This window comes from Streptomyces sp. NPDC000229 (assembly GCF_040300825.1).
Lineage (GTDB): Bacteria > Actinomycetota > Actinomycetes > Streptomycetales > Streptomycetaceae > Streptomyces.
Genome location: NZ_JBEPEL010000049.1, coordinates 1 through 55065, shown reverse-complemented (window position 1 = coordinate 55065; position 55065 = coordinate 1). Strand labels below are relative to the sequence as shown.

At 69.2% G+C, this 55065-nt stretch carries 46 protein-coding genes and 2 tRNA genes; 27 read left to right on the top strand and 21 right to left on the bottom strand.

Features of this window, described 5'->3' with window-relative positions; translation table 11 throughout:
* Nucleotides 1–93: 93 nt before the first annotated feature.
* From ABT360_RS22735 to hemL, 8 genes are all read right to left on the bottom strand, one after another.
* Nucleotides 94–612, bottom strand: coding sequence for an SRPBCC domain-containing protein (locus ABT360_RS22735; RefSeq protein ID WP_351819384.1), 519 nt, complete (start codon nucleotides 610–612; stop codon nucleotides 94–96).
* A gap of 52 nt (nucleotides 613–664) precedes the next feature.
* The gene (gene ccsB, locus ABT360_RS22730; protein ID WP_351819381.1) at nucleotides 665–1741 is read right to left on the bottom strand and encodes a c-type cytochrome biogenesis protein CcsB; all 1077 of its coding nucleotides are present in this window, start codon (nucleotides 1739–1741) and stop codon (nucleotides 665–667) included.
* Nucleotides 1738–3423 carry a cytochrome c biogenesis protein ResB gene (gene resB, locus ABT360_RS22725; protein ID WP_351819378.1) on the bottom strand — a complete coding sequence of 562 codons (1686 nt, stop codon included), beginning with the start codon at nucleotides 3421–3423 and terminating at the stop codon, nucleotides 1738–1740. The genes ccsB and resB overlap by 4 nt, the downstream gene beginning before the upstream one ends.
* Before the next feature lie 4 nt (nucleotides 3424–3427).
* Entirely contained in the window at nucleotides 3428–4195 is a 768-nt protein-coding gene (locus tag ABT360_RS22720; RefSeq protein ID WP_444852306.1) for a cytochrome c biogenesis CcdA family protein, read from the bottom strand.
* 15 nt (nucleotides 4196–4210) lie between these two features.
* Nucleotides 4211–4816, bottom strand: coding sequence for a TlpA family protein disulfide reductase (locus ABT360_RS22715; RefSeq protein ID WP_351819375.1), 606 nt, complete (start codon nucleotides 4814–4816; stop codon nucleotides 4211–4213).
* Nucleotides 4817–4883: 67 nt separating this feature from the next.
* Complete coding sequence (locus ABT360_RS22710; protein ID WP_351819373.1) at nucleotides 4884–6119, bottom strand: hypothetical protein; 1236 nt, start codon at nucleotides 6117–6119, stop codon at nucleotides 4884–4886.
* A gap of 183 nt (nucleotides 6120–6302) precedes the next feature.
* Nucleotides 6303–6992 carry a histidine phosphatase family protein gene (locus ABT360_RS22705; RefSeq protein ID WP_351819370.1) on the bottom strand — a complete coding sequence of 230 codons (690 nt, stop codon included), beginning with the start codon at nucleotides 6990–6992 and terminating at the stop codon, nucleotides 6303–6305.
* On the bottom strand, nucleotides 6989–8305 hold the full coding sequence (gene hemL, locus ABT360_RS22700) for a glutamate-1-semialdehyde 2,1-aminomutase (RefSeq protein ID WP_351819368.1): 1317 nt from the start codon (nucleotides 8303–8305) through the stop codon (nucleotides 6989–6991). Before hemL ends, ABT360_RS22705 begins: the two co-directional genes overlap by 4 nt.
* A 302-nt stretch (nucleotides 8306–8607) precedes the next feature.
* Between hemL and ABT360_RS22695 the strand changes: the two genes are divergently transcribed.
* From ABT360_RS22695 to ABT360_RS22680, 4 genes are all read left to right on the top strand, one after another.
* Nucleotides 8608–9174, top strand: a complete 567-nt coding sequence (locus tag ABT360_RS22695; RefSeq protein ID WP_351819366.1) for a hypothetical protein — start codon at nucleotides 8608–8610, stop codon at nucleotides 9172–9174.
* Between the two features lie 126 nt (nucleotides 9175–9300).
* Nucleotides 9301–9846 (top strand): GNAT family N-acetyltransferase, encoded by a 546-nt coding sequence (locus ABT360_RS22690; protein WP_351819363.1) that lies wholly within the window; start codon nucleotides 9301–9303, stop codon nucleotides 9844–9846.
* A gap of 58 nt (nucleotides 9847–9904) precedes the next feature.
* Nucleotides 9905–10192, top strand: a complete 288-nt coding sequence (locus ABT360_RS22685) for a hypothetical protein (protein ID WP_351819360.1) — start codon at nucleotides 9905–9907, stop codon at nucleotides 10190–10192.
* Between the two features lie 76 nt (nucleotides 10193–10268).
* The gene (locus ABT360_RS22680; protein WP_351819358.1) at nucleotides 10269–11003 is read left to right on the top strand and encodes a Mut7-C RNAse domain-containing protein; all 735 of its coding nucleotides are present in this window, start codon (nucleotides 10269–10271) and stop codon (nucleotides 11001–11003) included.
* Nucleotides 11004–11189: 186 nt separating this feature from the next.
* On the opposite strand, the gene ABT360_RS22675 is transcribed toward ABT360_RS22680, so the two are convergent.
* On the bottom strand, nucleotides 11190–13964 hold the full coding sequence (locus tag ABT360_RS22675; protein ID WP_351819355.1) for a transglycosylase domain-containing protein: 2775 nt from the start codon (nucleotides 13962–13964) through the stop codon (nucleotides 11190–11192).
* Nucleotides 13965–14339: 375 nt separating this feature from the next.
* On the opposite strand from ABT360_RS22675, the gene ABT360_RS22670 reads away from it, so the two are divergent.
* The 3 genes from ABT360_RS22670 (at nucleotide 14340) to ABT360_RS22660 (ending at nucleotide 17535) form a co-directional block, all read left to right on the top strand.
* Entirely contained in the window at nucleotides 14340–15056 is a 717-nt protein-coding gene (locus ABT360_RS22670; RefSeq protein ID WP_351819353.1) for a PadR family transcriptional regulator, read from the top strand.
* 49 nt (nucleotides 15057–15105) lie between these two features.
* Nucleotides 15106–16188 carry an inositol-3-phosphate synthase gene (locus ABT360_RS22665; RefSeq protein WP_351819350.1) on the top strand — a complete coding sequence of 361 codons (1083 nt, stop codon included), beginning with the start codon at nucleotides 15106–15108 and terminating at the stop codon, nucleotides 16186–16188.
* A 72-nt stretch (nucleotides 16189–16260) separates the two neighbouring features.
* Entirely contained in the window at nucleotides 16261–17535 is a 1275-nt protein-coding gene (locus ABT360_RS22660; RefSeq protein WP_351819348.1) for an MFS transporter, read from the top strand.
* Between the two features lie 87 nt (nucleotides 17536–17622).
* On the opposite strand, the gene ABT360_RS22655 is transcribed toward ABT360_RS22660, so the two are convergent.
* Complete coding sequence (locus ABT360_RS22655) at nucleotides 17623–19089, bottom strand: CCA tRNA nucleotidyltransferase (protein WP_351819345.1); 1467 nt, start codon at nucleotides 19087–19089, stop codon at nucleotides 17623–17625.
* Between the two features lie 207 nt (nucleotides 19090–19296).
* On the opposite strand from ABT360_RS22655, the gene ABT360_RS22650 reads away from it, so the two are divergent.
* The 7 genes from ABT360_RS22650 (at nucleotide 19297) to trxA (ending at nucleotide 28980) form a co-directional block, all read left to right on the top strand.
* Nucleotides 19297–21768: a DUF6049 family protein gene (locus tag ABT360_RS22650; RefSeq protein ID WP_351819342.1), complete on the top strand. Its 2472-nt coding sequence runs from the start codon at nucleotides 19297–19299 to the stop codon at nucleotides 21766–21768.
* Nucleotides 21769–21814: 46 nt separating this feature from the next.
* A complete protein-coding gene (murJ, locus tag ABT360_RS22645) occupies nucleotides 21815–23989 on the top strand; it encodes a murein biosynthesis integral membrane protein MurJ (protein ID WP_351819339.1) in 2175 nt (724 codons plus the stop codon).
* A gap of 117 nt (nucleotides 23990–24106) precedes the next feature.
* Complete coding sequence (locus ABT360_RS22640; protein WP_351819336.1) at nucleotides 24107–25831, top strand: protein kinase family protein; 1725 nt, start codon at nucleotides 24107–24109, stop codon at nucleotides 25829–25831.
* A gap of 60 nt (nucleotides 25832–25891) precedes the next feature.
* Nucleotides 25892–26596 (top strand): RNA polymerase sigma factor SigM, encoded by a 705-nt coding sequence (gene sigM / locus ABT360_RS22635; RefSeq protein ID WP_351819334.1) that lies wholly within the window; start codon nucleotides 25892–25894, stop codon nucleotides 26594–26596.
* Entirely contained in the window at nucleotides 26593–27486 is an 894-nt protein-coding gene (locus ABT360_RS22630; protein WP_351819331.1) for a hypothetical protein, read from the top strand. Before sigM ends, ABT360_RS22630 begins: the two co-directional genes overlap by 4 nt.
* A 124-nt stretch (nucleotides 27487–27610) precedes the next feature.
* Nucleotides 27611–28585 carry a thioredoxin-disulfide reductase gene (trxB, locus tag ABT360_RS22625; RefSeq protein ID WP_351819329.1) on the top strand — a complete coding sequence of 325 codons (975 nt, stop codon included), beginning with the start codon at nucleotides 27611–27613 and terminating at the stop codon, nucleotides 28583–28585.
* 50 nt (nucleotides 28586–28635) lie between these two features.
* The gene (gene trxA, locus ABT360_RS22620) at nucleotides 28636–28980 is read left to right on the top strand and encodes a thioredoxin (RefSeq protein ID WP_351819326.1); all 345 of its coding nucleotides are present in this window, start codon (nucleotides 28636–28638) and stop codon (nucleotides 28978–28980) included.
* A 77-nt stretch (nucleotides 28981–29057) separates the two neighbouring features.
* On the opposite strand, the gene ABT360_RS22615 is transcribed toward trxA, so the two are convergent.
* The 9 genes from ABT360_RS22615 to rpmH all read right to left on the bottom strand — a co-directional run bounded on the left by ABT360_RS22615 (nucleotide 29058) and on the right by rpmH (nucleotide 35855).
* The gene (locus ABT360_RS22615; protein WP_084900672.1) at nucleotides 29058–29675 is read right to left on the bottom strand and encodes a GNAT family N-acetyltransferase; all 618 of its coding nucleotides are present in this window, start codon (nucleotides 29673–29675) and stop codon (nucleotides 29058–29060) included.
* Nucleotides 29676–29994: 319 nt separating this feature from the next.
* A complete protein-coding gene (locus ABT360_RS22610) occupies nucleotides 29995–31098 on the bottom strand; it encodes a ParB/RepB/Spo0J family partition protein (RefSeq protein ID WP_351819323.1) in 1104 nt (367 codons plus the stop codon).
* Nucleotides 31095–32171 carry a ParA family protein gene (locus tag ABT360_RS22605; RefSeq protein ID WP_351819390.1) on the bottom strand — a complete coding sequence of 359 codons (1077 nt, stop codon included), beginning with the start codon at nucleotides 32169–32171 and terminating at the stop codon, nucleotides 31095–31097. The genes ABT360_RS22610 and ABT360_RS22605 overlap by 4 nt, the downstream gene beginning before the upstream one ends.
* A gap of 235 nt (nucleotides 32172–32406) precedes the next feature.
* Entirely contained in the window at nucleotides 32407–33117 is a 711-nt protein-coding gene (rsmG, locus tag ABT360_RS22600) for a 16S rRNA (guanine(527)-N(7))-methyltransferase RsmG (protein ID WP_351819320.1), read from the bottom strand.
* A 120-nt stretch (nucleotides 33118–33237) separates the two neighbouring features.
* Complete coding sequence (locus tag ABT360_RS22595) at nucleotides 33238–33747, bottom strand: Jag family protein (protein WP_351819317.1); 510 nt, start codon at nucleotides 33745–33747, stop codon at nucleotides 33238–33240.
* 13 nt (nucleotides 33748–33760) lie between these two features.
* Nucleotides 33761–34999, bottom strand: coding sequence for a membrane protein insertase YidC (yidC, locus tag ABT360_RS22590; protein ID WP_351819314.1), 1239 nt, complete (start codon nucleotides 34997–34999; stop codon nucleotides 33761–33763).
* A 3-nt stretch (nucleotides 35000–35002) separates the two neighbouring features.
* Complete coding sequence (gene yidD / locus ABT360_RS22585; protein WP_073756493.1) at nucleotides 35003–35329, bottom strand: membrane protein insertion efficiency factor YidD; 327 nt, start codon at nucleotides 35327–35329, stop codon at nucleotides 35003–35005.
* Nucleotides 35326–35697 (bottom strand): ribonuclease P protein component, encoded by a 372-nt coding sequence (gene rnpA, locus ABT360_RS22580; protein WP_290111070.1) that lies wholly within the window; start codon nucleotides 35695–35697, stop codon nucleotides 35326–35328. The genes yidD and rnpA overlap by 4 nt, the downstream gene beginning before the upstream one ends.
* A 20-nt stretch (nucleotides 35698–35717) precedes the next feature.
* Entirely contained in the window at nucleotides 35718–35855 is a 138-nt protein-coding gene (gene rpmH, locus ABT360_RS22575; protein ID WP_018846094.1) for a 50S ribosomal protein L34, read from the bottom strand.
* Between the two features lie 361 nt (nucleotides 35856–36216).
* On the opposite strand from rpmH, the gene dnaA reads away from it, so the two are divergent.
* The 11 genes from dnaA (at nucleotide 36217) to ABT360_RS22520 (ending at nucleotide 51378) form a co-directional block, all read left to right on the top strand.
* Nucleotides 36217–37983, top strand: coding sequence for a chromosomal replication initiator protein DnaA (gene dnaA / locus ABT360_RS22570; RefSeq protein WP_351819310.1), 1767 nt, complete (start codon nucleotides 36217–36219; stop codon nucleotides 37981–37983).
* A gap of 1157 nt (nucleotides 37984–39140) precedes the next feature.
* Entirely contained in the window at nucleotides 39141–40271 is a 1131-nt protein-coding gene (gene dnaN, locus ABT360_RS22565; protein WP_126884177.1) for a DNA polymerase III subunit beta, read from the top strand.
* Between the two features lie 139 nt (nucleotides 40272–40410).
* Nucleotides 40411–41289: a phosphogluconate dehydrogenase (NAD(+)-dependent, decarboxylating) gene (gnd, locus tag ABT360_RS22560; RefSeq protein WP_351819307.1), complete on the top strand. Its 879-nt coding sequence runs from the start codon at nucleotides 40411–40413 to the stop codon at nucleotides 41287–41289.
* Between the two features lie 58 nt (nucleotides 41290–41347).
* Complete coding sequence (gene recF / locus ABT360_RS22555; RefSeq protein WP_351819304.1) at nucleotides 41348–42466, top strand: DNA replication/repair protein RecF; 1119 nt, start codon at nucleotides 41348–41350, stop codon at nucleotides 42464–42466.
* The gene (locus tag ABT360_RS22550) at nucleotides 42463–43035 is read left to right on the top strand and encodes a DUF721 domain-containing protein (protein ID WP_444852305.1); all 573 of its coding nucleotides are present in this window, start codon (nucleotides 42463–42465) and stop codon (nucleotides 43033–43035) included. The genes recF and ABT360_RS22550 overlap by 4 nt, the downstream gene beginning before the upstream one ends.
* 543 nt (nucleotides 43036–43578) lie before the next feature.
* Nucleotides 43579–45651, top strand: a complete 2073-nt coding sequence (gene gyrB / locus ABT360_RS22545; RefSeq protein ID WP_351819301.1) for a DNA topoisomerase (ATP-hydrolyzing) subunit B — start codon at nucleotides 43579–43581, stop codon at nucleotides 45649–45651.
* A 41-nt stretch (nucleotides 45652–45692) separates the two neighbouring features.
* A complete protein-coding gene (gyrA, locus tag ABT360_RS22540; protein WP_351819298.1) occupies nucleotides 45693–48395 on the top strand; it encodes a DNA gyrase subunit A in 2703 nt (900 codons plus the stop codon).
* A 3-nt stretch (nucleotides 48396–48398) separates the two neighbouring features.
* Complete coding sequence (locus tag ABT360_RS22535) at nucleotides 48399–49028, top strand: DUF3566 domain-containing protein (protein ID WP_351819296.1); 630 nt, start codon at nucleotides 48399–48401, stop codon at nucleotides 49026–49028.
* A gap of 59 nt (nucleotides 49029–49087) precedes the next feature.
* Nucleotides 49088–49161: transfer RNA gene (locus ABT360_RS22530), tRNA-Ile, on the top strand.
* A 158-nt stretch (nucleotides 49162–49319) separates the two neighbouring features.
* A complete protein-coding gene (locus tag ABT360_RS22525; protein WP_003958712.1) occupies nucleotides 49320–49454 on the top strand; it encodes a DLW-39 family protein in 135 nt (44 codons plus the stop codon).
* A 544-nt stretch (nucleotides 49455–49998) separates the two neighbouring features.
* A complete protein-coding gene (locus ABT360_RS22520) occupies nucleotides 49999–51378 on the top strand; it encodes a hypothetical protein (protein WP_351819293.1) in 1380 nt (459 codons plus the stop codon).
* A gap of 21 nt (nucleotides 51379–51399) precedes the next feature.
* Here the strand turns inward: ABT360_RS22520 and ABT360_RS22515 are convergent, their stop codons facing one another.
* Both ABT360_RS22515 and ABT360_RS22510 read right to left on the bottom strand, forming a co-directional pair.
* Complete coding sequence (locus tag ABT360_RS22515) at nucleotides 51400–52812, bottom strand: serine/threonine-protein kinase (protein WP_351819290.1); 1413 nt, start codon at nucleotides 52810–52812, stop codon at nucleotides 51400–51402.
* Between the two features lie 46 nt (nucleotides 52813–52858).
* Nucleotides 52859–53407, bottom strand: a complete 549-nt coding sequence (locus ABT360_RS22510) for a helix-turn-helix domain-containing protein (protein ID WP_351819288.1) — start codon at nucleotides 53405–53407, stop codon at nucleotides 52859–52861.
* A 151-nt stretch (nucleotides 53408–53558) separates the two neighbouring features.
* On the opposite strand from ABT360_RS22510, the gene ABT360_RS22505 reads away from it, so the two are divergent.
* Nucleotides 53559–53631: transfer RNA gene (locus ABT360_RS22505), tRNA-Ala, on the top strand.
* Between the two features lie 824 nt (nucleotides 53632–54455).
* The gene (locus ABT360_RS22500) at nucleotides 54456–54974 is read left to right on the top strand and encodes a DUF6344 domain-containing protein (RefSeq protein WP_351819285.1); all 519 of its coding nucleotides are present in this window, start codon (nucleotides 54456–54458) and stop codon (nucleotides 54972–54974) included.
* Nucleotides 54975–55065 lie beyond the last annotated feature (91 nt).

Below are 55065 nucleotides of genomic sequence, written 5' to 3'. Positions count from 1 at the left end.
CCTTGCGATGCGTCCCCTCGGCCCTGACGGGCCTGGGGAGACCCCATGCACCAGACGCCACTCCCTGATCCAGCCTGATCCAAACGAAAGACCCTAGGTCGCGCCGAAGTCCCGGGCCTCGTACTGGTCGCGCAGTTCCTGCCGGCGGTCCCGGGACCAGGCCGACCAGTCCGCCGGGCGGCCGTCGAGGGATTCGGCGAGGTACAGGAAGTGGTCGTGCCAGCCGGCCAGGCAGTCCAGCCGGAAGTCGTCCGTCCCGCGGAACTCGCTGGTGAACCGCAGCACGGTCGCCCCCTCCCCGTCGCCCGGCTCCAGATGGAACCGCATCCGGCCGTACACCTCGACCGTGTACTCGACGATCCGTTCCACGTCCCAGGCGGTGACCGTCCCGGACACCACCGTCGGCGGATCCGCGGTGAGCCAGCGCAGGGTGACCTCGCCGCCGAGCCGGCTCTGCATGACCTCCGCCTCGGCCAGCCACCCGCGCAGCCCGCCGGGGGTGGTCAGGGCGAGCCAGACGCGCTCCCCGGGATGGGGCAGGGGGACCACGAACCGCAGGGTGTGGGTGTCGCCGTGGCTGTCGCTGATGCCGGGAGGGATCTGATCGGCCATGTATCCAGCGTCGCGCGGTCCCGTGACGAGCGCTACCTCAGGCTTCCCGGCCTCACACGCCCGCGTACGAGTGCAGGCTGTTCACGAACATGTTGACGCCGTAGTAGTTGAAGAGCCAGCAGGCGAAGGCGATCAGCGCCACGTACGCCGCCTTGCGGCCCTTCCAGCCGGCCGTCGCCCGGGCGTGCAGGTACGCGGCGTAGGCGACCCAGGTGATGAACGACCAGACCTCCTTGGCGTCCCAGCCCCAGTAGCGGCCCCACGCGTCACCGGCCCAGATGGCGCCCGCGATGATCGTGAACGTCCACAGCGGGAAGACCGCCGCGTTGACGCGGTAGGCGAACTTGTCCAGCGTCGCCGCCGCCGGCAGCCGCTCCAGCACCGAGCGGGCGAAGCCGCTCGGCGTCCCGCCGTCCGCGACCTTGTTCTCGTACGCGTCCCGGAAGAGGTACAGCAGCGTGGCGACCGCGCCCAGGTAGAAGACCGCGCCGCAGAAGATCGCGGTGGAGACGTGGATCCACAGCCAGTACGAGTGCAGCGCCGGGACGAGCTGGTCGCTCTCGGTGTAGAGCCAGGTCGTGGCGACACCCAGGTCGAGCAGGACGGTGGTGACCAGGAGCAGGCCCATCCACCGGACGTTCTTCTTCGCCAGCAGGAAGCCGAGGTACGCGCCGACCGCCACCGTGGAGAAGGTGATGGAGAACTCGTACATGTTGCCCCAGGGCGCCCGCTGCACGGACAGCGCGCGGGCGACCACGCCCGCGGCCTGGACGAGGAAGCCGAGGGTGGTCAGCGAGACGGCGATCCGCCCGTACAGGTCGCCCTTCTCGTCGCCGCCGGCCGCGCCGGGCCCGTCCGGCACGTCGCGGGCGCCGGACGCGGAGCGGGTGACGACCTTCGGCCGGTCGAGGACAGCGGTGGCTTGGCCGCCCTGCCGGACCCGGGCCTCGGTCCTCCCCGCGGAGGGGGCGGTCAGGGCCGCCGCCGTACGGCCGACCTTGCTGCGGCTGCCGAGGACCCACTCGGCGATGTGCGCGAGGAAGGCCAGGGTGTAGACGGCCATGGCGGAGTAGATGAGCACATTGCTCATCTCCGCCAGGCTCTCGTTGGTCGCGGCGGCGAGATTCACTTCTCAGCCCCTTCGGCAGGTGCTTCTTCGGCTTCGGCGTCGGCTTCGGGCGCGGTCGGCGCCACGGAATGGAGTGTGGCCGCCAGGTCGGCCAGTTCCTCGGGGAGCTTGGCGGAGTCGCTCCGGCCCAGCCCCGCCATCTCGACGACGGTCGTGCCGTCGTCCCCCCGTACGGCCCGGACCCAGACCCGGCGTCGCTGGATGAACAGCGAGCCGGCCAGCCCGGCGATCGCGGCGACCGCACCGGCGAGGGCGAGGCCGTTGCCGGGCTGCTGGGAGATCTTGAAGCTGGCCCACTCCTTGATGTCCTTCTCGAAGGTGATCGAGCCCGCTCCCCCCGGCAGCGTCATGGTCTCACCCGGGATCAGTGTCTTCTTGAAGATCTCGCCGTTCGCGTCCTTGAACGGCTTCATCTTGCTGGTGTCCAGCTGGTACACGTTCTGTGGCAGCCCGCCGTCGACCCGCAGGTCGCCCTGGTACGCGCTGAGGTTGAGGGCGGGGAAGGCGAGCCCGGGGAACTGGCTGAACATCTGACCCTGGCCCTTGCCCGCGTACGTCGGCACGAAGAAGGCCGGGAAGCCCAGCTGGACCTTCTTGCCGGTCTTGTCGCGGTAGCCGTCCATCACCTTGATCACGCCGGTGGAGGTGATGTTGTTGTCGATCGGCAGGAGCGGCACGGCGCCGTGGAAGACCGTGGCGCCCGTGCCGTCCTTGACGGTGACGACGGGCGCGTACCCGTGGGAGATCAGGTAGACCTTCGAGCCGTCGACCTCCAGCGGCTCGTTGACCCGGATGACGCTCTTCTTCCGCACGCCGTCGCCCCGGGAGTACGTGACGTCCGCCTCGAAGGTGCGGGGCGTGCCGCGCTGCGGACCGCCGGTCTCGTACGTACCGGTGAACTGGTTCAGCTTGAAACTGAACGGTGCCAGTTCGTCGGTGGAGAACAGGGAGCCGGACGTGAAGTCGTCGTACTGGGTGAGCGTGTTGGAGAAGCCGTCGCCCTCGACGATCAGCTTGCCGCCCTCGGACTTGAAGAGCTGGCCCACCGCGAACGCCACCAGCATCACGATCAGCGCGATGTGGAAGACGAGGTTGCCGACCTCACGCAGGTACCCCTTCTCGGCGGCGACGGCGTCACCTGCCGTATGGGCCCGGAAGCGCCGCTTCTCGAGCAACGCCAGCGCCGCGTCGCGCACCTCCTCGGGCGCGGCCTCGGTGCGCCAGGTGGTGTACGCGGGCAGGCGGGTGAGCCGCTTCGGGGCGGCCGGCGGCCGGCCGCGCAGCTGGCCGACGAACTGCCAGGTGCGCGGGACGATACAGCCGATGAGGGAGACGAACAGCAGGATGTAGATCGCGGAGAACCACACCGAGCTGTAGACGTCGAACAGCTGGAGCCGGTCGTAGATCGGCGCGAGGACGTCGTGCTGCTCCTTGAAGGAGCGGACCTTCAGGTCGTCCACGCTGTTCTGCGGGATCAGCGAGCCGGGGATCGCGCCGAGGGAGAGCAGGAAGAGCAGGATCAGCGCGACCCGCATGGAGGTCAGCTGGCGCCAGAACCAGCGGATCCAGCCGATGACACCGAGCGTCGGGCCGCCGCCTCCGGTGAGGTCTTCCTTGGGGGCGGTGGACAGCTGGTCGCCGGCCTCCGCCATGTCCCGCTCGGTCGTTTCGGTCTTGCTCATGGAACTAGATCCCCACCTGGAAGCCTGTGGACCACCCTTGCATCTCCTGCACCAGGCTGTCCCACGCGCCGGTGAGCAGCAGCAGACCGGTCAGGATCATCATGCCGCCACCGATCCGCATCACCCACGCATAGTGCCGCTTGACCCAGGAGAAGGCGCCGAGCGCCTTGCGGAACGCGATCGCGGCCAGCACGAACGGCACACCGAGGCCGAGGCAGTACGCCAGGGTCAGCAGCGCCCCGCGGCCCGCGCTGGCCTCGTTGGCGGCGAGGGCCTGGACGGAGGCGAGCGTGGGCCCGATGCACGGCGTCCAGCCGATGCCGAAGAGCGCGCCCAGCAGGGGCGCTCCGGCCAGCCCGGACACCGGTCGCTTGTGGAAGCGGAACTCGCGCTGGGTGAACCAGGGCATGAGACCCAGGAAGAAGATCCCCATCAGGACCATCAGGACGCCGAGGACGGTGGTGAGCGTCTCTCGGTGCGCCTGGAGGGTCCAGCCGAAGTAGCCGAAGAGGGCGCCGCCGGAGACGAAGACGGCCGAGAAGCCGAGCACGAAGAGGGCGGCACCGGCGGCCATCCGGCCGCGCCGGGCCTCCGCCAGGTCGCTGCCGGTGACGCCGGTCACGTAGGAGAGGTAGCCGGGCACGAGCGGCAGGACGCAAGGGCTGAAGAAGGAGACCAACCCGCCGAGCACGGCGATGGGCAGGGCCAGCAGGAGGGCCCCGCTGAAGACGGTCTCGTTGCGGCCCAGCGCCTCTGCGGCGAGGAGGATCACAGGATCACTTCCCCGTCACTTCTCGGCCAGCAGCGGGTCGATCATCTTGCGCAGCCGGGCCTCGTCCAGCGCCATGAGCGAGCGTGCGGCGATCTTCCCGTCGCGGTCGAGCACGACGGTGGAGGGGATGGACTGGAGGTTGAGCGTACCTTTGGGGAACCCGTTGAGGACGAGCTCGCCGACCGGGTCGTACAGGCTCGGGTACGGGACCTCGAAGTCCTTCTCGAAGGCGAGGGCGGGCTGCTTGTTGGGGTCGCGGGTGTTGATGCCGACGAACTCCACACCCTGGGACTTGAGCTCCTTCGCGACCTTGGTGAAGTGCTTCGCCTCGGCCCGGCAGGGGGCGCACCAGGAGCCCCAGGCGTTCAGCACGACGACCTTGCCCTTGAGGCCGGCGACGTCGAGCTGCTTGCCGTCGAGCGTCTCGCCCGCGAGCTTGCCGGGCGCCTTCCGCTCGCCCTTGGCGACGGTGTCGATACCGCCGGTGTTGGTGACGAAGTTGGTGTTCCCGCCACCACCGGCCGTGCCGTTGGAGTCGCCGCTGCACGCGGTCAGCGTGAACGCGGCCGCAAGGGCGCCGGCGGTGAGCAGGATGCCTCGGGGGGCGCGGCTGAAGCTCATGTGAAAAGTTTCGCATGTACGTTTCGGGGATCTTGCGCGCCCCCCTGGCTGCCCGTAAAGCCCGATGTCAGACGGACTTAAGGAAGGTGTTCCAGCCGCCCGCCGGTGATTGGCCGACCTCGAGCGTACGGAGCTTGTCGAGGATCTTCGGGTCCTGGACGTCGAGCCAGTCGACGAACTGCTTGAACGACACCAGCCGTACGTCCTTCTTGCCGGCCATGCCCTTGAGCGCATCTTCGACGGCGTCCATGTAGATGCCGCCGTTCCACTGCTCGAAGTGGTTGCCGATGTAGAACGGCGCGCGGTTCGACTCGTAGGCGCGCTTGAATCCGGCCAGATAGGCCTCGGTGGCCTGCTTCTTCCATTCCGGATAGCGCGAGGGCATGCCCTTGGTCGTGTTCTTCGACTGGTTGGCGAGCATGTTGTAGTCCATGGACAGGACCTCGAAGGAGCGCCCGGGGAAGGGGATCTGCTGGAGCGGCAGGTCCCAGATGCCCTGGCGTTTGACGGGCCACTTCTGGTGGCCGCCGGGCGAGCTGGCGTCGTAGCGCCAGCCGAGCTTCTTGGCGGTGGGCAGGAGGTTGTCCTGACCCAGGAGGCAGGGGGTGCGGGCGCCGACGAGTTCCTTGCGGTAGTCGAAGGGCAGCGGGTCGAGGTCGGTCCAGCCGCTGTTGGTCTTCCATTCCGTGACGAATTTCACGGCCTGGTCGATTTCGTTCTGCCAGTCGGCCGGGGTCCACTTCTCGACCGAGCCGGAGCCGGCGCAGAAGTGGCCGTTGAAGTGGGTGCCTATCTCGTGCCCGTCGAGCCAGGCCTGCCGGACGTATTTCAGCGTCTGCTTGATGTGGTCGTCGGTGAGGTAACCGATGTCGGAGGCGCCGGTGCGGTTGTTCGGCGGGCGGTAGAGGGTCTTCTTCGATTCGGGCAGGAGATAGAGCCCGGAGAGGAAGAAGGTCATGCCCGCGTCGTGGTTCTTGGCGAGTTCCAGAAAGCGCGGGAAGAGGCCGTTGCCGACCTCGCCGGCCCCGTCCCAGGAGAAGATCACGAACTGCGGCGGGGTCTGCCCCGGCTCCAGGGGAACGGGCTTGTCCGGCTGGTTCGGCTGTTTTCCGGTGTCGGACGTGGAACCGTCCCCCAGGAGACGCCCCTCTACCTTGCCGGGGGCCGTCGCATTCCGGCCGCCCTTGCCGGGCTGGTTGCCGGGCTTGTCCGAGTCGCCGCCGAAACCGCAGCCGCCGACCCCGATCGCGGCCGCGGCTCCCACTCCGGCTCCCAGCAGGCCCCTTCGACTGATCCCGCGCATATCGTCCCCATCCGCGCTCGTTCGTTACCGGACATACCTTCCAAACCGGCAATGTGTGAGAGGGGCGGAGGAAGAGGACGGTTCCCCCGATTACCGCATAATCTGCTGTGTGACGGGGTGATTACCGGTGTACGCGCCCGCCGGGGCGACTGCGCGCCCCGGCGGAACGGCGTGGGGCGCGGTTCAGGCGCCGAAGGCCTTGGACTTGCCCTTCGCCGGCCTGGCACCGGGCAGCAGGTGCGGCGGGACGAGGTCGCGGGCGGGCTCGCTGTAGCCGACCGAGACGATCCTGTCGCCCCGGTAGGTGAACGTCGTCAGGGACGCCAGCGTGCACTGCCGGCGGCGCGGGTCGTGCCACAGCCGCCGCCGCTCGACGAAGCTGCGGACGATCCAGATCGGCAGCTGGTGGCTGACGCAGACCGCCTCGTGCCCGCGCGCCGCGTCACGCGCCGCGTTCAAGGCGCCCATCATCCGTACGACCTGGTCGATGTACGGCTCGCCCCACGACGGCCGGAACGGGTTGGTCAGGTGCCGCCAGTTGGCGGGCCGGCGCAGCGCGCCGTCGCCGACCCCGAACGTCTTGCCCTCGAAGACGTTGCCCGCCTCGATCAGCCGCTCGTCGGTGGCGAGGTCCAGCCCGTGGGACTTGGCGACCGGCTGGGCGGTCTCCTGCGCGCGCTCCAGCGGCGAGGCGACGACGTACGTGACGTCCCGGCCCGCCAGGTGCTCGGCGACCCGGTCGGCCATCTGCCGGCCGAGCTCCGACAGGTGGTAGCCCGCCCGGCGCCCGTACAGGATCCCGTCCGGGTTGTGCACCTCGCCGTGCCGCATCAGGTGGACGACGGTGATGTCGTCGTTGCCGGTGGTGCTCATGCCGTGGCCTCCGAGGCTTCCGCGGCGGCGCGGGCGGCGGCCGGCAGCGCGGCGGCGATCCGCTCCACCGCGCGCTCGTCGTGCGCCGTGGAGACGAACCACGACTCGAAGGCGGACGGCGGCAGGTAGACGCCCTGCGCCAGCATGGAGTGGAAGAACGCGGTGAAGCGGAAGGCCTCCTGCTTCTTCGCGTCGTCGTAGTTCACGACCTCGGCGTCGGTGAAGAAGACGGAGAACATGTTGCTCGCCGTCTGGAGCCGGTGCGCCACGCCCTCCTTGGTGAGCGCCTGCGTCACCAGCGCCTGGATCTCGCGCGAGACGGCGTTCACCTTCTCGTACGCGGCGTCGTCGAGCAGCCGCAGCTGCGCGAGGCCCGCGGCGGTGGCGACGGGGTTACCGGAGAGGGTGCCCGCCTGGTAGACCGGGCCGGCCGGGGCCAGGTGCGCCATGACGTCGGCGCGGCCACCGAACGCGGCGGCCGGGAAGCCGCCGCCCATGACCTTGCCGAAGGTCATCAGGTCGGGTGTGACGCCGTCGACGCCGTACCAGCCGGCCTTCGACGTGCGGAAGCCGGTCATGACCTCGTCGGAGATGTACAGCGCCCCGTTCTCGGCGCACAGGTCCTTCAGCCCCTGGTTGAACCCGTCGCGGGGCGGGACCACGCCCATGTTTCCGGGCGACGCCTCGGTGATCACACAGGCGATCTCGCCGGGGTGCGCGGCGAAGGCCCGGCGTACGGCGTCGAGGTCGTTGTACGGCAGGACGATCGTGTCGCCCGCCTGGGCGCCGGTGACGCCCGGAGTGTCGGGCAGGCCGAACGTGGCGACCCCGGAGCCTGCGGCGGCCAGCAGCGCGTCCACGTGCCCGTGGTAGCAACCGGCGAACTTCACGACCTTGGCGCGGCCGGTGAAGCCGCGGGCCAGGCGGATGGCCGACATGGTGGCCTCCGTGCCGGACGACACCAGCCGCACCTGCTCCACGGGGGCGATCCGGGCCACGATCTCCTCGGCGAGCGCGACCTCGCCCTCACCCGGCGTGCCGAAGGAGGTGCCGCGGGAGACGGCCTCCTGGACGGCGGCGATCACCTCGGGGTGCGAGTGGCCGAGGATCATCGGCCCCCACGAGCAGACGAGATCGACGTACTCGCGCCCGTCCGCGTCCGTGAGGTACGGACCCGTACCGGACACCATGAACCGGGGCGTACCGCCCACGGCCCGGAAGGCCCGTACGGGAGAGTTCACGCCGCCGGGCGTCACGAGGGACGCGCGGTCGAAAAGCGTCTGTGAGACTGGGGCTTCGTATGAATACGGCACGTTGGTCCTGACCTGCGAGAACGAGTTGACGGCAGCAATGCTCGGGCATGGCGGCCGGAGCGGGGGAGTGGGCCCTCCTTGAACGGTCCGCCTGTCCGCGACGTTGTTTACGACGAGGCGCCGGACCTCCGGGTCTGCGAAACTGGGGCGTCATAGGGAATGCTCACGGAATCCATGGTGTCAGAGGCCCGGACGTTCTTGCGGACAGGTGTTTCACCACACGTTCGCGGGGGAGGTCACTGTCACGATGATCGGGTTGCGCGGCGGGGGCTGTGTTGCCTAAAAAGCAGTCGGGTGGAGATATGCATCGCGGTGGCGGACTGGGCGAGGGGACCGACGACCTGGGTCCTGAGCCTGCCCGGCGGGGGAAGCACCGGCGCGAGCAGGACAGAGCCTCCTTGGGGCCGATCGGGAGCGGGGGTGGCCGGGGCATGGGGGTGACCTACAAGTACTTCGGCGCCCCCAATGGAGCGACCGCCGCCCGCGTGCCGATCTCAATGCGGCCCGAGGAATTGGGCGGCGACGAACTGGGCATGGGCGGCATGTTCACCAAGATCAAACCGGAGACCATAGCCGCGATGGTGCTGACCGGTATCCAGGGGATGCCGCTGCACAAGGTGCCGCCGCTGGAACTCGTCGTGCTGCACCCCGACTACGCGGTGGTGAAACTCCCGATGACCGTGGTCGACCCGCTGCGCGGCATCGGCGAGGAATCGGTGGGCGCGGCGGCGTTCATCTGGTCGACCGTCCCGGACCGCGGCGGACCGCGGGACGCGTTCAACGTGTACCAGTTGCTCCACGAATGGCAGGACTTCTCGGTACGGCTGCACGAGGCGGGGCACCAGCCGTACTGCCTGGTGTGGCCCTGAGGCGGGACCTCGCCCCGGGCGGGCCGTAGGTGAGGAAGCCGCACACCGCGACGGGTGTGCGGCTTCGTCGCGTTCGAGAGGTCTGCCCACCCGTCGTTGTCAGAGCCCCGCCCTACAGTGCCGGGTATGGGACGTGACGTGTCGCCGGTGCGCATCGAGGCCTGGTCGGAGCAGGACTTCGGGCTGCTCCACGCCGTCAACGCGCCGGAGCTGATGGAGCACCTGGGAGGTCCGGAGACGGAGGAGCAGCTGCTCAAGCGGCACCAGCGGTATGTGGACCTGAGCGCCGACCGGACGGGAGCGGGGCGGATGTTCCGGATCGTGCTGGAGCCGGCGGGGGTTCCGGTGGGGGTGATCGGCTTCTGGGAGCAGACCTGGGACGGGATACGGGTGTACGAGACGGGCTGGACCGTGCTGGGCGGCTTCCAGGGGCGGGGCGTCGCGACGGCGGCGACGGCGGCCGTCGTGGAGCGGGCCCGGGCTGCGGACAAGCACCGGTATCTGCACGCCTTCCCGTCCGTGGACAACGCCGCGTCGAACGCGGTGTGCCGGAAAGCCGGTTTCGAGCTGCTCGGCGAACGCGACTTCGAGTACCCACCGGGGAATCCGCTCCGCACCAACGACTGGCGGCTGGACCTGAAAGGCCTCCGGCGCGAAGGGCCGACTCCTTAGGCCGATGCCTCGGGCGTCGTCCCGCCGCTGTGCCTGCCGTGGGGAGAGCGGCGAGGGCGTGACGGACCGGGTGGCTCCGCCCGGTGTGGACGACCGGCACCGTGGCGCGACGTATGTCCTGACCGGCCCCGAGGTGCTCACGTCCGCCGAGCAGCTCGCGATCCTCGGTGGTGCGGCCGGACGGGAGGTCGGGGCCCACACCGTGACGCCGGAGGCGTGGAAGGCGTCGGTCGCGCGGTACGTGCCGACCGAGTTCGCGGACGCGCTGCTCGGCCACTGGAGCACCGGCGCGGGGTGCCGGGGGGCGGGCGAGGCTCCGGCCGGTCGGCGCGGGCGTCGGGGGTGAGCCGGAGGCACCCGAGAGCCGGGACCCGGTGGAAATGACCTGGCTGGTCCGGCACGCCCGGTGGCATGCTGACGACGTGAACGGACCGGAGATCCACATCAGCTTCGCGCCCGACCTGGGCCTCTTCGTCGCCGCGCCGCGCCGGGCAGGCCGCTCCGTCGTGGTCACCGACGGGGCGTCGACGCTCGGCCATGTCGTCGAGTCGCTCGGCGTGCCGCTCACGGAGGCGGGCCTGCTGCTGGTCGACGGCAGGCCGGTGACGCCCGCGCACATCCCGGCCGCGGGCGAGCACGTCCAGGTGCTCGGCATCGAGCGTCCGCAACCGGTGCCGGGGGCACCGCTCCGGTTCCTGCTCGATGTCCATCTGGGCACACTGGCGCGCCGGTTGCGGCTGCTCGGCGTGGACGCGGCGTACGAGAGCGAGGACATCGGCGACGCGGCGCTGGCCACCTGGTCGGCGAAGGAGCGCCGGGTGATGCTTTCGCGCGACCGCGGGCTGCTGCGGCGCCGGGAGCTGTGGGCCGGGGCGTATGTCTACAGCGACCGGCCGGACGACCAGCTGCGGGACGTGCTGGAACGGTTCGCCCCGCCGCTCGCCCCGTGGACACGGTGCACCGCCTGCAACGGGCCGCTCACGGACGCCGACAAGGACGCGGTGCGGGGCCAGTTGGAGCAGGGCACACAGCGCACGTACGACGTCTTCGCCCAGTGCACCGAGTGCGACCGGGTGTACTGGCGCGGTGCGCACCACGCCCGGCTGGAGGCGATCGTGGAGGACGCCCTGCGCGAATTCGGCGACGCGGCCGCCTAGGGTCTTTCGTTTGGATCAGGCTGGATCAGACGGTGGCGTCTGGTGCCGTGCATCGCAAGGCGGAGGTGGGGGTCCCCCCGCCGAAGGCAGGGGGAGGAGCCACTGCGGAGCATTGGCGACCGACGACAACGCCGCGAGGTGCGGTGTCCAGGCGTCACGAGCCCAGCAAGATCCGAACGGGAGGCCCTAGCCCTCCGTTCCGCCGAACCAGCCGCCGTTGCCTCCACCGTTTCCGTTGCCGTTGGTGGTGCCGCCGGTGGGTGCCGACGGGCTGGGACTGACGCCGCCGGTTGTGGTGCCGCCGTCGTCCGTACCGCCCGTATCGGTCCCGCCGATATCGGTGCCGCCGTCCTGACCGCCGTCCTGGCCGCCGCTGTTCTGCCCGCCGTCCTCGTTGTTGCAGTCCCAGTCGAACGGACCGCACGAGGGCTCCGCGGGCTCGCTGCTCTGCGACGACTGCGACGGGGTCGGCGACGGGCTCTGGGACGGCGTCTGGGAGGGCGTCTGCGAAGGCGTCTGTGACGGCGTGGGCTCCGGGCTCTTGGCGCCGCCGCCGTACACCGTGTCGGCCTCGAGCTTCTCCGGCTCGGGGAAGGGGATGACCTTGTCGCCCTTGAGCGCCGTGGACATGTACTTCTGCCAGATCTCGGACGGGAACGACGAGCCGTGGATCTTCTTCTGGCCACCGGTGCCGAACATCTCGAGGAACTTGCGGTTCTTATTCGCCGCGTTGTCGTCCATCCGGTACATGTCGATGGCGGTGGCCAGCTGCGGCGTGTAGCCGACGAACCAGGCGGACTTGTTGCCGTCGGTGGTACCGGTCTTGCCGGCGACCTGGCGGCCCGGAATGGCCGCGTTGTTACCGGTGCCCTCGGGGTCCTCGACGACGTCCCTCAGCACGTCGGTGACATTGCTGGCGATGGCGGTGGAGAAGGCCTGCTTGGTCGTGGCCTCGTGCTTGAAGATCGTCTCGCCGCGCTTCTTCACCTCCTTCACGGAGAACGGGTCACGCTGCTTGCCGTTGGCCGCGAAGGTGGCGTAGGCGCCTGCCATACGGATGGCGCTGGGGTCGGAGATACCGATCGAGAAGGACGGCACGTTCGCCCCGACCAGGCTCTCCTTGCGCAGACCGGCCTCGATCGCCGTCTGCCTGACCTCTTCGATGCCGACGTCCATGCCCAGCTGCACGAAGGGGGAGTTGGCCGAGTGGATCATCGCCTCACGGAGGTTGATGTCCCCGTAGCTCTTGTCACCGTCGTTGACCTGGAGCCACTCTTCGCCGTCCTCGTTGTGCCAGACGCTGCCGTCGTACTTCTTGATCTTGAGCTTGTTCTTGCCGTTGTAGTACGTCTTGTCGGGATCGACCGTCCGGCGCTGGTCAGGGCCCTGCACGGGCCCGCCCTGCGGATCACGGACTCCGTACTCCATCGCCGCGGCCAGCACGAACGGCTTGAACGTCGAGCCGACCTGGGCACCGGTCTGGTCCGCGTTGTTGGTGAAGTGCTTGGTCGCGTCGGAGCCGCCGTAGATGGCGACGATCTCGCCCGTCCTCGGGTCGACCGAGGCACCACCGAACTGGACGTGCGTGTCCGTGTCAGGGCGTTCCTCGGGGTCGATGTGGGCCTTCTCGACGTCCTGAACGGCCTTCTTCAGCGCATCGACCTTCTTCTTGTCGAAGGTCGTGTGGATCTCGTAGCCGCCCTGGGACAGCTTCTTCGCCGTGATGCCCACGTCATTGTTGTTGATGACGTACGCCTTGGCCAGGTCCACCATGTACCCCACCTGGCCACCGAGCCGCGCCTCCTTCTTCGGCGGCACGGGCATCGGGAACGTGGTGTATTTGGCGCGCTCCTCGGCGCTCAGGTGCCGGTCCTTGACCATCTCGTCGAGGATCCACTTCCACCGCTTGGTGGCGGCCTCGGTGTTCGCCGCGGGCGTGGCCTTGGGGTCGATGTCCACCGAACCGGCCGGGTCGAAGTAGGTGGCGCCCTTCAGCAGTGCGGCGAGGAACGCGCACTGGCTGGCGTTGAGGTCCTTCGCGTCCTTCTCGTAGTACGTGCGCGCCGCGGCCTGAATACCGTACGCACCTCGTCCGTAGTACGAGGTGTTCAGGTAGCCGGCCATGACCTCTTCCTTGGGCTCCTCCATGCCGGCCTTCAGGGAGATGAACAGTTCCTTGGCCTTGCGGCTGATGGTCTGGCTCTGGTCGTCCAGCATCGCGTTCTTCACGTACTGCTGGGTGATGGTGGAGCCACCCTGGGTCTGCTCGCCCATGGCCATGTTGACCACGGCGCGGCCGATGCCCTTCGGGTCGACACCCCTGTCGTCCCAGAACGTCTTGTTCTCGGCCGAGATCACCGCGTTCTGCATGTCCTTGGGGATCTTGTCGTAGTCAAGGATCTGCCGGTTGATCTCACCACCGGTGGCAGCCATCTGTGAGCCGTCGGCGTAGTAGTAGACGTTGTTCTGGGCCGTCGCGATCTTGACCGCCTCCGGCACCTCCACCATGGCGTACACGACCGCCGAGGCGCCCAAGACAGAGGCCGCGAACCCGAGGGACAGCCCGGTGACGAGCTTCCAGGAGGGCACCCAGCGGCGCCACCCGTACTTGTTGTGCCGGGGGTAGTCGATCAGCCGCTTCTTGCCCGGCTGTCCGCCGCGGCCGCCATTGTGGCCGCCGCCGCCCCGTCGGCCGCCACCGTGTCCGCCAGGTCCCCCGGCTCCGCCGCCGGCGCCCTCGGCACCGCGGCGGCGCCCGCCACGCTGGGCGGCCCGGCGGGCCTCGGCACGGCTGCCGTACACCCGCTCTTCGCCACCGCCGCCGTACGGGTCGGCGGGAGATCCTGCACTGGTTCCTCGCGCCTGAGCCGCCCGGCGGCCCGTGGGCTGCTGGGCGGCTCGCCTGGCCGCGGCACGTCCGCCACCCTGCGGCTGTGGCGGTTTGCGACGGTGCTCGCTCATCGAACGACTACTCCTCGGGCAGGCGAGTACGCCTGGAAGCGGCAGCTGAGTTCCGGTCCCCCCGAAATGGATACGGACCAGCCCTGGCTCGGGCTCATCCGCCATGCACTCAGAACGAGGACGCCGACCGGCGTCGCATGGTTCCCACTGGTGTGCATGCCGCACAGACTACGCACGGTCAAAAACCCCTGAGGACCGAAGTTCATCCCAAATCAGGCAAGTCGTTTACTGCGAATTGACTATGTGACGCCGCTCACCCTAGCCGCCCTTGTCGGGGCTGCCGAGCCGTTCTATCGTCGGGATGTATCGAGTCGATACATCAGCACGGCATAAGAGTCTCGGCGCCAGAACCGGCGAGGCGAAGGAGGGCGATGGATGAGCAGACGCTCCGGCATCCTCGAGTTCGCCGTCCTCGGTCTGCTCCGCGAAGCTCCGATGCACGGATACGAGCTGCGTAAGCGGCTCAACACGTCGTTGGGGATCTTCCGAGCCTTCAGTTACGGGACCCTCTACCCCTGCCTCAAGACGCTGGTCGCAAACGGCTGGTTGATCGAGGAGCCGGGCAGCGCCCCCGAGGACGCCCTCGCCGCCTCGCTCGCCGGGCGGCGCGCCAAGATCGTCTACCGGCTGACGGCCGAAGGTAAGGAGCACTTCGAGGAGCTCCTGTCCCACACCGGCCCGGATTCCTGGGAGGACGAGCACTTCGCCGCCCGTTTCGCCTTCTTCGGTCAGACGGAGCGCGAGGTGCGGATGCGCGTGCTGGAAGGCCGGCGCAGCCGCCTGGAGGAGCGTCTGGAGAAGATGCGCGCCTCCCTGGCCCGTTCGCGCGAGCGCCTGGACGACTACACGCTTGAGCTCCAGCGACACGGCATGGAGTCCGTGGAGCGCGAAGTGCGCTGGCTGAATGAGCTCATCGAGAGCGAGCGGGCGGGGCGGGACCGGCGACGGTCCGACCCCGAGACCCCGGAGGCCGGCCAGGCCCCCGAGGGCCCCGCCGGCGCTCAGCAGGACGACACATCTGGAGAGACGGGCGGCCTGCCCCGGCACGGGGGCAGTACCCGGCCGGATCCGTCCGACGACACCGCAAAGTGAGGCCCTGCGACCCGCAGGGCTTCGAAGATCAACACAGGGAGCAACCGGAATGGGTTCGGTTCGCGTAGCCATCGTCGGCGTGGGCAACTGCGCCGCCTCGCTGGTGCAGGGCGTCGAGTACTACAAGGACGCCGACCCGGCCGCCAAGGTGCCGGGTCTGATGCACGTCCAGTTCGGCGACTACCACGTCGGGGACGTGGAGTTCGTGGCCGCCTTCGACGTCGACGCGAAGAAGGTCGGGCTGGACCTCGCGGACGCGATCGGTGCCAGCGAGAACAACACGATCAAGATCTGCGACGTGCCGTCGACGGGCGTGACCGTCCAGCGCGGCCACACCCTGGACGGCCTGGGCAAGTACTACCGCCAGACCATCGAGGAGTCCCCCGAGGCCCCGGTCGACATCGTCCAGGTCCTCAAGGACAGGCAGGTCGACGTCCTCGTCTGCTACCTGCCGGTCGGTTCCGAGGACGCGGCGAAGTTCTACGCCCAGTGCGCCATCGACGCCAAGGTCGCCTTCGTCAACGCCCTCCCGGTCTTCATCGCCGGCACCAAGGAGTGGGCGGACAAGTTCACCGAGGCCGGCGTGCCGATCGTCGGTGACGACATCAAGTCGCAGGTCGGTGCCACCATCACGCACCGCGTCATGGCGAAGCTGTTCGAGGACCGCGGTGTCCGTCTCGAGCGCACCATGCAGCTGAACGTCGGCGGCAACATGGACTTCAAGAACATGCTCGAGCGTGACCGTCTGGAGTCCAAGAAGATCTCCAAGACGCAGGCCGTCACCTCGCAGATCCCCGACCGCGACATGGGTGACAAGAACGTCCACATCGGTCCGTCGGACTACGTCGCCTGGCTGGACGACCGCAAGTGGGCGTACGTCCGCCTCGAAGGCCGCGCCTTCGGTGACGTCCCGCTGAACCTGGAGTACAAGCTCGAGGTCTGGGACTCCCCCAACTCGGCCGGTGTCATCATCGACGCCCTGCGCGCCGCGAAGATCGCCAAGGACCGGGGCATTGGCGGTCCGATCCTCTCCGCGTCCTCGTACTTCATGAAGTCCCCGCCGGTCCAGTACTTCGACGACGAGGCCTACGAGAACGTCGAGAAGTTCATCAAGGGCGAGGTCGAGCGCTAAGGCTCCGCCCCACTCGCGAAGGTCCCCGTGGCATCTGCCCGGGGGCCTTCGCCGTATGTGACCCTTGCTGCCATGCCTGTCGTACGTGATCTGCGCGTACTCGTGCGCCTGACGAACTTCCGCCGCCTGCTGGCCGTACGACTGCTCTCGCAGTGCGCCGACGGGGTCTATCAGGTCGCACTCGCCACGTACGTCGTCTTCTCCCCGGAGAAACAGGCTTCGCCCGCCGCGATCGCCTCCGCCATGGCGGTTCTGCTGCTGCCATACTCGTTCGTCGGCCCGTTCGCGGGTGTCCTGCTGGACCGCTGGCAGCGCCGTCAGGTCTTCCTCTACGGCAACCTGCTGCGCGCCCTGCTCGCCGCCGGCACGGCGTTCCTGATCCTCGCCTCGGTACCGGACTGGCTCTTCTACGCGTCCGCGCTCTCCGTCACGGCCGTCAACCGGTTCGTGCTCGCCGGGCTTTCGGCCGCGCTGCCGCGGGTCGTGGACGACGACCGGCTCGTGATGGCCAACTCGCTCTCGCCCACCGCCGGCACGCTGGCCGCCACCGCGGGCGGTGGGCTCGCCCTCGTTGTACGGCTGGTGGGCGCCGATTCCGACGCGGCGGTGGTGCTGCTGGGCGCTGGGCTCTACCTGTGCTCGGCTCTGGCCTCGCTACGCATGGGCCGCGGCCTGCTCGGTCCCGACCCGGACGTGGTGCAGCCCCGGTTGGGGGCCGCGTTGGCCTCGACGGCCCGGGGGCTGATCAGCGGGGTACGCCATCTCGCCCAGCGGCGTGCGGCGGCCCGGGCGCTCACCGCGATGACGGTGATGCGCTTCTGCTACGGCGCGTTGACGGTGATGGTGCTGATGCTCTGCCGGTACGCCTGGACGTCGACCGAGTCGGCGGGGCTCGCCCTGCTGGGTCTGGCCGTCGGCATCTCGGGGGCGGGGTTCTTCGCCGCCGCGGTGCTCTCGCCATGGGCGGTCGGGCGGCTGGGGCAGGGCGGCTGGATGGTGGTGTGCGCCGCGTCGGCTGCGGTGCTGGCACCGGCGCTGGGCCTGCCTTTCGCCCCGACACCCATACTGGTGGCCGCCTTCGTGCTCGGGCTCGTCACCCAGGGAACCAAGATCACCACCGACACGGTGGTTCAGCTGGCGGTGGACGACGCGTACCGGGGGCGGGTCTTCTCGCTCTACGACGTGCTCTACAACGCGGCCTTCGTCGGCGCGGCGGGCATCTCCGCGCTGATGCTTCCCCCTGACGGCCGATCGGTTCCGCTGATCATCCTGGTCGCCGTCCTGTACGCGGGTGTCGCCACCACGCTCCTGCGCTGGAGGCGTGGCGACGGGTTGCTGTGGCGCTGAGGAGGGGGGTGTTTCACGTGAAACACCCCCCTCCGCGCCGACGCTCCGCGCGTCATGTTTCACGTGAAACATGACCGGCTCCTCCGCTCAGTCCTGAGCGGCCCACCACTCCTTGAGCGCGGCCACGGCGTCGTCGTGCTCCATCGGTCCGTTCTCCAGACGAAGCTCCAGCAGGAACTTGTACGCATTGCCGACGGCGGGCCCGGGTCGGATCCCGAGAATTTCCTGGATCTGGTTGCCGTCCAGGTCGGGCCGAATCGCGTCCAGCTCCTCCTGCTCCTGAAGCTTCGCGATGCGCTCCTCCAGCCCGTCATAGGCCCGGGAGAGAGCGGCCGCCTTGCGCTTGTTGCGGGTGGTGCAGTCCGAGCGGGTCAGCTTGTGCAGGCGGCTCAGCAACGGACCGGCGTCGCGCACATAGCGGCGTACAGCAGAATCGGTCCACTCGCCGGTGCCGTACCCGTGGAAACGCAGGTGCAGCTCCACCAGGCGCGAGACGTCCTTGACCATGTCGTTGGAGTACTTCAGCGCGGTCATGCGCTTCTTGGTCATCTTCGCGCCGACCACCTCGTGGTGGTGGAAGGAAACCCGGCCGTCCGACTCGAAGCGGCGCGTGCGCGGCTTGCCGATGTCGTGCAGCAGCGCCGCGAGCCGCAGGACGAGATCGGGGCCGTCCTCTTCGAGGTCGATGGCCTGCTCCAGCACGATCAGCGAGTGCTCGTAGACGTCCTTGTGCCGGTGGTGTTCGTCGCTCTCGAGCCGCAGCGCAGGCAGCTCGGGCAGCACGCGCTGAGCGAGGCCGGTGTCGACCAGCAGGCCCAGGCCCTTGCGGGGGTACGCGGAAAGGACCAGCTTGTTGAATTCATCCCGTACGCGTTCGGCGGACACGATCTCGATCCGCTCGGACATCCGCTTCATCGCGTCCACGACCTCGGGAGCGACCTCGAAATCGAGCTGCGCGGCAAACCGTGCGGCGCGCATCATGCGCAGCGGGTCGTCGGAGAAGGACTCCTCAGGCGTTCCCGGTGTCCGCAGGACCCGCTGGGACAGGTCCTCCAGGCCGCCGTGCGGATCGATGAACTCCTTCTCCGGCAGCGCGACGGCCATCGCGTTGACGGTGAAATCGCGGCGGACCAGATCCTCCTCGATGGAGTCACCGTAGGAAACCTCCGGCTTGCGGGAGGTCCGGTCGTACGCCTCGGAGCGGTACGTGGTGATCTCGATCTGAAAGATCTGCTCAGCGTCTCCGACGCGGGCGGACTTCTGCGAGCCCACCGTGCCGAAGGCGATCCCGACGTCCCACACCGCGTCGGCCCACGGCCGGACGATCTTCAGAACGTCCTCGGGGCGGGCGTCGGTGGTGAAATCCAGGTCGTTGCCGAGCCGGCCGAGGAGTGCGTCCCGTACCGAGCCGCCGACCAGGGCAAGGGTGAACCCGGCCTCCTGGAAGCGACGGGCAAGATCGTCGGCGACGGGGGACACGCGCAGTAGTTCGCTGACCGCGCGGCGTTGCACCTGGCTCAGTGCAGTCGGGTTGTCTTCGTTGGCGTTCGGCACAACAGAAAAGGGTACGTCCCCCGGCCCGGGGCGGCGTCCCGGTTTTCGACCCGCCCGGCGCCCTGCTTCCGTGATCTTCCGGGCGCATACTGCTCCGATCATGTGGAGCAGTCCGCGGCACTTAGCCCCGACGGTCCTCGTTACCATGCGTGGACGCAGGAACCGACGAACCACCAACGGCAACAGACGACGAGGACGGGCGAGCGCGTGGCCGAGGCGGCAGACTTCCAGAGCACCGGTCGCTCTCCTGCCCGGCGGTGGCTACGGCGTGCGGCCTCCGCCTTCGTGAGTGCACCGCTTCTGGCGGGCCTGCTGTACGTCCCCTCCGCGCCCCCCGCGTCCGCCGCCGAGAAGGCGTCCCCCTCCCGGACCGTCGATGTGTCCCTGGACACGTTCACGCCCACCACGCCGGTCGAGGGGGACACCCTCACGATCAGCGGCACCGTGACCAATGAGGGCAAGGAGACGGTGAGCGCCGCGCAGGTCGACCTGCGTGTCGGATCCCGCATGGCCAACCGGGGCGAGATCGACGCGGTGGCCAAGCGCACCGGCTTCGCGCCGGGCAATGACGGCGCGGCGCTCGGCGGCCCGTACAGCATCAAGATCCCGAAGATCGCGGCCGGCATCAGCAAGGACTTCAGCATCACCGTGCCGGTCGAGAAGCTGGGCCTCGACGAGGAAGGCGTCTACCAGCTCGGGGTCTCCCTCACGGGCCGGACCCCGAGCGCCTCGTACGACCAGGTGCTGGGCATCGAGCGCACCCTCCTGCCCTGGCAGCCGGAGGCCACCGAGAAGAAGACCCAGCTCACGTACCTCTGGCCGTTGATCTCCTCGACGCACCTGTCCGCGGAGACCGGATCGGACGACCAGCAGACACCGGTGTTCGAAGACGATGAGCTGGCCGCGGAGCTCGCCCCGGGCGGCCGGCTGGAGCGGCTCGTGGCGCTCGGCGCCGAGCTGCCCGTCACCTGGGTCGTCGACCCGGACCTGCTCGCCACCGTGGACGCCATGACCAGGAACTACCAGGTCAAGGACGGTAAGGAACGGATCCCGGGCAAGAACCAGGCCATCGCCAAGCAATGGCTGAACAGCCTGGACAGGGCAGTGCAGGGCGACAAGGTGGTGGCGCTGCCCTACGCCGACCCGGACCTGGCGTCCCTCGCCCACCGGGGCAAGAACGTATCCGGTTCGCTCAGTCACCTCCAGCCCGCCACCGAGGTGGCCGAGAGCACGGTCGAGACGATCCTCCATGTGAAGCCGTCCATCGACTTCGCCTGGCCGGTCGACGGAGCGGTCGACCCGTCGATCATCGACATCGCCACCTCGGCCGGAGCCGACAAGGTGATCGCCCGCAATGACAGCATCCGGGACGAGCTGCCCTACACCCCCAACGCCGCCCGGCCCATCGGCGGCGGGACGACCGCCGTCGTGGCCGACGCGTCACTGTCCACCGTCTTCCAGGGCGACATGACCCGGACGGGGAACTCCACCCTGGCCGTCCAGCAGTTCCTCGCCCACACCCTGGCCGTGACCCAGCAGCAGCCGGGCAAGCTGCGCAGCATCGTGGTGGCCCCCCAGCGGATGCCGACCGCGGCGCAGGCCCAGTCGATGGCGATCGCGCTGCGCGCCCTGTCCGCCCAGCGCTGGACGCAGCCCAGCGACCTGCTCACGGCGGCCGCGGCCACACCGGACGACCGAGCCACGACGAAGATCCCGGGCGCACGGAAGTACCCGGCCAAGCTGCGTAAGCGGGAGCTGCCCGTCCAGGCCTTCCAGGACATGAAGACCACCCAGGACACCCTGGACAACTTCAAGGTCATCCTGACGATGGCGTCCCGGGTGGTGACGCCCTTCGGCAACGCGATCAACCGGGAGATGTCGACGTCCTGGCGCGGCCGGGCCGAGCCCGCCACGGCGTACCGGCAAAGCGTGCAGGTCCACCTGAGGGACCTCACCACCGAGGTCCAGCTGATCGAGAAGTCCGACCTCACCCTGTCGGGACGCAGCGCCACCATCCCGGTGACGGTGCAGAACCAGCTCCTGCAGGACGTCGAGCACCTGGTGCTGCGCCTGACGTCGACCAAGCCGACCCGTCTGAAGCTGAACGGCGGCGACGCCGTGGCCGAGCTTCCGGTGAAGATCGCCGGGGGGCACAGCCAGTCGGTGAAGTTCACGGCGTCCGCCAACGCCAACGGTCCGGTCCCGATGACGGCCCAGCTGTACACGGAGGACGGCAAGCCCTACGGCAAGCCCATGACCTTCACCGTGAAAGTCTCCGAGATCACGCCGACGGTGATGCTGGTGATCGCAGGCGGTTTCCTGCTGCTCGCCCTCGCCGGCATCAGGATGTACACCCACCGCAAGCGCACCGCTGCACGCGAGGCGGAGGCAGCGGACGCGGCGGGTGCGGCGGACGCTGAGGACGCTGAGGACGAGCCGGACGAGCAGGACACGGCGGGAACGCCAGACGCTTCGAGTACGGCGGACGGGCCGGGCACGGTGGGAACGGCGGACGAGCCGGACACCGCTGCCGAATCCGGAACCGGCGCGGAGACGGACCTGGAGGCCGGCGGCACGACTGCGCAGAGCGACGATCCCGAGCAGCCGAGTGACCCGACGCCGGACACCGGAGCGCAAAGCACCGACCCGTCGGGCCAGGGTGAGAAAGTGGACCGTTGAGCGATGTCGTGGCCGGTCGGCCGGGGACGATGAGGTGGGGTAAACCATGAACGCGCCGTACGACGGTGACCGCGGTCAAAGCGCGGGCGGCGGCAGCGCGCCTTCCGGCGAGATGCCCCCCGGGGCGGGCCATGTGCCGCCCCCGGTCCCGCCACCTGCCCCGGATCCGTACGTCCAGCACGCCTACGAGCAGGATCCGTACGGCAGCCAGGACCTGGCCGCCCAGGACCCGGTCGGCGAGGCGCTCTACGACAGAGCGGCACACCCGCCGCCCCCGCCCGGCACCTACGAGGAGCCCCCGCCGCTCTACCAGCAGCCCGCCGCGCCGCAGTACGCACCGGACCCCCGGGTCTGGGCGCAGACCCCGCCGCCCGAGCCCGACGGACCGTCCCGTCACCTTCCTTACGGCGACGACGCCAGGACCGTTCAGTTCACCGGCGTCGACGACCTCGTCACGCACGCCGCCGAGGAGCAGCCCGAGCCGGACGCGTTCGCGCACCTCTACCGGGACCAGCAGGGCCACGGGCAGCCGCCCGCCCCGCAGGAGCCCGAACCGGCACCCACGGCCGCGCCCGCCCCGAAGAAGTCCGGCGGTCGCGCGTCGAGCCTGCTGAAGTCGAGCGCCGTGATGGCCGCCGGCACGCTGGTCTCCCGCCTCACCGGCTTCGTACGCAGCCTGGTGATCACCGGCGCCCTGGGTGCCGCCCTGCTCGGTGACACCTACACCATCGCGGCCACCCTGCCGACGATGATCTACATCCTGACCGTCGGCGGCGGCCTCAACTCGGTCTTCGTGCCTCAGCTCGTCCGCTCGATGAAGGACGACGAGGACGGCGGCGAGGCGTACGCCAACCGGCTGCTGACCCTCGTCATGGTCGCGCTCGGCGTGATCGTCACCCTCGCCGTGTTCGGCGCCCCGCTGCTGATCCGCGCCATGTCGGACACGATCGCGAGCGACGCCGCCGCGAACAGCGTGGCCGTCACCTTCGCACGCTTCTGCCTGCCCACGATCTTCTTCATGGGCGTCCACGTGGTGATGGGTCAGATCCTCAACGCCCGCGGCAAGTTCGGCGCGATGATGTGGACCCCGGTCCTCAACAACATCGTCGTCATCTTCACCTTCTCCATGTTCATCTGGGTCTACGGATCCTCCGCCGAATCCCAGATGGGTGTCACGACCATCCCGGACGAAGGCATCCGGCTGCTCGGCATCGGCACTCTCCTCGGCCTGGTGGTCCAGGCCCTGGCGATGGTTCCGTACCTGCGCGAGGCCGGGTTCCGCTTCCGCCCCCGCTTCGACTGGAAGGGCCACGGGCTCGGCAAGACCGTCAAGTTGGCCAAGTGGACCGTCCTGTTCGTCCTCGCCAACCAGGCCGGTGTCGTGGTCGTCACCCAGCTCGCCACGGCCGCGGGCAAGGCCTCCGGCACGGACGGTGCGGGCTTCCTCGCCTACTCCAACGCCCAGCTCATCTGGGGCATGCCGCAAGCCATCATCACCGTCTCGGTCATGGCAGCGCTCCTGCCGCGCATCTCGCGCGCCGCCCACGACAACGACCCGGGCGCCGTCCGCGACGACATCTCCCAGGGGCTGCGGAACTCCGCCGTCGCGATCGTGCCGGTCGCCTTCCTGTTCCTCGCCCTCGGCGTCCCGATGTGCACCCTGCTGTACGCGTCCAGCGGCACCGAGGCGGCCCGCAGCATGGGCTTCATCCTGATGGCCTTCGGCCTCGGCCTGATCCCCTACTCGGTGCAGTACGTCGTCCTCCGCGGCTTCTACGCCTACGAGGACACCCGAACGCCCTTCTACAACACGGTGATCGTGGCCGGCGTCAACGCGGCGGCCTCAGCGGCCTGCTACTTCCTCCTCCCGGCTCGCTGGGCCGTCGTCGGCATGGCGGCCTCCTACGGCCTCGCATACGCCGTCGGCGTCGGTGTCGCCTGGCGGCGGCTGCGCAACCGGCTGGGCGGTGACCTGGACGGCGCACACGTCGTCCGCACCTACGCCCGGCTCTCCATGGCGTCCGTCCCCGCGGCGGTCCTCGGCGGCGCCGCCGCCTTCGGCATCCTCAAGGCCCTGGGCGACGACGCCTTGGGATCGCTCGCGGCGCTCGTGGGCGGTGGGATCGTACTGATGGTCGTGTTCTACGTCGGGGCACGGAAGATGCGGATCGAAGAGCTCAACGCCATGGTCGGCATGGTCCGCGGCCGTCTCGGACGATAGATACGAGGGCTCGCACAACCATCGTCGGCGACCGCGTGTCGTGCATAGCGCCGGACTGTGGGCACAATTGGCATGGCTGTTGGATGTGGCGCAACGGATGGGGAGGCAGGAACGACGGTGGCGGAACGTAGCACGGCTGCCGTCGACGTGGCCGACAACAGCGGAGAAGACCCGCTGACCGCCAAGGCGGGCAAGGCCGCGAGCGACGGGGTGGCGGAAGCGCAGAACACGGCGGAGCAGTCCGCCAAGGACGGCGACGGCGAGCGGCGGGGCGGCGAGCAGTCCGTCATCACGACGCCCGAGCTCCACAGTGGCCACAAACTCGCCAGACGCTACCGGCTCGAGGAGTGCGTCACCCGTCTGGACGGCTTCAGCAGCTGGCGCGCCGTCGACGAGAAACTGCGCCGGGCCGTCGGGGTCCACATCCTCCCCGCCGATCACCCGAGGGCCCGTTCGGTGCTCGCCGCGGCACGCTCCTCGGCGCTCCTCGGCGACCCCCGTTTCGTCCAGGTCCTGGACGCAGTCGAGGAGAACGACCTCGTCTACGTCGTCCACGAGTGGCTCCCGGACGCCACGGAGCTCACCGCGCTGCTCGCGGCCGGCCCGCTCGAGGCGCACGACGCCTACCAACTCGTCAGCCAGGTCTCCCAAGCCATGGCCGCCGCCCACCGCGAAGGCCTTGCCCACCTGCGGCTCACCCCGAGCGCCGTCCTGCGCAGCTCCACCGGCCAGTACCGGATCCGCGGGCTCGCCGTGAACGCCGCCCTGCGCGGCATCAGCGCCGAACGCCCCCAGCGCACCGACACCGAGGCGATCGGCGCTCTGCTGTACGCGGCGCTGACCAAGCGCTGGCCGTACGAGAACGATGCCTACGGTCTGTCGGGGCTGCCCAAGGGAGTCGGGCTGATCCCGCCGGACCAGGTGCGGGCCGGTGTGCACCGCGGCCTGTCCGAGATCGCCATGCGCGCCCTGGTCAACGACGGCGCGACCGCGTCCCGCCAGGAGCCTCCCTGCACCACGCCCGACGAGCTCGCCAAGGCCGTCGCAGCCATGCCGCGGATCCGCCCGCCGGAGCCCGACTTCCCGACGCCCCTCGAGTACCAGCGCACGACCTACCAGCAGGGCAACTACGGCCGTTCCCCGCGCCCCGGCGTGGCGGCCGCCGTGGCCACGGCGGTCCCGCCGCCCCCGCTGCAGAGCCGTACGGGCAAGGCCCTCAAGTGGGCCGTCTCCGCACTCCTCATCGCCGCCCTGGGCCTGGGCAGCTGGCAGGTCGCCGACAAGTTGCTCGACCAGAGGGGCGACACGAAGACCGGGGACACGGGAACCCAGACGTCTCCGGGCGGTCAGAACCAGAAGAAGCCGCAGAAGCCCCCGCAGCCACTGCGGATCGCCGACGCCGGTGAGTTCATGCCCGGCGGCTCCGGAATACAGGTCGACGAGGTACCGAACGCGGTGGACGACAAGACCGAGACCGCGTGGATCACCCCGCAGTATTTGGGTTACGCGAACTTCGGCAACCTCACCAACCGCAAGCAGGGCAGCGGGATCATCGTCGACCTCGGCAGCGTGCAGAATGTCCGCGGCATCGACGTGACCATGTACCGCGCGGGCCAGAAGGCACAGGTGCTGGCAGCCGACGAGGAAGCGACAGATCCGAGTGGGCAGGATGACTTCCCGCACGTCTTGACGAAGCTCGACACGGTGGGGGACCGGCTCAAGGCGACCGTGGACAAGCCCGTGCGCACGCGCTACGTACTCATCCACATCACCGAGCTGCCGTCCGACGGGACCGGGAACGGCTTCCGCGGCGGAATTTCCGAGATCAAGGTGCTCGGCTGACGGCTGCCGACCGGCAGAGGTACTGCCGAGGGGCGGGAACCGGAGAGGGGAGGTGGCGGCATGACGAGCGGGGCACCCGAGGAATTCAGCGACCAGGATCTCCTGGCACGCCACGTCGCCGGAGATCCGGACGCCTTCGGTGAGCTCGTACGTCGCCACCGCGACCGGCTCTGGGCCGTAGCGCTGCGCACGCTGGGGGACCGCGAGGAGGCCGCCGACGCCGTCCAGGACGCTCTTGTGTCCGCCTTCCGGGCCGCCCACACCTTCCGCGGCCAGTCCGCCGTCACGACCTGGCTGCACCGCATCACCGTGAACGCTTGCCTCGACCGCGCCCGCAAGGCCGCCTCCCGCAAGACGTCACCTGTCGACGACACCGAACGGCTGGAGCAGCTCCTGGAGCCGCACGAATCGGCCGAGGCCCCGGCCGAGCGGCAGGACCTCCACCGCGAGCTGCTCGCCGCGCTCGAGAAGCTTCCCGCAGATCAGCGCGCTGCTCTGGTGCTCGTGGACATGCAGGGCTATCCGGTCGCCGAGGCGGCACGTGTCCTGGACGTGCCGACGGGGACGGTGAAGAGCCGCTGTGCGCGAGGGAGGGCCCGGCTCCTCCCGCTGCTCACTCATCTGCGCGGTGACACCGTGGATAACGATGGTGTGGACCGGGGAAGGAACCGGACGCCAGGGACATCCGTCCCACCGGCGTCGGGACCAAGGGATGCAGGACCGAGCGATCCTGCTGCTGTGAAGGGCGGAGGTGGGCGCGCGTGACATCCACGACCGACACGACTCAGCACCCGGACGTCTCGGAGATCTCCGAACTCACCGAAGGACTTCTCCCTCCGTCCCGGACGGCCGATGTCCGCGCCCATCTGGACAGCTGCGCGCTGTGCGCCGATGTCCGGTCCTCCCTGGAGGAGATCCGCGGGCTCCTGGGGACCCTTCCTGGCCCCACCCGGATGCCGACCGACATCGCCGAGCGCATCGACGCCGCTTTGGCCGCCGAAGCGCTGCTGGATGCCACCGCCCCCGCGGAGACGGCCGAGCATGTTTCACGTGAAACAGCGCCTTCCTCGGTCACCCGGGAGCCAGCTCCTGCCGACCGACCCGCCGGCCATCCGCGGGCTGCCACTGGCCCCGGCCGCGGGCGGCCCGCTCGGCGTCGGCGCCGTACGGCCGTGCTCGGCGCAGTCTTCGGCGCCGCTGCCATGGGCGTGAGCGTCCTTCTCTTCCAGGCGATCCAGACCGGGGACGACCCCGCCGGATCCAAGACGGCGGACACCGCCATCAGCGCCCCCGACAACAGGACGTTCTCCGGTGCAGCCGTGAAGGACCGGGTCGAGGCCCTTCTCACCACCGAGAAGACCTCCCAGTCCCCCCGTACGGAGAAGCAGCCTCCCTCGGTCGAAAACCCGTCGACGATGTCCACCGAAGAGGCCGTGACGGTACCGCCCTGCATCCAGGCGGGCACCGGACGCAGCGATCAGGCACTCGCCGCACAGCCAGGCACGTACGACGGCAAGCCCGCCTATCTGGTGGTCCTGCCGCACGCCACCGACCCGTCTCAGGTCCAGGCGTACGTCCTCGACGCCTCCTGCATCGCCACGCAGAAGAGCACCAAGGCGGACGTGCTGCTGACAGACGCCTACCCTCGTCCCTGACTCACGCCTTCGTGCCGCACGGACGCCTCGGGAATGCACGCCCCGTAGGATCCGTTGGGTGGGGTGAGAGTCCTAGACCGGCCCCCTAGGCAGTAGGCAGTCTGCAGAGACGAGGAAGAAACCCGTGAGCGACGTCCGTAACGTGATCATCATCGGCTCCGGGCCCGCCGGCTACACGGCTGCGCTCTATACGGCGCGAGCCTCGCTGAAGCCGCTGGTCTTCGAAGGTGCCGTCACCGCCGGTGGTGCGCTCATGAACACGACCGACGTGGAGAACTTCCCCGGCTTCCGTGACGGGATCATGGGTCCCGACCTGATGGACAACATGCGGGCCCAGGCCGAGCGCTTCGGCGCCGAGCTCGTCCCGGACGATGTTGTCTCGGTCGACCTGACCGGCGACATCAAGACGGTGACCGACACGGCCGGCACGGTGCACCGCGCCAAGGCCGTGATCGTGACGACCGGCTCCCAGCACCGCAAGCTTGGCCTGCCGAACGAGGACGCGCTGTCGGGCCGCGGCGTCTCCTGGTGCGCCACCTGTGACGGGTTCTTCTTCAAGGACCAGGACATCGCCGTGGTGGGCGGCGGCGACACCGCCATGGAGGAGGCGACCTTCCTCTCCCGGTTCGCCAAGTCCGTCACCATCATCCACCGCCGTGACACGCTGCGGGCCTCCAAGGCCATGCAGGAGCGTGCCTTCGCCGACCCGAAGATCAAGTTCGCTTGGGACAGCGAGGTCGCGGCGATCCACGGCGAGCAGAAGCTCACTGGTGTGACGCTGCGCAACACGAAGACCGGCGAGACCTCCGAGCTTCCGGTGACCGGCCTGTTCATCGCCGTGGGCCACGACCCGCGCACGGAGCTGTTCAAGGGCCAGCTGGAGCTCGACGACGAGGGCTACCTCAAGGTGGACGCGCCATCGACCCGCACCAACCTGGCCGGTGTCTTCGGTGCCGGTGACGTCGTGGACCACACCTACCGCCAGGCGATCACGGCCGCTGGTACGGGCTGCTCCGCCGCGCTCGACGCCGAGCGTTTCCTGGCGGCTCTCGCCGATGGTGAGAAGGCCGCCGAGCCGGAGAAGACCGCCACGGTCTGACGGACTGACCACCTTTCTCCACCCACACCCGCGAAATGAAGGAGGCCGCCGTGGCCGGCGACCTGAAGAACGTGACCGACGACTCCTTCGAAGAGGATGTCCTCAAGAGCGACAAGCCCGTACTGGTGGACTTCTGGGCCGCCTGGTGCGGTCCGTGCCGCCAGATCGCTCCGTCGTTGGAAGCCATCGCCGCCGAGCACGGTGACCAGATCACGATCGTCAAGCTCAACATTGACGAGAACCCGGCCACCGCCGCCAAGTACGGCGTCATGTCGATCCCGACGCTGAACGTCTACAAGGACGGCGAGGTCGCCAAGACCATCGTCGGCGCCAAGCCGAAGGCCGCGATCGTCCGCGACCTGGAGCCGTTCCTCGGTGACGCCGCCAAGGCCTGACGCCGCTGTTTCACGTGAAACACGAACGGCCCACCCCCTCGGGGTGGGCCGTTCGGCGTACGGCCTTTCGGCAGTCCTCACAGTGGCCGCAGCACCGGCTCCTTCTGGACGGCCCCCAGAAGGCGGTCGAGCGCCAGCTCGACGTCTTCCTTCCAGGACAGCGTCGTCCGCAGTTCCAGCCGGAGCCTCGGGTACGTCGGATGCGGGCGCACAGTCTTGAAGCCGACGGCCAACAGGTGGTCGGCCGGAAGGACGCAGGCCGGTTCCTTCCAGCGGGCGTCACCGAACGCCTCGATGGCCTTGAACCCACGGCGCAACAGATCCTTCGCCACGGTCTGCACCATCACCCGCCCCAGGCCCTGCCCCTGGTAGCCGGGCGTGATCCACGCCGTCATGAGCTGAACGGCATCGGGGGACACCGGGCTCGTCGGAAAGGCGGTGGAGCGCGGCACATACGCGGGCGGGGCATAGAGAACGAACCCCACCGGTACCTCGTCCACATAGACCACCCGGCCGCAGGAGCCCCAGTCCAGCAGCACGGCGGAGATCCAGGCTTCCTTCTCCAGCTCCGGTGTGCCGGCCTTTACCGCGGCTTCTCCGCTGACCGGATCAAGCTCCCAGAAGACGCACGCGCGGCACCGTTTGGGGAGATCCGGAAGGTTGTCCAACGTGAGCGGTACGAGCCGACGCCCCATGAAGGCTGTTCCTCACTTCCTTCGCCTGCCGCTCCAAGAGCGGCGGTCAGCGCGCTCCGTTCTCGGAGCAGGCTGCCGATGAACCCGCCGACCGCACCGAGTCCCAGTCCTGCTGTCAGCAGTTGGCTGCGGCTCACCTCTCGCATGCCTGGCTCTCCCTCCGAGGTGGATCGGGCGGATGCGCATACCAGAACGCATCGTATCGATCGGGTGATGACACGCATACGGGAAGCGGCCAAAGGGCGGACCGTGTTCCGGTGAACACCGGAACACGGTCCGCCCTCAAACCTGTGCAATGAGCGCGGAGGAACGCTCCCGCTCAGTCCTCGTCGTCGGCCGGGGAGTTCTCCTCGGCCAGTCCCTTCTCCAGAACTCGCCCCTCGCCAGGGGCCATGCTGCCCAGGATGCGCTCCAGATCCTCCATCGAGGCGAACTCGACGACGATCTTGCCCTTCTTCTGTCCCAGGTCGACCTTCACCCGCGTCTCAAAGCGATCGGAGAGCCGGGTAGCGAGTTCGGAGAGGGCCGGCGAGACCCGCGCGCCCGCTCGCGGTCGCTTCGCCTTCGGCGCGCTGCTGGGCTCCGAGCCCATCAGCGTCACGATCTCCTCCACCGCCCGGACCGAGAGGCCCTCGGCCACGATTCGGTACGCCAGCTTCTCCTGCGCCTCGGGGTCCTCCACGGACAGCAGCGCCCTGGCGTGACCCGCCGACAGCACACCGGCGGCGACCCGGCGCTGGACCGTCGGTGACAGGCGCAGCAGACGCAGCGTGTTGGAGACCTGCGGACGCGAGCGACCGATGCGATCGGCCAGCTGCTCGTGGGTGCAGTTGAAGTCCTTCAGCAGCTGGTCATAGGCCATGGCCTCTTCCACCGGATTCAGCTGCGCCCGGTGCAGGTTCTCCAGCAGGGCGTCCAGCAGCAGCTGCTCGTCCTCGGTGGCGCGGACAATCGCCGGAATGCTGTCCAGGCCCGCTTCACGGCAGGCCCGCCAGCGGCGCTCGCCCATGATGAGCTCATAGCGCTCGGGGCCCAGCTGGCGCACGACGACCGGCTGGAGCAGCCCCACCTCCTTGATGGAGGTCACCAGCTCGGCCAGGGCGTCTTCGTCGAACACCTCTCGCGGCTGACGCGGGTTCGGCGTGATGGCGTCCAGCGGAAGCTCGGCGAAGTACGCAACAGCCGACGTCTCGTCGTCGGCGACCACCTCGGGCTCAGCCACTGGAGGTGCACTGTCGACAGACGCCTGGCTCTGCGGCAGCGTGGCCACCCTTCCGGCGTCCACTCCCCGCTCGGCCACCAGGGACGGAATCGACCCCGGAGAGGTGGACCCCGCCCCGACCGACGGCGTCGGTCGCTCCTGGGGTGCGGCGGGGATCAGCGCACTGAGCCCTCGCCCCAGCCCCCTACGTCGCTCGCTCACTGGATCCCCTCCGACATGCTGTGCTGGTTGTTCTGGTTGCCCATATGGGTGTGCTGGGCGTCGTAGTGGATACCGACTCCCCGCAGGGCGATCTCGCGGGCCGCTTCGAGATACGACAGCGAACCGCTGGAACCGGGGTCGTACGTCAGGACCGTCTGCCCGTAGCTCGGTGCCTCCGAGATGCGGACTGACCGCGGAATGCTGGTCCGCAGTACCTCGTCACCGAAGTGGCTGCGAACCTCCTCGGCCACCTGCGACGCGAGCCTGGTCCGGCCGTCATACATGGTGAGCAGAATCGTCGAGACATGCAGCGCCGGGTTCAGGTGGCCGCGTACAAGGTCGACGTTCTTCAGGAGCTGACCGAGACCCTCCAGGGCGTAGTACTCGCACTGGATGGGGATCAGCACCTCGGCGCCGGCCACCAGGGCGTTGACCGTGAGCAGACCGAGCGACGGCGGGCAGTCGATGAGGATGTAGTCCAGCGGCTGCTCATACGCTTGGATCGCCCGCTGCAATCGGCTTTCCCGGGCCACCAGTGACACCAGCTCGATCTCCGCACCGGCGAGATCGATGGTGGCCGGTGCACAGAAGAGACCCTCGACGTCCGGGACCGGCTGGACCACATCGGAGAGCGGCTTGCTGTCGATCAGGACGTCGTAGATCGAGGGGACTTCGGCATGGTGGTCGATACCGAGTGCCGTGGAGGCGTTTCCCTGCGGGTCGAGGTCGATGACCAGAACGCGAGCACCATGCAGTGCCAGCGACGCGGCAAGGTTCACCGTCGTGGTGGTCTTTCCCACCCCGCCCTTCTGGTTGGCGACCACCATGATGCGGGTCTGCTCAGGCCGGGGAAGCCCCTCGCCTGCACGGCCCAGAGCCTCCACCGCCAGCTGGGCGGATCGGCCAATAGGGGTGTCGTCCATCGGGGGCGGTGTTTCACGTGAAACATCCTCCCCCGCCGATTCGGTACGGGGACCGGGGACCGGATCGGTCATCGGTCCCGCGATGTTGGCGTTGGACCGCAAGGATTCACTCTCCTCGGCTTCAGGCTCGCGATGAACAGAGCCTGCCATGCTTTCGGGGTCGTGAACCAGCGAGGCCCGTGGTTCTGTGGAGAACTCCACCTCTGTGGACAACTCCGTAGCCCGCGTGGGTGGCTTACGGTCGCGCGGCGTGGCAGCCGCGCGACCGCGGCTGATGATTCCCTGCAGCAGTGAGCGACGTTTCACGTGAAACATTGATGCACTCGCCGCAGGGTCCGGGCGTCACGACACTCCGAAATGCGTACGTATGAGGATCAACCAGGCGTCAACGATGGCGTCGGGAGGTCCTGGCCGCCTTGGCTCGCTTGGCGGCGAATCGCACGCCGCCAGGGCTCTCGCCGACCTCCACCCGCACGACGGTCGACAGCGGGTCGACGATGCCTTCGCCGACCTGGAGGACTGAGGTCTCCACGACACCCAGCTTGCTCAATGCGGCCCGGGCGCCTTGGAGCTCTTCCTCCGCCGTGTCGCCCTTGAGTGCCAGCATCTCTCCATAGGGGCGCAGCAGAGGCACGCCCCAACCGGCCAGCCGGTCCAACGGGGCGACGGCACGCGCCGTGACGACATGGACGGGCGGCAGCTTGCCGAGGACTTCCTCGGCACGTCCGCGCACCACCGTCACATGGTCCAGGCCGAGCAGTTCCACGACCTCCTGGAGGAAGTTCGTACGGCGAAGCAGCGGCTCAAGAAGGGTGATCTTCAGGTCGGGGCGGACCAAGGCCAGCGGGATGCCGGGCAGGCCGGCTCCGGAGCCGACATCGCAGACCGTGACCCCCTCGGGCACGACCTCGGAGAGCACCGCGCAGTTCAGCAGGTGCCGCTCCCACAGCCTCGGGACCTCCCGGGGGCCGATCAGGCCACGCTTGACGCCCGCGTCCGCGAGGAGCTCCGCGTACCGGACAGCCTCGGGGAAGAACTCACCGAAAACCGTCCGCGCTTCTTGAGGCGCATGGGGAAGCTCTTCTGCCTCCGTCACGGGAACCGTCCTTCCGTACCGCATGACCGCACTGGGTGCTGATCCCAGTGATCAGTGACTATCAGGCTGACAAGATCGGCCCCGTCTGCGAACAGACGGGGCCGACACTACGAGGGGTGGTCAGGCAGGGAGTACGACGACGAAGCGCTGCGGCTCCTCGCCCTCGGACTCACTGCGCAGACCGGCGGCGGCCACCGCGTCGTGCACGACCTTGCGCTCGAACGGGGTCATCGGCTTCATCCTCACCGGCTCACCGGTGCTCTTCACCTCGTCGGCGGCCTGGGCACCCAGCTCGGCGAGCTCGGTGCGCTTCTTGGCCCGGAACCCCGCGATGTCCAGCATCAGCCGACTGCGGTCACCGGTCTCCCGGTGCACAGCGAGACGCGTCAGCTCCTGAAGCGCCTCCAGCACCTCGCCGTCGTGGCCCACCAGCTTCTGGAGGTCGCGGCTGCCCGAGTCGCTGATGATCGAGACCGCGGCGCGGTCCGCCTCGACGTCCATGTCGATGTCGCCGTCGAGATCGGCGATGTCGAGCAGGCCCTCGAGGTAGTCGGCCGCGATCTCGCCCTCCTGCTCCAGGCGGGTCAGGGTGTCGCCACCCTGGGCGGCGGAGGTGGTGCCTTCCGTCACGGATGGACTCCTTCTACTTCTTGGACGACGGGTGCTTGGGCCGCTGCTGGCCCTTGCGCTGTCCGGTCTTGGCTTGGCGTGCGGAACCACCGGCGGGCTTGGCCGCCTGCGTCGGCTTGGTGTCCTGGGGCTCGTCGGACTTCTCCAGGGACGTCTTCGCCGTGGACTGCTGAGCGCCCCCGGCCTGGCGCTTCGCCTTGGGCTGGCGCTTGGGCTGCTGGCGCCGGGTCGCGGCCGCGTTCTCCGCCTCGGCGGTGGCCGGGTCGACCTTCTGCACGGAACCGTCGGCCTGCGCGGTGAACCCGGCCTTGGCAAGGGCGGTGACGAACTTGCGCTCGTTGTCGTTGCGGTCCGGTCCCTTGGCCACGATGGCCTGGACGACGGCGCGCCGCCGACGACCGCGAACCTCACCGTGGGAGGTGACGCTCTTCACCAGGCGCTGCAGGTAGTGGTCCTGCGCCTTGCTGCCCGGGGTCGGATTCTGGTTGATCACGTACATCTGCTGGCCCATGGTCCACACGTTGGTGGTCAGCCAGTAGACGAGGACACCGACCGGGAAGTTGATGCCCATCACGGCGAAGATGACCGGGAAGATGTACATCAGCATCTTCTGCTGCTGCATGTACGGGGTCTTCACCGTCAGATCGACGTTCTTCTGCATCAGCTGGCGCTGGGTGAAGAACTGCGACAGCGACATCAGGACGATCATGACCGCGGTGACGATGCGGACATCCGTCAGCGAGGCGTTGAGCGCCTCGACCTTGCCCGGGTCGTCCATGAACTTCGCGGCGATCGGCGCGCCGAAGATATGGGCCTCACGGGCGCTGTTCACCAGGTCCTGGTTGAGGACACCGATCGTGTCACCCGAGGCGATCTTCGACAGCACGTGGTACAGAGCGAAGAAGAACGGCGACTGCGCCAGGATGGGAAGGCACGAGGAGAGCGGATTGGTGCCCGTCTCCTTGTACAGCTTCATCATCTCTTCGGACTGACGCTGCTTGTCGTTCTTGTAGCGCTCCTGGATCGCCTTCATCTTCGGCTGGAGCGCCTGCATGTTCCGGGTCGACTTGATCTGCTTCACGAAGAGCGGGATCAGGCAGATCCGGATCAGCACCACCAGGGACACGATCGACAGACCCCAGGCCCAGCCCGTGTCGGGTCCGAAAACCGCCCCGTACAGCTTGTGGAACTGGACGATGATCCACGAGACGGGTGTGGTGATGAAGCTGAACAGACTGGCAATCGTGTCCACTAATCAGGCTCCTTGAGCATTGGGCGAGGTCTCTGCGGCCGGGCTCGTCTCGGCGGAGTTCCCGCCCTTGCCGCCGCGCAGCGCATCGCGCAGCATTTCGTGCCAGCGCGGGCGCTTACGAGGGGGAACATGGTCCACGCCACCCGGCGACCACGGGTTGCACCGCAGAATGCGCCAGGCGGTCAGGGCTGTGCCCTTGACCGCGCCGTGCCGGTCGATGGCCGTGAATCCGTAGTGGGAACACGACGGGTAGTACCGGCAGACGGGGCCGAGCAGCGGGCTGATCGTCCACTGGTACAGCTTGATCAGAGCCAGCAGCGGGTACTTCATCGCGCGCCCCCTCCCAGCAACCGCTGAAGGGCGGCATCCAGGTCTCGGGCCAGCTGTGCATGGTCGGCGTCGCCCGCTCCGGGCAGCGCTCGTACTACCACCAGGCTACCGGGGGGCAGTGAAGGCAGCCGGTCGCGCATGAGGTGGCGAAGTCTGCGCTTCACCTGGTTACGCACGACCGCGCCGCCCACCGCCTTGCTGACGACGAAACCCGCACGTGTCGGGGGAGCGCTCTCCCCTGACGCGTGCGGGTCCGTTGCACCGCTTCTTAGGTGGACGACGAGGAGCGGGCGGCCGGCCCGGCGTCCTCGGCGTACCGCGGTCGCGAAGTCCTCGCGCCGCCTCAGCCGATTCTCGGTAGGCAGCACGTCATGACCTGTTTAAGCGATCAGGCGGACAGGTTGGCGCGACCCTTGCTGCGGCGGTTCGCCAGGATGGCGCGGCCGGCGCGGGTACGCATGCGCAGACGGAAACCGTGGGTCTTCGCGCGACGACGGTTGTTCGGCTGGAAGGTGCGCTTGCTCACTCGGGGGCTCCAGAAATGATTCGGGTGGTGGCGGGACATCGCCTGGCTGTCACCGTGCGCCCACGAGTAGCTCGCAATACGCCCGAGTGCACCGCTTTCACGATCACTGACCGTGATCTTTGCCCATCGGAGGCAGGCGGCAGCAGCCATCGACAACTCGACCTGGTTACGGTACGCGCGGCTACGCCATCCGGTCAAACCGGCCCGGTGTCGTGGTCCACTATGCACAGGCTGTGGACAACAACTTGAACCACGTGAGCCGCCGCGACTACCGTGGCTGAACTCGGATTCCTTTCCTGCCTGTCCTTCCATCCCGTCCCGAGAACCACACATTCGTGGGACCTGTGAGAGAGCGTGCCTTGTGGCTGACGTACCTGCTGATCTTGCCGCAGTGTGGCCACGAGTGCTGGAGCAGCTTCTCGGCGAGGGCCAGCAGGGCATCGAGCCGAAGGACAAGCAGTGGATCGAGCGCTGCCAGCCGCTGGCCCTGGTGGCGGACACCGCGCTGCTCGCCGTCCCCAATGAATGGGGCAAGCGTGTCCTGGAGGGCCGTCTCGCCCCACTGATCAGCGACACGCTCAGCCGGGAGTGCGGCCGCCCGATCCGGATCGCGATCACCGTCGACGACTCCGCCGGCGACCCGCCGCCCGCCCCCTCGGCGCCCGGCCGACAGCAGCCTCAGCAGCCCCGGTACGACGAGCGGCAGCAGAACGAGGCGTACGACAAGCCGTACGAGAAGTACGACGGCTACGGGCACCGGCCCATGCCCGACGACGGGCTGCCGACCGTGCGCCCCGCCTACCCCGAGTACCAGCAGCAGCGCCCCGAGCCGGGCTCCTGGCCGCGCACCCAGGAGGACCTGTCCTGGCAGCAGCCGCGGCTCGGCGGCTTCCAGGAGCGCGACCCGTATGCGACGCCCCGCCCGCAGCAGCCGCACCACGACTACCGCGGTCCGCAGCCGTCCGACCCCTCTCCGTACGACCAGCCGCGCGGCGACCGGCGCGAGCTCCCGGACGGCCCCGGCCAACGCCCCGGGGGCGCGGCGAGCGGCACGGGGACGGGCGCCGGAGCCGCGGGCGGCCGGCCCGGTGAGCCGCACGCGCGGCTCAACCCCAAGTACCTGTTCGACACCTTCGTCATCGGGTCGTCCAACCGGTTCGCGCACGCGGCCGCCGTCGCGGTAGCGGAGGCGCCGGCCAAGGCGTACAACCCCCTCTTCATCTACGGGGAGTCCGGACTCGGCAAGACGCACCTGCTGCACGCGATCGGGCACTACGCGCGCAGCCTCTACCCCGGTACGCGGGTGCGGTACGTGAGCTCGGAGGAGTTCACCAACGAGTTCATCAACTCCATTCGCGACGGCAAGGGCGACACCTTCCGCAAGCGCTACCGCGATGTGGACATCCTGCTCGTCGACGACATCCAGTTCCTGGCGAGCAAGGAGTCGACGCAGGAGGAGTTCTTCCACACCTTCAATACGCTCCACAACGCCAACAAGCAGATCGTCCTGTCCTCGGACCGGCCGCCCAAGCAGCTGATGACCCTGGAGGACCGGCTGCGCAACCGCTTCGAGTGGGGTCTGACCACGGACGTGCAGCCGCCGGAGCTGGAGACGCGGATCGCGATCCTCCGCAAGAAGGCGGTGCAGGAGCAGCTCAACGCCCCGCCGGAGGTCCTGGAGTTCATCGCCTCCCGCATCTCGCGCAACATCCGAGAGCTGGAGGGCGCGCTGATCCGGGTGACGGCGTTCGCGAGCCTCAACCGGCAGCCGGTCGACCTGGTGCTGACCGAGGGCGTGCTGAAGGACCTGATCCCAGGCGGTGAGGACGCCGCCCCGGAGATCACGGCCGGCGCCATCATGGCGGCCACCGCCGACTACTTCGGGCTGACGGTCGAGGACCTGTGCGGATCGTCGCGCAGCCGCGTGTTGGTGACGGCCCGCCAGATCGCCATGTACCTGTGCCGGGAGCTGACCGACCTGTCGCTTCCGAAGATCGGTGCCCAGTTCGGCGGGCGTGACCATACGACGGTGATGCACGCCGACCGGAAGATCCGGGCGCTGATGGCGGAGCGACGCTCCATCTACAACCAGGTCACCGAACTCACCAACCGCATCAAGAACGGCTGAGGACAGCCGGTCCCTGCCGGAGCCCCGGGCGGGCCCCTGACGGGGTCGGTCGGGGGTGGTTACCCGGGACGGTCCCAGGGAACGGCGCCCCACGGGCCGGCTCGCCGGGAGCGGCTGCCGGGTGCGTTGCCGGGTGCGGGGCGATGAGAAGGCGGTCACGCACGTGTGCGTGTACGCGACGGCTCGCCGACGGAGCCGACGGCCCTGCACCGCGTCCCCGACTGGCCGGGTACCGCCCGTACCGGACAGCCGGACAGCCGCGCACCCGTGCCTTCGGTGCGCCGCTTGGCACGCGCCATCCCAGGACAGCCGAAGAACTTTCGTGCGCGCTGCGCGCCGAGGGACGGCTGATTCGAGCTGGGGGACGGATCGAGGGCGTCCCGGGACACGGTCCCGGGACGCCCTTCGTCGTTGTCCGCACCCTGTGTCGCGCCTGCGCTGTTCGAATAGTTCGGTCGGTCACCGGGTTCTCCACAGCTCTGGCGACGATCTTCAATCCACAGGCTGGGGACTGTGAAGTTGTCCAGACAGCGTCCACAGGCTTGGGTGTGGAGATCACATCTTTGCAGGTCACCTGCTTGTGGATTTGTGGCCGACCGTGCTCCACAGGCTGTGGACGCCGCACTCGTCCACAGGCCGCTTTCGCGGTTGTCCACCGGCGGCCCACAGGCAGCGGTCCATGGTCCACAGCTTCTCCACACCGCTGTCCACTGTTCGGCAACGAAACGCCCGGCCTCACCGCGCCGAGTGAAAGCGGTCACACCAAGGTGGTCGGTTGGCCTGTGGGGAAGCTGGGTAAAACTGGGGACGGCGCTGGGGAGAAGTCGGCCTGTGCTGTGCATCGGGTGTGCAGAACTTTCCCGCGTCCACAGACAGGGGTGGTTGTCCACCGGTCCCGCCCACAGGCGCGGTGGACAAAAAACGGGGTGTGACCTGCGTGGATGGCGTTATCCACCGTTTCCACAGGCCCTACTACTACTCCCACTCAGAGTTACCGGGAAATCCGCTTCGAAGCGGGGCCTGTGCACAACTCGGCCCCGGAGCGCCCGGTGCCTCTTGTCGCGACTTGACCCCGAGCCGCACCGACTGTCGGCGGCGTGCGTCAGACTGGTTCCCGCAGTCGAGATAAGAGCCAGCAACAGCAGGAGGCGGTTCCGGTGAAGATCCGGGTGGAGCGCGATGTACTCGCGGAGGCGGTGGCCTGGGTGGCCCGTAGCCTCCCGGCCCGTCCGCCGGCGCCCGTACTCGCGGGCCTTCTGCTGAAGGCCGAGGACGGCGCGCTCAGCTTCTCCAGCTTCGACTACGAGGTCTCCGCGCGGGTCTCGGTCGAGGCCGAGGTGGAGGAGGACGGCACCGTCCTCGTCTCCGGCCGTCTCCTCGCCGACATCTGCCGCGCCCTCCCCAACCGGCCGGTGGAGATTTCCACAGACGGTGTACGGGCGACCGTGGTCTGCGGCTCGTCCCGGTTCACCCTCCACACCATGCCTGTGGAGGAGTACCCGGCACTGCCGGAGATGCCGACCGCGACCGGCACCGTGCCCGGTGAGGTCTTCGCCTCCGCCGCCGCCCAGGTCGCCATCGCGGCCGGCCGCGACGACACGCTGCCCGTCCTCACCGGCGTGCGCATCGAGATCGAGGGCGACACGGTCACGCTGGCGTCGACCGACCGCTACCGCTTCGCAGTCCGTGAGTTCCTGTGGAAGCCGGAGTCCCCGGACGCCTCCGCGGTCGCCCTGGTGCCCGCCAAGACGCTGCTGGACACCGCCAAGGCGCTGACGAGCGGCGACACCGTCACGCTGGCGCTGTCGGGCTCGGGCAAGGGCGAGGGCCTGATCGGCTTCGAGGGCGCGGGGCGGCGCACCACCACCCGCCTGCTCGAAGGCGACCTCCCGAAGTACCGGACGCTCTTCCCCACCGAGTTCAACTCGGTCGCGGTGATCGAGACGGCGCCGTTCGTCGAGGCCGTGAAGCGTGTGGCGCTGGTGGCCGAGCGGAACACGCCGGTCCGACTGAGCTTCGAGCAGGGTGTGCTGATCCTGGAGGCCGGTTCCAGCGACGACGCACAGGCTGTGGAGCGTGTGGACGCGCAGCTGGAGGGCGACGACATCTCGATCGCCTTCAACCCGACGTTCCTGCTGGACGGCCTGAGTGCGATCGACTCCCCGGTCGCCCAGCTCTCCTTCACCACCTCCACGAAGCCCGCGCTGCTGAGCGGCAAGCCCGCCGTGGACGCGGAGGCCGACGAGGCCTACAAGTACCTGATCATGCCGGTGCGGCTGAGCGGCTGAGCCCGCCGTGGGGGCGGTGCGCCTGAGTGGCTGACCAGGCGCCTGATGAGCGCCTGACCCCACAGGTGTGCGCCCGCATCCGGGCGTAGGCTCGGACGCGGGTACGAACTCTCCGCACACAACGATTGAGGAATCTCTGATGGAGCTCGGTCTCGTCGGTCTCGGCAAGATGGGCGGCAACATGCGCGAGCGCATCCGCCGCGCGGGTCACACCGTCATCGGATACGACCGCAACCCTGACCTCGCCGATGTCCACAGCCTCGAGGAGCTTGTGGGCAAGCTCAAGGGCCCTCGCGTCGTCTGGGTCATGGTTCCGGCCGGTGCCGCGACCCAGTCCACGATCGACGAGCTCGGTGAGCTGCTCTCCCCCGGCGACGTCGTCGTCGACGGCGGCAACTCCCGCTGGACCGACGACGAGAAGCACGCGGCCGAGCTGGGCGAGAAGGGCATCGGATTCGTCGACTGCGGCGTCTCCGGCGGCGTGTGGGGCCTGGAGAACGGCTACGCGCTGATGTACGGCGGCGACGCCGAGAACGTGGCGAAGGTCCAGCCGGTCTTCGACGCGCTGAAGCCCGCGGGCGAGTTCGGTTCCGTCCACGCGGGCAAGGTCGGCGCGGGCCACTTCGCGAAGATGGTCCACAACGGCATCGAGTACGCCATGATGCAGGCGTACGCCGAGGGCTGGGAGCTCCTGGAGAAGGTCGACTCCGTCACCGACGTACGCGAGGTCTTCCGCTCCTGGCAGGAGGGCACGGTCATCCGCTCCTGGCTGCTCGACCTGGCGGTCAACGCACTGGACGAGGACGAGCACCTGGACGGGCTGCGCGGTTACGCACAGGACTCCGGCGAGGGCCGGTGGACCGTGGAGGCCGCCATCGACAACGCGGTCCCGCTGCCGGCGATCACCGCGTCGCTGTTCGCGCGGTTCGCCTCCCGTCAGGACGACTCGCCGCAGATGAAGATGATCGCCGCGCTGCGCAACCAGTTCGGTGGCCACGCGGTCGAGTCCAAGAAGTAGATCCACAGGCTGTGCACCCGGCGGTGCACGGCATGCCGGGGGAAGGTCGGCGCACACCATGCACGTCACGCATCTGTCGCTGGCCGACTTCCGCTCGTACGCCCGGGTCGAGGTCCCTCTCGATCCGGGCGTCAGCGTTTTCGTGGGCGCCAACGGGCAGGGCAAGACCAACCTCGTCGAGGCGGTCGGGTACCTGGCGACGCTCGGCAGCCACCGGGTGTCGTCCGACGCGCCCTTGGTGCGCATGGGCGCCGAGCGGGCGATCATCCGGGCGGCGGTCCGGCAGGGCGAGCGGTCGCAGCTGGTCGAGCTGGAGCTCAACCCGGGCCGGGCGAACCGGGCCCGTATCAACAGGTCGTCCCAGGTCAGGCCGCGCGATGTGCTGGGGATCGTCCGGACGGTGCTGTTCGCGCCCGAGGACCTGGCTCTGGTGAAGGGCGATCCGGGCGAGCGGCGGCGCTTCCTGGACGAGCTGATCACGGCGCGGTCCCCGCGGATGGCGGGCGTACGGTCCGACTACGAGCGCGTGCTGCGGCAGCGCAACACGCTGCTGAAGTCGGCGGCCATGGCGCGGCGGCACGGCGGCCGCTCCATGGACCTGTCCACGCTGGACGTGTGGGACCAGCACCTCGCGCGGGTCGGTGCGGAGCTGCTGGCGCAGCGCCTCGACCTGGTCGCGACGCTGCAGCCGCTGGCGGACAAGGCGTACGAGCAGCTGGCGCCGGGCGGCGGTCCGGTGGCGCTGGAGTACAAGGGCGCCGTGTCCGGGGCGCACGGGCGGGAGGCCCTGTACGAGGGGCTGCTCGCCGCGCTGGCGGAGGTGCGCAAGCAGGAGATCGAGCGGGGCGTCACGCTGGTGGGGCCGCACCGCGACGACCTGGTGCTCAAGCTGGGCGAGCTGCCCGCGAAGGGGTACGCCAGCCATGGCGAGTCCTGGTCGTACGCGCTTTCGCTGCGGCTGGCCTCCTACGACCTGCTGCGCGGTGAGGGCAACGAGCCGGTGCTCGTGCTCGACGACGTCTTCGCGGAGCTGGACGCCCGGCGCCGGGAGCGGCTGGCGGAGCTGGTCGCCCCGGGCGAGCAGGTGCTGGTGACGGCGGCGGTCGACGACGATGTGCCGGGGGTGCTCGCGGGGGCGCGGTACGAGGTGTCGGAGGGGTCGGTGGAGCGGCTGTGACCACTGATCCTCTGCCGGAGCCTTCGGTTCCGTCGGGTCCTTCTGTTCCTTCGGTACCGGAACCGTCCGGGGTCGACCTGGCACGGGTCGCGCTGCGTGCGGCGAAGGAGCAGGCGAAGGCGCGGGGCGCGGCGGCGCAGCAGAAGAAGCAGGCTCGTCGGGGTGGCGGACTGCGCTCGGGCGCGCGGGCCGACGGCCGCGATCCGCTGCCGTTGGGCGCCGCGATCAACCGGCTGATCACCGAGCGCGGGTGGGAGACCCCGGCCGCGGTGGGCGGGGTGATGGGGCGGTGGCCGCAGATCGTGGGCGAGGACCTGGCGAAGCACTGCCTGCCGCTGCGGTACGACGAGGACCCTGAGGAGCGTGTGCTCACGGTGCAGTGCGACTCCACCGCATGGGCCACCCAGCTGCGGCTGCTGGCTCCGCGGCTGGTGGCCCGGCTGAACGAGGACCTGGGGCACGGGACGGTACGGGTGATCAAGGTGCTGGGGCCGGGCGGGCCCCGGCGCGGATACGGCGGGCCTCTTCGGGCGCCGGGCAGCACGGGGCCGGGCGACACGTACGGCTGAGGGGCGGGCCGGGCGGGCGCCTCGCTGTGCGGACGTACGAAGCCGGGGTCGGCCCCCGAGCCCCTCGCCGACCGCTCCCGTCGACCGCTCCCTCCGGCCCGGCTCCCTCCGGCCGAACCTCCGGCCGCTCCCCTCTGCCGCCGGCCGAATCCCCGGCCGAACCTCCGGGCCGGAGCCCAGCCCCGCCCCCTTCCACGTCCCCTCCCCCTGCCGCATCCCGCCCCGGGTGACGGGGCGTTCCGCGGTCGGCCGCTTGCCCCGTCGGAGGCCCCTGGGGCGTGCGGGGGCCGGGGGCGCGGTGAGGCGGTCGTCACCGTTGCTGGAGGTTGACAGGCCGAAGCGCTGAGTGGCGGCGTGAGGCTCTTGGAGCCCCTTCCCGGATATGGGGAGTCGGTCGGCGCCGGTTCAGGGCGGCACATGCGGACTCAGGCACCGGCAAGCCCCCATTAATGTCAGTGCTACCGGTAGACTGGTAGGTAATCCCGCCCACTGCGGAACATGTCGAACGACGCAGCCGCTCCCGGATGCCCGGAGAGACGGCTTGTGCTGTGCCAGAAAGGGCGCTTCGTGGCCGATTCCGGCAACCCCAACGAGAACATTCCGTCCACTGCTGCCGGCGAGAACGGCGAGGTCACCTCGTCGTACGACGCCAGCGCGATCACCGTCCTCGAGGGTCTGGACGCGGTTCGCAAGCGGCCCGGCATGTACATCGGCTCGACCGGTGAGCGTGGACTCCACCACCTCGTACAAGAGGTCGTCGACAACTCCGTCGACGAGGCCCTGGCAGGGCACGCGGACACCATCGACGTGACCATCCTCGCGGACGGTGGCGTCAAGGTCGTGGACAACGGCCGCGGTATCCCCGTGGACATCCACCCTGTCGAGAAGAAGCCGGCCGTCGAGGTCGTGCTCACCGTCCTGCACGCGGGCGGCAAGTTCGGCGGCGGCGGTTACGCCGTCTCCGGTGGTCTGCACGGCGTGGGCGTGTCCGTCGTGAACGCGCTGTCCACCAAGGTGTCGGTCGAGATCAAGCGTGACGGCTACCGCTGGACCCAGGACTACAAGCTTGGCGTCCCCACCGCCCCGCTCGCCAAGCACGAGGCGGTCGAGGACTCCGGTACGACCGTGACGTTCTGGGCGGACCCGGACATCTTCGAGACGACCGAGTACTCCTTCGAGACGCTCTCGCGCCGCTTCCAGGAGATGGCCTTCCTCAACAAGGGCCTGCGGATCACGCTGACCGACGAGCGCGAGTCGGCCAAGGCGACCATGAACGCCGACGACCCGGACGCCGCGGAGACCGCGGAGGAGGCGCCGGCCAGGACCGTCTCGTACCACTACGAGGGCGGCATCGTCGACTTCGTGAAGTACCTGAACTCGCGCAAGGGCGAGCTCATCCACCCCACGGTGATCTCGGTCGAGGCCGAGGACAAGGATCGCCTGCTCGCGGTCGAGATCGCGATGCAGTGGAACTCGCAGTACACGGAGGGTGTGTACTCGTTCGCGAACACCATCCACACCCACGAGGGCGGTACGCACGAAGAGGGCTTCCGCGCCGCTCTGACGGGTCTGGTCAACCGGTACGCGCGCGACAAGAAGCTGCTGCGCGAGAAGGACGACAACCTCACGGGCGAGGACATCCGCGAGGGCCTGACGGCGATCATCTCCGTCAAGCTCGGAGAGCCCCAGTTCGAGGGTCAGACCAAGACCAAGCTGGGCAACACGGAGGCCAAGACCTTCGTGCAGAAGGTCGTCCACGAGCACCTCAACGACTGGTTCGACCGCAACCCGAACGAGGCCGCGGACATCGTCCGCAAGTCGATCCAGGCCGCCACGGCCCGCGTCGCCGCCCGTAAGGCGAGGGACCTGACCCGCCGCAAGGGGCTGCTGGAGAGCGCCTCGCTGCCGGGCAAGCTGTCCGACTGCCAGTCGAACGACCCGTCGAAGTGCGAGATCTTCATCGTCGAGGGTGACTCCGCCGGTGGCTCGGCCAAGTCCGGCCGTAACCCCGAGTTCCAGGCCATCCTGCCCATCCGAGGCAAGATCCTGAACGTCGAGAAGGCGCGGATCGACAAGATCCTCCAGAACACCGAGGTCCAGGCGCTGATCTCCGCCTTCGGTACCGGTGTGCACGAGGACTTCGACATCGAGAAGCTCCGCTATCACAAGATCATCCTGATGGCGGACGCCGACGTCGACGGCCAGCACATCAACACCCTGCTGCTGACCTTCCTCTTCCGCTTCATGCGGCCGCTGGTCGAGGCCGGGCACGTCTACCTGTCCCGCCCGCCGCTGTACAAGATCAAGTGGGGCCGGGACGACTTCGAGTACGCCTACTCGGACCGTGAGCGCGACGCGCTCGTCGAGCTCGGCAAGCAGAACGGCAAGCGCATCCGCGAGGACTCCATCCAGCGCTTCAAGGGTCTGGGCGAGATGAACGCCGAGGAACTGCGCATCACCACCATGGACCAGGACCACCGGGTGCTCGGCCAGGTCACGCTGGACGACGCGGCCCAGGCCGACGACCTGTTCTCGGTGCTGATGGGCGAGGACGTGGAGGCGCGGCGCTCGTTCATCCAGCGCAACGCCAAGGACGTCCGCTTCCTCGACATCTGAGTCGGTCTCAGCTGACCGTACGAAAGGATTGAAGACCAGCAATGGCCGACGAGAACACCCCTGACACTCCTGACACGCCCAGCACCCCGGTCGTCGTGACGCCCGAGGCGGAGCCCCCCGTCCCCGGTGTGGGCCTCCGCGTCGAGCCCGTCGGGCTCGAGACCGAGATGCAGCGCTCGTATCTCGACTACGCGATGTCCGTCATCGTGTCGCGCGCGCTGCCCGACGTCCGGGACGGTCTCAAGCCCGTCCACCGCCGCGTGCTCTACGCGATGTACGACGGCGGGTACCGGCCCGAGAAGGGCTTCTACAAGTGCGCCCGCGTCGTCGGTGACGTCATGGGTACGTACCACCCGCACGGCGACTCCTCCATCTACGACGCCCTGGTCCGCCTGGCCCAGCACTGGTCGATGCGCATGCCGCTGGTGGACTCCAACGGCAACTTCGGTTCCCCGGGCAACGACCCGGCCGCCGCCATGCGGTACACCGAGTGCAAGATGATGCCGCTGGCCATGGAGATGCTCCGGGACATCGACGAGGAGACCGTCGACTTCACGGACAACTACGACGGCCGCAACCAGGAGCCGACGGTTCTGCCGGCGCGCTTCCCGAACCTCCTGGTCAACGGCTCGGCCGGTATCGCGGTCGGTATGGCGACCAACATCCCGCCGCACAACCTGCGCGAGGTCGCCGCCGGTGCCCAGTGGGCGCTGGAGCACCCCGAGGCCACCCACGAGGAGCTCCTGGACGCGCTGCTCGAGCGCATCAAGGGCCCCGACTTCCCGACCGGCGCCCTCGTCGTCGGCCGCAAGGGCATCGAGGAGGCGTACCGCACGGGCCGCGGCTCCATCACGATGCGCGCGGTCGTCGAGGTCGAGGAGATCCAGAACCGCCAGTGCCTGGTGGTCACGGAGCTTCCGTACCAGGTGAACCCGGACAACCTGGCCCAGAAGATCGCCGACCTCGTCAAGGACGGCAAGATCGGCGGCATCGCCGACGTCCGTGACGAGACGTCCTCCCGGACCGGCCAGCGGCTCGTGATCGTCCTCAAGCGGGACGCGGTCGCCAAGGTCGTCCTCAACAACCTCTACAAGCACACCGACCTCCAGACGAACTTCGGCGCCAACATGCTGGCGCTCGTCGACGGTGTACCGCGCACCCTCTCGCTGGACGCGTTCATCCGCCACTGGGTGACGCACCAGATCGAGGTCATCGTCCGGCGTACGAAGTTCCGCCTGCGCAAGGCGGAGGAGCGGGCGCACATCCTGCGCGGCCTGCTCAAGGCGCTGGACGCGATCGACGAGGTCATCGCGCTGATCCGGCGCAGCGACACGGTCGAGGTCGCGCGCGAGGGCCTGATGGGCCTGCTCCAGATCGACGAGATCCAGGCCAACGCCATCCTCGAGATGCAGCTGCGCCGCCTCGCCGCCCTGGAGCGCCAGAAGATCGTCGCCGAGCACGACGAGCTCCAGGCCAAGATCAACGAGTACAACAAGATCCTGGCGTCCGAGTCCCGCCAGCGCCAGATCGTCAGCGAGGAGCTGGCCGCGCTCGTCGAGAAGTTCGGCGACGACCGCCGCTCCAAGCTGATCCCCTTCGACGGCGACATGTCCATGGAGGACCTGATCGCCGAGGAGGACATCGTCGTCACGATCACGCGTGGCGGCTATGTGAAGCGCACGAAGACCGACGACTACCGCTCGCAGAAGCGCGGCGGCAAGGGTGTGCGCGGTACGAAGTTGAAGGAAGACGACATCGTCGACCACTTCTTCGTCTCCACCACGCACCACTGGCTGCTGTTCTTCACCAACAAGGGCCGGGTCTACCGGGCCAAGGCGTACGAGCTGCCCGACGCCGGCCGTGACGCCCGCGGCCAGCACGTCGCCAACCTGCTGGCCTTCCAGCCGGACGAGCAGATCGCCGAGATCCTCGCGATCCGCGACTACGAGGCGGCGCCCTACCTGGTGCTCGCCACCAAGGCCGGCCTGGTGAAGAAGACGTCCCTGAAGGACTACGACTCGCCCCGCTCGGGCGGCGTCATCGCGATCAACCTCCGGGAGAAGGAGGACGGCAGCGACGACGAGCTGATCGGCGCGGAGTTGGTGTCGGCGGAGGACGATCTGCTGCTCATCAGCCGGAAGGCGCAGTCGATCAGGTTCACCGCGACGGACGAGGCGCTGCGCCCCATGGGCCGTGCCACCTCCGGCGTGAAGGGCATGAGTTTCCGCGAGGGCGACGAGCTGCTCTCGATGAATGTGGTCCGGCCCGGTACGTTCGTGTTCACCGCGACGGACGGCGGGTACGCGAAGCGGACCGCCGTCGACGAGTACCGCGTCCAGGGTCGTGGCGGCCTCGGCATCAAGGCTGCCAAGATCGTGGAGGACCGCGGCTCGCTCGTCGGCGCGCTGGTGGTGGAGGAGACGGACGAGATCCTCGCCATCACGCTGTCCGGTGGTGTGATTCGTACGCGAGTCAACGAAGTCAGGGAGACGGGCCGTGACACCATGGGCGTCCAACTGATCAACCTGGGCAAGCGCGACGCCGTCGTCGGCATCGCCCGCAACGCCGAGGCCGGTCGCGAGGCCGAAGAGGTCGAAGGGGCCGACGGAATCGACGGGCCCGAAGACATCGACGGGACCGACGTGACCGACGAGGTCGTAGACACCGAGGCCGCCGCAGAGAGCGGCGCCGCGGTCGAGGCAGTCGAGGGCACGGAGCCCTCGACCGGGGAGCACGAGGAGTAAAGCGTGAGTAAGGCCACGGGCGCCGGATCGGCCGCTTCCGGAACGAACGGTGCCCGTGGCCCTGCCACGGACTCCCAGGGGGTTACGGTGACCACGTACGACGACGGTCCGCTGCCCGCCGAGCGGCCCGGATCCGGGCAGCAGACGGCGCAGCCGTACCACCCGCCGCAGGCGTACGCCGCGCAGGGCGGGGGCAAGGGCACCACGGGTGCCACGGGCGGCGCGGTGCGCCGACCGCGTACGGGCGCGAAGACGACGCCCCGTACCCGCAAGGCACGACTGCGGGTGGCCAAGGCCGACCCGTGGTCGGTGATGAAGGTCAGCTTCCTGCTCTCCATCGCGCTGGGCATTTGCACGGTGGTGGCGGCGGCGGTGCTGTGGATGGTCATGGACGCGATGGGCGTCTTCTCGACCGTCGGCGGCACGATCAGCGAGGCCACGGGCTCCAACGAGCACAATGGCTTCGATCTCCAGTCGTTCCTGTCGCTGCCGCGCGTCCTGGTCTTCACGTCGGTGATCGCCGTCATCGACGTGGTCCTGGCCACGGCCCTCGCGACGCTGGGCGCCTTCATCTACAACCTGTCGGCCGGCTTCGTGGGCGGTGTCGAGCTCACGCTGGCCGAGGACGAATAGCGGATTTGGGAAGACGCCGCTCCGTGCGCTAATCTTCAGAGGTCAGCGCGCAGCGCGGAGGGGCTATAGCTCAGTTGGTTAGAGCGCATCCCTGATAAGGATGAGGCCACAGGTTCAAATCCTGTTAGCCCCACAGTGACGATCGGCCCGGACGGAGAAAATCTCCGTCCGGGCCGATCGCTTTGCACGGGGAGTCAGTTGGGCGGGAAGTAGGTCACCGATCGGTATCGGTCGGTGTGTATAGTCGGGCGCCAGAAGGTCTCCCACGTCAATGAAAGACGAGGTCGCGCGGTGAAGAAGCTTCTCCTGGTCGCACTGGCCGCCATCGGCGGGCTCCTCGTGTACCGCCAGATCCAGGCGGATCGCGCCGAGCAGGATCTGTGGACGGAGGCGACCGACTCCGTGCCCGCAGGTTCCGGTGTGTGAGTCGCACGCAAGCAGTCTGCGAATGGGCCCCGGCCGCTGAAGAGCGGCAGGGGCCCTTTGCTTTCTGCGGGTCCTTCCGTGCTGTCGCCGTACCGTGACGCACAGTCCCCTGAATTCGCCTAAGCAAATAATTTGCTTGCAGGGGCAAAGGTGGACGGGTCTTCTGCCGGGCCGGCTCGCGGGAACGCCGTCGGCGACGGGTGGCGCGGACGCCGTCGTACCGGTTCGTCCAGGCGACGGGAATGGTGCCGATCCTCGGCCGGACCGCCCGGCCGGCCCGTGTGGACGGGCTGGGCGGTGAGATCGCCGGTGCCGCTGCCGGCCGGTTGCCGGGCAGGGCGTGAAGACCTGTGTGGCGCCGTACGACCCGACGCCTGGGTGGCCGTACAGGGCGACGGGGTGGCCGCCCGCAGCCGGCCGTGAGGACAAGCGGGACCATTCGGCCGGGCGCGCAGACAGCGGCGGGACGGGCGGGGCAGGATGGACCGGCATTGCGGTTGCCGCGGCGCCGGGCGGCCACGGAGAGGACGAGGGGAAGCGCGTGATGAGGCGGAGGGGCGGCAAGGCCGGCCGGGCGGCGTCGGTCGTGTCGGCGGTGCTGGCGGCGGTGTGCGTGACGGCGGTGCCGTCCGGGCAGGTGTGGGCGGCTCCGGGGCAGGCCGCGGGTGCGGCGCGGGCCGCTGCGGCCGGCTCGTCCGGGGGGTACGTCTTCGCCGACGGGATCGAACCGATCCACGGCGCGGGGAGCACCGTCGACGCGCCCCGGCTCGACGCGGGCGCGACGTACAAGGACGCCATCAAGGGCGGTACCGAGCTGACCTACCGCCTGGACCTGGATGCGAAGACGAACGCGTACGTCTCCGCCGTCGCCGTGCCGGAACCGGGCAGCAAGGTCGGCACCTTCGACAGCCTGAAGGTGTCTCTCCAGGACCGGAACGGCTATGACTGCAGCTCCAACGAGGCGCGCTTCGGATCGGCGGAGTTCCCCCGGCCGCTCGCCGCCTATGCGCACCGGACGCTGAAGCGGGACAGCTCCTCCTGCCAGGAGGCCGGGGTGTACTACGTCGTCATCGAGCGCAACAGCAAGGCCCCCTCCACCCCCGAGGCGTGGGACCTGGAGATCCGGCACCGGCTGGAGCCCGGGCTGAAGGCGCAGGGGCCGACCGCCGCCCCCGAGAACTGGCCCAGCGCCTCGCCCCCGCCACCGGCGGGCGGGCCGCGGGAGCGGGCCGGAGGAGCGGGTTTCTCCGATGCGACCGGCCTCACGGAAGGCGAGTGGACGGACCGGATCCAGCCCGGCCAGTCGCTCTTCTACCGGGTGCCGTTGGACTGGGGCCAGCAGGTCTTCGCCAGCGCCGACCTCGGCAGCTCGTCCGGCGACGGCTTCGTCGGCAGCGCCCTCGACATGACGCTGTACAACCCGATGCAGGGCGAGGTGTCCGGCTCCAACTCGGTTTCGTACGACGGCAAGCAGAAGTCGGCCGACCTCGAACCGATGACGCCGGTGAAGTACGAGAACCGTTTCGACGCGAGCTCCGACTTCGTGAACACGCGTTTCGCGGGTTGGTACTACCTGCGCGTCAGCCTGAGCCCCAAGGTGGGCGAGGAGTTCGGGAAGAAGCCGTACGGGCTGACGCTGCGGGTCAGTGTGGAGGGCAAGCCCCAGGCGGGTCCGGCGTACGACGGGCCGCCGGGGATCTTCGACGTCACGGAGTCGGACCAGGACGCGGCGGCGGACGGCCTGAGCGGCCCGGAGGCGGCGAAGAGCGGCACGATGAAACTGATCGCCGCAGCCGGTATTGGGACCGGCACGGTGCTCGTACTGGGGCTGGCCGCGTGGACGCTGGTGGCCCGGCGGAACGCGGCCCGGTCGGCGGCGGTGGACGCGGGGCCGTCGCAGTACGGGCCGCCCACCGCCTGGTGAGCGGGGCGGCGGCGGGCGCGCTCAGGTCTGGGTGAGCGCCCAGATGCCGACCGCGAAGCAGACCAGGGCCACGATCAGCACCGGGACCGTCACCTTCGGGGGCGGTCCCGGCCGCTTCCCCGCGGGCGGCCGGACGGGGCCCGGAACCTGCGGGACGTGGCCGGTGTACGGGCGAGTGGCGGCGGAGGCGTGCGGAACCGCGGCGGTCCCGGCGTGGGCGAGATCCGGAGCGGCGGCGTGGTGGGGGGTCGGCTGGTGGGGGGAGGCCGCGTGCACATGGGCGGGAGCGGCGACCGGTGCACTCGCGGGCGTGCTCGCGGGCCTGGAGGGAGGCGTGGGGTGCGCCGCGGGCTGGGGCGGCGGCGCGGCTGTCGCGGGTGCCGTGGGTGCCGTGGGTGCTGTGGGTGTCGCCGGGTGCGGCGACGGCGCCGGCTGCCGGGGCGGCGGGGCCAGGTGGAAGCTGCCCGTCTCCGACGGGGCCGGGGGCTGATGCTCCGGCAGGGAGGGCGGGGGCGTGGACGGCTGCGCGGCGGACGGCTCGGCGGAGCGGGGCTTCACCGGGCCCTCGGGGCCGAAGCCGGCCGGGAGCGGTCCGATCTGGTCGAAGACCTCGACCGGCTCCTCGTCCTGCGCCGGGGCGGGCAACATCTCGACCGCCGACGTCAGCGCCTTGCGCGCGCCCGTGGCCGTACGGAACCGGGACCCCGGATCGGGCTGGAGCAGGCCCGCGAGGACCTGCCACAGCGGCTCCGGAATGCCCTGCGGGGCACGGGGCGTGCCGTACGCGGCGAAGTGTTCGATCAGCGCCTGGGAATCCGGCTTCTGCCCCTGGAGCAGGTACAGCCCGACCAGGCCGACCGCGAACAGGTCGGCCGGGAAGTCGGGCTCCGCGCCCATCATCTGCTCGGGCGCGAAGTAACCCGGCGTACCCACCACATAGTTGGTCTCGGTCAGCCGGGGCTCACCCTTGCGCATGGAGATGCCGAAGTCGGACAGCCGCAGGTGCGGCCGCCCGGTCCCGGTGGCCTCCAGCAGGATGTTGGCCGGCTTGATGTCGCGGTGCACGACCCCCTCCGCGTGCACCGCGGCAAGTCCGGACAGCAGCTGGTCGAGCAGGGTGCAGACGAACCGGGGCGGCAGCGGGCCGTAGTCGCCGATGACGTGCGCCAGCGACCCGCCGGTCACCAGGTCCATGGTGAACAGCACCTTGTCGTCGTCGGCCGCCCAGCTGGCCGGGGCGAGGACATGCGGGTGGTCGATCCTCAGCGCCTGCTCGCGCACGAAGCGCAGCAGGGTGTGCGCGTCGCTCTGCTGCAGCACCTTGGCCGCGACATAGCGGCGCCTGCGGTGGTCCCAGGCCCGCCAGACGGCGCCGACACCACCACGTCCGATCGGGTCGATCAGCTCGTACCGACCAGCGAAGACCTCACCCATTGCGCTGCGCCCGCTCCCAGTCACCCGTTCCGGCGTTCTGCTTCGTTCAGCTCTGGTGCGACTCGTAGTGGGCGACCGCGTCCGCGGTGCGCCCGGCGCCGTACACCCGGAGGAACTCTGCCAGTTCGGGGTGGGTGGGGGCGAGGGAGTCGGCGGCGTCGATGATGTCGCCGGCGGCCGCGACGGAGCGCAGCAGCGACTGGATCTCCCGCACCACGCGGCGGACGGTCGGCCCGCCGGAGCTGGACGTCGTCTGGCTGGTGCCGGTGAGGACCGAGCCGCCCTGCGACTTCTTGATCTCGTCCATCCGGTCCGTGGCCTCCACCGCGCTGACGCTGCCGTCGGCGACCTGCCCGGCCAGCTCTTGCAGGGCCTGGACGCGCTGGACCACGGCCGGGTTGCCGATCTTGGCGCGCTGGCCGCTCATCAGCTGGGACAGCATCGGGGCAGACAGCCCGAGCACCGCGGCCAGGCGGGCCTGGTTCAGGCCCAGATCGTCGATGAGCCTACGGAAGAGCGCCCCCAAAGGCTCCCCGTACCAACTGCGCTGAAGCTCTCTGGCTCTCGCGGTCGCTTCCTGCTGTGCTGCATCCATTGCGTCTCCCCATCGCGTCGGTTCGCTGCTGCGAACCTCGTCCAGCATCTTACGGAGAGTGGTCGTCCACCGGGAGTCCCCAACCTTTTGCGGGGCACCCCCAGGTACCCGGTACTCTGGTCTGCGGCACGCGCCGCGAAGCGGACGTCCCGGGGCCTTAGCTCAGTTGGTAGAGCGCTGTCTTTGCATGGCAGATGTCAGGGGTTCGACTCCCCTAGGCTCCACTCTCTTGCACCCCTCTGACCTGGAGAAACGTGGTCAGAGGGGTGTTTTGTCAGAAACGGGGCGTTTGTCCCCGGGGCGCACCGATGAACCCCCTGACCTGCGCACATGCGGTCAGGGGGTTTCGTTCGTGCCGGTGTTCCGAGGGTCGGTCATGAGGTGAGGAGCCCAGCAGCGCGAGGGAGCCGATGCCGAAGGCGATCGTGAGGTAGAAGTTCCGGGTCCGCCAGGCGATCAGCAGGGTGGGGACGGCGAGCCAGGGATGTCGTACGGATCGACGGGCCGAAGCAGGCCATGGCCGCGTGGGCGGAGGTGGAGGCGCTGCGCGCCCGTACCGACCTGCAGTGGGGGTCGTTCTTCACGATCGGTCGGCTCATCGCCGAGCAGTACATCTCCGGGCGCCCGTCGGTCAGCGGGACGTCGGCCGTCGCCGCGCTGCTGCCGAACATCGACACCGCGATCGTGGTGCGCCGGCCGAACCGGTCGGCCACCGTCCCGACATGGCGGCGAGCGGCCCCGCAGCCACCACTACCGTGGCCGCCGCGCAGGAGCCGATCTGGGACTCCGCCGCCTCCGAGCCCATCTGGGACTGACCTGACCGACCGATACGGCCCCACTCCCGTAAGAGGGGTCCGACTCGGTCCTGAGGCTTCGTCACCCTGCCCATGACAGGCGGCCCTGTGGACCACATCCCGCGGCCGCCTGAGCCGTACGGGTGGTGTTCATCAGAAGAACTGCACAGCTGCGGCGTCGCTCCCCGGGATCCCGAGATGCGTACACATCATGAGAAAGGTATGTAGATCGCTCAACCCGAAAGCGAGGGGCCATGGCTGCCGTCACGGTCACGCACAAGGTCACACACTTCTGGACCGCCTTCTTCTCTCTCCTGTCCGCGATCCTCACCGCTCTCGGCCTGAAGCGCACGCCGGAGGCCGCCATTACGGTGTACGCGGGCCAGGCCACCGCCACAGCCGCTCCGGCCGTCGCGCCGATTCCCGCGCCCCGCTGCTGCGCACCGGCATGGACATCCGGCTACGCACGGTCCCTGCCGCCCACCATCAAGCAGCGCATCCGGGCCGAAGCGCACGGCGCCTCGCCCTCCGTACGCCGCCTGACCGCCGCACTCGTGTCCGACCCGGCCGACGTCACGGACGGGCCCGACGAGACCGCGGTCCTTCCGCACCAGGCCGCCGACCGGACCGACCTGACGGCCAAGGCCGACACCGCCCGGGTCACCACCGTCAACGACGGCACGACCGGCCGAGCCGACGAGGCCGGTACTGCGGACCGGGCCGCCGATCATGCCGACCCGGTCCGCCGTACCGGCCTCGCGCTCGCAGCCTAGGGCCTCTCGTTCGGATCTTGCTGGGCTCGTGACGCCTGGACACCGCACCTCGCGGCGTTGTCGTCGGTCGCCAATGCTCCGCAGTGGCTCC

What these genes read in the sequence shown, in the direction of transcription:
- murJ (WP_351819339.1), top strand. Translation starts at nt 21,815, where the DNA reads ATGAACGCGCCGTACGACGGTGACCGCGGTCAAAGCGCGGGCGGCGGC.
- yidD (WP_073756493.1), bottom strand. Translation starts at nt 35,329, where the DNA reads ATGAAGTACCCGCTGCTGGCTCTGATCAAGCTGTACCAGTGGACGATC.
- ABT360_RS22510 (WP_351819288.1), bottom strand. Translation starts at nt 53,407, where the DNA reads ATGGATGCAGCACAGCAGGAAGCGACCGCGAGAGCCAGAGAGCTTCAG.
- ABT360_RS22615 (WP_084900672.1), bottom strand. Translation starts at nt 29,675, where the DNA reads ATGGGGCGTCGGCTCGTACCGCTCACGTTGGACAACCTTCCGGATCTC.
- ABT360_RS22705 (WP_351819370.1), bottom strand. Translation starts at nt 6,992, where the DNA reads ATGAGCACCACCGGCAACGACGACATCACCGTCGTCCACCTGATGCGG.
- ABT360_RS22660 (WP_351819348.1), top strand. Translation starts at nt 16,261, where the DNA reads ATGCCTGTCGTACGTGATCTGCGCGTACTCGTGCGCCTGACGAACTTC.
- ABT360_RS22520 (WP_351819293.1), top strand. Translation starts at nt 49,999, where the DNA reads ATGAGGCGGAGGGGCGGCAAGGCCGGCCGGGCGGCGTCGGTCGTGTCG.
- gnd (WP_351819307.1), top strand. Translation starts at nt 40,411, where the DNA reads ATGGAGCTCGGTCTCGTCGGTCTCGGCAAGATGGGCGGCAACATGCGC.
- ABT360_RS22500 (WP_351819285.1), top strand. Translation starts at nt 54,456, where the DNA reads ATGGCTGCCGTCACGGTCACGCACAAGGTCACACACTTCTGGACCGCC.
- ABT360_RS22690 (WP_351819363.1), top strand. Translation starts at nt 9,301, where the DNA reads ATGGGACGTGACGTGTCGCCGGTGCGCATCGAGGCCTGGTCGGAGCAG.
- recF (WP_351819304.1), top strand. Translation starts at nt 41,348, where the DNA reads ATGCACGTCACGCATCTGTCGCTGGCCGACTTCCGCTCGTACGCCCGG.
- sigM (WP_351819334.1), top strand. Translation starts at nt 25,892, where the DNA reads ATGACGAGCGGGGCACCCGAGGAATTCAGCGACCAGGATCTCCTGGCA.
- ABT360_RS22710 (WP_351819373.1), bottom strand. Translation starts at nt 6,119, where the DNA reads ATGCGCGGGATCAGTCGAAGGGGCCTGCTGGGAGCCGGAGTGGGAGCC.
- gyrA (WP_351819298.1), top strand. Translation starts at nt 45,693, where the DNA reads ATGGCCGACGAGAACACCCCTGACACTCCTGACACGCCCAGCACCCCG.
- ABT360_RS22695 (WP_351819366.1), top strand. Translation starts at nt 8,608, where the DNA reads ATGCATCGCGGTGGCGGACTGGGCGAGGGGACCGACGACCTGGGTCCT.
- ABT360_RS22735 (WP_351819384.1), bottom strand. Translation starts at nt 612, where the DNA reads ATGGCCGATCAGATCCCTCCCGGCATCAGCGACAGCCACGGCGACACC.
- ABT360_RS22675 (WP_351819355.1), bottom strand. Translation starts at nt 13,964, where the DNA reads ATGAGCGAGCACCGTCGCAAACCGCCACAGCCGCAGGGTGGCGGACGT.
- ABT360_RS22605 (WP_351819390.1), bottom strand. Translation starts at nt 32,171, where the DNA reads ATGGCAGGCTCTGTTCATCGCGAGCCTGAAGCCGAGGAGAGTGAATCC.
- resB (WP_351819378.1), bottom strand. Translation starts at nt 3,423, where the DNA reads ATGAGCAAGACCGAAACGACCGAGCGGGACATGGCGGAGGCCGGCGAC.
- ABT360_RS22715 (WP_351819375.1), bottom strand. Translation starts at nt 4,816, where the DNA reads ATGAGCTTCAGCCGCGCCCCCCGAGGCATCCTGCTCACCGCCGGCGCC.
- ABT360_RS22665 (WP_351819350.1), top strand. Translation starts at nt 15,106, where the DNA reads ATGGGTTCGGTTCGCGTAGCCATCGTCGGCGTGGGCAACTGCGCCGCC.
- ABT360_RS22670 (WP_351819353.1), top strand. Translation starts at nt 14,340, where the DNA reads ATGAGCAGACGCTCCGGCATCCTCGAGTTCGCCGTCCTCGGTCTGCTC.
- ABT360_RS22515 (WP_351819290.1), bottom strand. Translation starts at nt 52,812, where the DNA reads ATGGGTGAGGTCTTCGCTGGTCGGTACGAGCTGATCGACCCGATCGGA.